Here is a 57,671-nt window from a genome sequence, read left to right as displayed (position 1 = left end):
GAGTAGCCGTAGCCGTCCATGACGGCGTGGTGGACGCGCTGGTACCACAGCCAGCGCCGGTCGCCGACGTGGAAGAGGGCGTGGGCGAACAGCGGGCCGGTGGCCAGGTCGAAGGGCACGGCGAGGTCGGCGCGCATCCAGGCCCGGGCGGTGGCGTCGGGGGCGCGCTCGCCGCGCAGGTCGGCGGTGTGCAGCGGGAAGCCGTGGCCGGGCGGCTCGATGGCGATGGGCAGTTGGCGGGGGCCGCTCTCGCCTTCGGCGGGGGCCACCAGCCGGACCCGCAGGGCGTCCGCCTCGCCGACGGTGCGGTGCAGGGCCTCGGCGAAGCGGACGGGGTCCACCTCGCCGTGGATCTCGATGCACTCGGCGGTGTTGAGCGCCGGGCTGCCGGGGTCGAGGGCCTGGGCGAACCACATGCCCGACTGGGCGGCGGTCAGGGGCAGCCCCTCCGGCGCCGCCGGGCGCGGTGCGCCGGTGGCGGGCCGGTCGAGGGTGCGCGTGGCTCTCACGCCCGGACCCCCAGCAGCGGTGCCCACTGCTCGATGGCCGGCTGCTCGGCGAGGTCCACGAAGGTGACCTCGGTGCCGTGGTCGCGGCGCCAGCGCTCGACGAGCGTCATGATGCGCACGGAGTCGAGGCCGTAGTCGACGAGGTTCTCGTCGTCGGGTATGTCGGCGGGGTCCTCGCCGAGCACATCGGCGACGTCGGCGCGGATCTGGTCCAGGGTGAGTGCCATGGGAGGTTCAGACCTTTTCGAAGAGGCGGTCGGTGGTCGTCACGACGGCGCACTTGGCGGCGGCGTAGCGCAGGGCCATCTCATGGTCGTCGGCGGAGAAGTCCGCGACGGCGTCGGCGACGAGGAAAGGCTGGATATCGCGCATCCAGGCGTCGCAGGCGCTCATCAGGACGCCGATGTGGGCGTAGACGCCGACGATGATCAGCTGGTCGCGGCCCTGGGCCGCCATCCGCTCGGCGAGGTCGGTGCGGACGAAGGCGCTGTACTTCCACTTCGTCAGGACCGTGTCGCGCTCGGTGGGGGCCACGGCGTCGGCGATGGCCTTGGCCCGCTCGTCGTCCGGCAGGCCGGGGCCCCAGAAGTCCTGCTGGAGGCCGCGCTCATCGGCGCTCTGGCCCCCGGGCTGGGCGGAGTAGACGACGGGCACGCCGAGGCGCTCGCACGCGCTCTTGACCCGGGCGGTGTTGGCGAGGAGCTCGGTGAGCGGGGAGGCGTCCGGGGTGAAGGCGCCGAGGAAGTAGTTCTGCAGGTCGTGCACGAGCAGCACGGCGCGGTCCGGGTCGACGGTCCAGTCGACCTTGTTCGCCGGGAGGGCGTCCGCGGTGGGCATGGCGTAGGGGGTGATGGCAGGGAGCGCCATGGTGGTGGGGGGCCTTTCGGAAAGCGTGGAGCCGTGGCCGCGATGGCGGGCTGCGGGGAGGGAAGGGGTCAGGAGGTGGCGAGGCGGGCGGCGATGGCCGCGCGGAGGTCCTTCTTGGAGACCTTGCCGATGCCGGTCTGCGGGAACTCCTCGACGAACTCCACCCGGTCGGGGACCTTGTAGGCGGCGAGGCCGCGTTCGCGGACGAACTTCTTGACCGCGATCGACTTGACCGACTCGGCACCCTCGCGCAGCACGATGTAGGCGCAGGTGCGCTCGCCCAGGTAGTCGTCGGGCATGGAGACGACGGCGACGTCGTGCACGGCGGGGTGGGCGAGGATGTGGTTCTCGATCTCCTCGGCGGCGACCTTCTCACCGCCCCGGTTGATCTGGTCCTTCGCCCGGCCCTCGACGACGATGTGGCCGGTTTCGGTCAGCCGGACGATGTCGCCGGTGCGGTAGAAGCCGTCGGCGGTGAAGGACGAGGCGTTGTGCTCGGGGGCCCGCCAGTAGCCGCGGATGGTGTAGGGGCCGCGGGTGAGCAGGTGGCCGGTGGCGCCGACGGGCAGGTCGTTGTCCTCGTCGTCCACGACGCGGATCTCGTCGTCCGGGGAGATCGGGCGGCCCTGTGTGGTGACGATGGTCTCCTCGGGGTCGTCGAGCCGCGTGTAGTTCACGAGGCCCTCCGCCATGCCGAAGACCTGCTGGAGGGTGCAGCCGAGCGCGGGCCTGACGCGTCGGGCGGCCTCCTCGCTGAACTTCGCGCCGCCGACCAACAGCACCTCCAGGGTGCCGAGGTCGTGCGGGCTGCTCGGCGCGGCCTCGGTCCACACCAGGGCGAGCGGCGGTACGAGGCCGGTGATGGTCACGCCCTCACGCTCGATGAGCGGGAAGGCGACGTCCGGGCTGGGCTGCGGGGCGAGGACCACGCGGGCGCCGGCGTAGAGCGCGCCGAGGGTGCCGGGCGAGCTGAGGGGGAAGTTGTGGGCGGCGGGCAGCGCGCAGAGGTAGACGCTGTCCTCGTCGACCCCGCAGTGCTCGTTGGAGCCCCACAGCGAGTAGATGTAGTCGTCGTGGGTGCGCGGGATGAGCTTGGGCACACCGGTGGAACCGCCGGAGAGCTGGAGGAAGGCCAGATCGCCGGGGGCCGGGCCGTCGGCGATGGCGACGGGCTCGCGGGCCACGTCCGTCAGCGCGGTGTGCTCACCGGGCTCCCCCACCACGAACACATGGCGCAGGGTGGGCACCTCGGCCCGCACCTTCGTCGCCAGGTCGCGGTAGTCGAAGCCGCCGCTGGTGTCGGCGATGACGTAGGCGGCCGCCTCGGTGAACTCGCAGAAGTAGCGGATCTCGGTCTCGCGGTGCGCGGGCAGCGCGAAGACGGGAAGGGCGCCGATACGGAAGAGGCCGAAGATCACCTCGAAGAACTCGGCGACATTGGGCAGCTGGACGACGACGCGGTCGCCCTTCGCGATGCCCCGGGCGAGGAAACCGGCGGCGAGGCGGTCGGCGCGGTCGTCCAGCTCGCCGTACGTCCAGCGCCGCCCCGCGCCCGCGGGGTCGACGATCGCGACGCGGTCGGGGTGGTTCAGTGCCCGCTCGCGCAGCATCTGCCCGAACGTCTCGCCGCGCCACCAGCCGGCGGCGCGGTAGCGCTCGGCGAACTCGGCGGGGTACCCCGGGGCGTCGGGGGCATGGGTGGGCTGAGTGCTCATCGGCCGCTCTCCTGGTGGCTCGCGCCGACGGCGTCGAGGAACGTGCGGAACTTCGCGCCGGTCTCGGCGGTCTCGGCCTCCGGCGTGGAACGGTCGACGACGCCCGCGCCCGCGTAGAGCCGCAGGGTGCGCTCCTCGGCATCGGCCTCGGCGCAGCGGATGGTGACGACCCATTCGCCGTCGCCGCTCGCGTCGCCCCAGCCGACCATGCCGGTGAAGTTGCCCCGGTCGAAGGGCTCCAGCTCCTTGATGACGTCGCGCGCGGTGGTGGTGGGAGTGCCGCAGACGGCCGGGGTGGGGTGCAGCGCGCAGGCCAGCTCGAGAGCGGAGACGGCTGTGTCGGCCAGCTCGCCGGTGACGGTCGTGGACAGGTGCCACATGGCGGCGGTCCGCACGAGCGTGGGGCGCGCGGGGACGTCGAGGGTGCGGCAGAACGGGGCGAGCGCCGCACGGACCGCGTCGACGACGACGGCGTGCTCGTGCAGGTCCTTCTCGGATTCCAGGAGCGCCGCGGCCCGGCGGACGTCCTCGGCGAGATCGGCGCTGCGCGGGGTGGATCCGGCGAGGGGGTTGGCGATCAGGGCGCCGCCGCGCCGGGCGACGAGCAGCTCGGGGCTGGCGCCGAGGAGGGTGCGGCCGGGGCCGGTCGGCAGGGCGAAGGTGTATCCGGCCGGGTCGCGGCGGGCGAGCCGCTGGAGCAGGGCCGGGAGGTCGAGCTCGCGGGAGGAGCGCAGCTCCAGGGTGCGGGCGAGGACGACCTTGCTGAAGTCGCCGCGTCTCATACGGCGGACGGCCTCGGCGACCGCGGCGCCGTAGACGCCCGGCTCGGGGATCGGCCGGATGTCCCAGCCGGCGGCGGCGGGGGCGGCGGCGGGCAGGGCGATCAGCGGGTCCTCGGACAGCGGCGGCGCCCAGCGGACGGCCTGCGGCACGGCGAGGGAGGCGGGGGCGCTCTGGTCGAAGGGCACGGCGCCGACGACGATGGGCGCCGGGTTGCCCGCGAGCAGCTCGGCGTCGAGGGTCTCGGTGACGCGCTGGGCCAAGGGGGTCCGGCCGTGCGGTACTTCGGCCCGCGTCCCGTGGGCGAGGAGCGTGCGGGTCGGCGAGGCGAAGAAGCGGGCCCGGGCGGGCTCGTAGGCGTCGAGCAGCGAGGTCGCGGCGCCGACGGTGTCCTCGGGCCGTTCGATCCGCTGACCGACGCCTCCCGGCACTGCGGTGAGGCGGCCGTCCGCGCGAGCCTCGGGCTCGCTCGGACGGTCGGCGACGTGGTGAACCGTGGTCACCTGCTGCTCCGTTCCTCCGGTGGGTCGCACCGGTGTGGCGTGAAGTGGTTCGGGCGGGCCGGGCCGGCCGGGTCCCGGCAGGGCGGGCCTCGCCCGGCGCTGGTGTGGTGCTGCGGGGGCCGCCCCGGGTCGGGCGGGCGTCCCTGGGTCGTTCGGACCGACCGGTGGTGGTCGGTCGTGGGTGGCGGCGCGGGCCGACGGCGGGGCGCGGGACGGCAGGGCCGCCGTCGAAGGCGGATCCGTGGCGGGCCCGGCGGCCCCGGCGGTGGCGGCCCGTCAGGCGCGCAGGGTGGCGCCGCCGTCGACGTACAGGTCGTGCATGGTGATGTGCCGGGCCCGGTCCGAGACGAGGAAGGTGACGGCATCGGCGATGTCGGCCGGTTCGGCGATGCGGCCGAGGGGGATCCCGACGCGGTAGGAGGCGGGGTCGCCGTCGATGACGCGCTGGGGGGCCTGCTCGTCGGCCCACAGGCCGCGCTGCATGGCGGTGTCCGTGGAGCCGGGCGAGACCACGTTGCAGCGGACCCCGCTGCGGGCGAGCTCCAGGCCGAGGCACTTGGTGAACATGGTGGCGGCGGCCTTGGAGGCGGCGTACGCGGCCATGCTGGTGCGGGGCACGCCCGCGGCGTTGGAACCGACGGTGACGATGCATCCGTCGCGGCGCTCGCTCATCCTGCGGGCCACGGCACGGGAGGCGTTGAAGACGCCGGTGGAGTTGACGGCGAAGGTGCGGTCCCACACCTCGTCGGTGATGTCCACCACGGGGGAGGTGCGCAGCACGCCGGCGACGTTGACGAGGATCGCGATCGGTCCGAGGGTGCGCTCCACCTCGTCGACGACGGCGTCGACGGCGAGGCTGTCGGAGACGTCGGCGCTGTGGGCGACGACGCGGTCCGCGCCGAATTCCGCTTCGAGTTCCTTGACGCCCTCCGATGCCCAGTCGAGGGCCGCGACGCGCGCTCCACGTGCGACGAGGGCGCGGGTCACGGCCTCGCCTATGCCTTGTCCGGCACCGGTGACCAGCGCGACACGGCCGGCGAGTTCTGACTGCTGCACGACGGTTCCCCCCATTCCATTTGAATTAGGTAAGGCTTACCTTACAGGATGGACATGCCCGAAGGGAATTGACCGGCCGGAATGCCGCACACCCCGTCGCACGATGCTCGAAGCCGCCCGCACGGAACACCGGGTACACATGCAGAACCCCAGGTTTCGGTAAACGACGGGAAATGCGGAAACGTCAAGAAAGGTGCCGGGAGGTCGCACCATCGAACCCACGGCGGCTTAGGCCAGCCTAACCTCACCCCCGCTGAGTGTCACAAGGCGCCCCCTCCCCGCGCAGGTCCCCACGTCGCTCCCCCGGGCCGAACCCCTGCCCCGGCCCCGCCCCGCGCCCGACGTGTCGTCATGTGGCGAGCGGCAGAACGGGTATGCCGGGCGCGTCGATACCGAAGGTCTGTGAGTAAAGGGAGAGTTCCGCGTGCAACGCGCGGATCATCGTGTCGGCCCGGCGGAATCCGTGCCCCTCCCCCTCGAAGGTCAGATACGCGTGCGGCACTCCCCGCCCGGCCATCGCCTCGACGAACCGCGCGCTCTGCGCGGCCGGGCAGATGGCATCGTCCAGGCCCTGGAGAAGAACGAAGGCTTTGGACACCCGGTCCGCGCGGTGCAGCGGCGAGCGGTCCCGGTACCGGTCGGGCACCTCGGCCAACGGCCCGATCAGGCTCTCCAGATAGTGCGATTCGAAGTCGTGGGTGCCTCCCGACGCCCACGTCAGCAGATCCAGCACCGGATAGCTGATGGTGCCGCAGGCGTACAGGCCGGTGGAGACGAGCGAGGCGGCGGCCGTCCAGCCGCCCGCGCTGCCGCCCCGGATGGCCAGCCGGGCGCGGTCGGCGCTGCCCTCGTCGGCGAGCGCCTCGGCCACGGCCGCGCAGTCCTCCACGTCGACGACGCCCCAGCGCTCCCGCAGCCGGTCGCGGTACTCACGCCCGTAGCCCGTCGAACCGCCGTAGTTGACCTCGGCGACCCCGATGCCGCGTGAGGTGAAGTAGGCGATCTCCAGGTCCAGCACGAGCGGTGCCCGGCTGGTGGGGCCGCCGTGCGCCCACACCACGAACGGGGGGAGTTCATCGGCGGGCGCGGTGTGGTCGGGGCTGTGCGGCGGATAGATGTGGGCGTGGATGTTCCGGCCGTCCGGCCCGACGAAGGTGCGGATCAGCGGCTCCGGGTAGTACGCGGGGTCCACGGGGTCGGCGTGTCTGGCGCCTATCGCCCGGGCCCGGCCGGTGCACGTGTCGAGCTCGACCACCTCGTAGGCCGTGCGGGGGCTCGCGGCGACGCCGACGACGCGGGTGTCGGCGACCGCCAGCGTCGGGCCCCACTCCGTCCACGGCCCGGCCGCGTCGACCAGCTCACCGGTCTCGGTGTCGAGTATGCCGAGGGCGGTGGCGCCCCGGCCGTGGATCACGGCGATCAGACCGTGGGCCAGCGGCTGGAACCAACGGTGGCCCACCCGCCACAACGGGCCCGCGAACTCCTCCTCGCGCGAGCAGAGATTGACGCTCTCGCCCGTCTCCGGGTCGAGGCGGTGCAGATTCCACCAGCCGGTGCGGTCGGTCGCGGCGATCAGGGAGCCGTCCGCGTCCCACTCCACCTGCGCGACGGACTCCCGGGGGCCGCCCATGACCGTCCGGGCGCCCGTGAGCCGGCCGTCCGCCGTGACGTCGGCGAGCTTCAGCTCGGTGCCCTCCCAGGGCATCCGGGGGTGGTCCCAGGCGATCCACGCCGCCCGCCGGCCGTCCGGTGAGAGCCGCGGACCGGTGACGAAGCGGTGCCGGTCGTCGGTCAGCTCGCGCACCGCGGTGCGGTCCTCGGCGGCGGAGCCGTCCAGGGGAACGGCGGCGAGCACCCGCCGCACCTCCCCCGCCCCGTCCCCGGTGAACTCCTCCAGGACGCACCACACTTCGCCCAGCTCGGGCCGGAGCACCGGGTCGGCCCAGCGCAGCCCGCCGCCGACCGGCGAGAGCGGCGTCAGCGGCCTCGGCTCGCCGCCCGCCGGGTCGTCGGGCTCGTAGACGTGCAACCGCTGGTCGGCGAAGTCGACGAAGACCAGCAGCGGCCCGCCGGTCTCCCGGGGTACCGCGGCCCAGGGCTGTCCCCCGTACTCCAGGAACCGGCTGCGCACGTTCCAGGGGGCGGCCAGCGGGCTGACCTCACTGCCGTCGGGGAGGCGGCGCACGAGCGTCTGCCGGCCCTTCTCCGCCGGACGCGGCTCGACCCACCACACCTCGTCGCCGACCGTGCCCGCGTACTCGGGTCTGCCGTCGTGCGACGCGGCGAGCGCGGCGTCGATCGGGGACGGCCAGGCTCCGTAGGGCGCCGTGGACACCATGATTTACCGCGCCTCCTTGCGGCTGCGATCAGCCGTCAGATCCTTTTCGCCCATCGGGATTTCGCTCGGGGAAACGTCATGTGGGGGTACTGCGTACGGGTTTACGTCATGTGTCGCTACTTCATGTCCGCGCACTTCGTATGGCGGAGTTCCACGCCCCGGCGTTTCCCGCCCGGTGGCCTCATTCGTCGGAAACCCGGTGTTGTCTTCCCTCAGGAAGTGGTCGAGTACGCGCACCCCGAAGTGCAGCGACTCGACGGGAACCCGCTCGTCGACGCCGTGGAAGAGCGCCTGATAGTCGAATCCCGGGGGCAACCGGAGCGGTGCGAAGCCGTAGCCGACGATGCCGAGCCGGGCGAACTGCTTGGCGTCCGTACCGCCGGACATGCAGAACGGCACCACATGGCCGCTCGGATCGAAGTGCTCGAGGGCCGCCCGCATCCGTGCGAACGCCGAGGAGTCGACGGGCGCCTGGAGCCCGCTCTCCCCGTGGTAGTACTCCCAGGACACCTGGGGCCCGGTGAGCCGGTCCATGGTGGCTCGGAACTCCTCCTCGCCACCCGGCACCGTCCGCCCGTCGACGAAGCCGACGGCGGTGCCCGGGATGACATTGACCTTGTACCCGGCGTCGAGCATCGTCGGGTTGGCGCTGTTGCGGATCGTCGGGGCGATCAGCGCGGCGGCGGCTCCGAGCTTGCCGAGCAGCCCGTCGACGTCGAAGTCCGGGGCGTCCGGATCGGCTTCGATGCCGTACAGCGCGGCGATCTCGCGCAGCGCGGCCCGCACGGTCGGGGTGAGCCGGACCGGCCACCGGTGGTCGCCGATCCGGGTGACGGCGGCGGCGAGCGCGCTGACCGCGTTGTCCGTATTGACCTTGGAGCCGTGCCCGGCGGTGCCCCGTGCGGTGAGCTTGAGCCAGGCCGTGCCGCGCTCCCCCGCCCCCACGGGGTAGAGCCGCAGCCCGCCGTCGGCGTGGAAGGTGTACGCGCCGGACTCGCTGATGCCCTCCGTGCAGCCCTCGAAGAGCTCCGGGTGCTCGTCGGCGAGGAACCCGGAGCCGACGACGGCGCTGTCCTCCTCGTCGGCCGTGAAGGCCAGCACGATGTCCCGCCGCGGCCGGACCCCGGCCCGGGCCCAGGCCCGGACCACGGACAGCACCATCGCGTCCATGTCCTTCATGTCGACCGCGCCCCGGCCCCACACCACCCCGTCGCGGACCTCTCCCGAGAACGGGTGGACGCTCCAGTCGGCGGGCTCGGCGGGGACGACGTCGAGATGGCCGTGGACCAGCAGCGCGTCCGCGCCCGGATCGCTGCCGGGAATCCGGGCGACCACGTTCGTCCGGCCCGGCTCCTTCTCCAGCAGGGTCGGCTCGATGCCCACCTCGCTGAGCCGCTCCGCGACGTACTCCGCGGCCGGGCGCTCCCGGCAGTCGCCGCCACCTCGATTGGTGGTGTCGATGCGGATCAGCTCCGAAGTGAAGCGCACGGCCTCCTCCAGCGCCCGCCCGTCGACCCGCTCCGTCGTGACGTCAGCCATATTGCTCCTCCACCGCGGCCGACACGACGGTCGTGACCGCCTTGAAGCAGCGGATGCCCTCGTACATGGTCGGCATGGTGTAGGAGACCCGGCGCTCGCCCGAGTGCTCGACGCCCGGCACGGCCGTCGCGGCACCGGCCAGGTGGGTGGCGTCGAACTCCAGCTCCATCGTGAACGGCCCGCCCCTGACCGGCTCGTGCCGCACCGCGAGCGCGGCCCCCCGGCTCGCCGCGGCCCGGATGTCCGAGGCCGTACGGGCCGGGGTGCGGCACACCGCCGCGTACCGCGAGACGTAGTCCTTGACCGCCACCGAAGGGGCCAGCGGCGCATATCCCCTGGCGTCCTCGCATGTGCGGTCGTCGCCGGTCACCAACACCACGGGAACACCGTATTCGGCGACGACCAGGGAGTTCAGCAGACCCTCGCTGGCGCGCTCGCCGCTCACCCATACGCCGGTGAGGGAGTTGGCGAGATAGGTGTGCGCGAGGACCCCCTCCGCGCCCGCCGCCGCGTGGTACCCGACGAAGGCGATGCCGTCCACGTCACCGTGCTGGACGCCCTCGACCATGCTCAGGGTCTTGTGCTTGCCCGTGAGCATCTCGGCCCGCTCGTCCAGCTTCTCCAGCAGCAGATTGCGCATGCTCCAGTGCGCCTCATTGACGAGGACCTCATCGGCACCGCCGTCGAAGAACCCGGCGATCGCCGCGTTCACATCCGACGTGAACATATGGCGGCAACGCTCCCACTGCGGCGTGCCGGGCAGCACATCGGCGGGCCAGGTGACGCCGGTGGCGCCTTCCATGTCCGCGGAGATCAGGATCTTCATGCCCCGTCACGTTACGCGTCGGCGAACACCCGGACCAGGCCTGTGGATAACTCCGGAGGTCCAGACCACCGAAGGTCGACCCGGGTGGCTCAACGACCCGCCGACAGGCCGGTGGTCCCGCTGCCCGTCAGCCGCCGGCCGACGCCTCCCGCAGGCTGCGGGGGCGCATGTCCGTCCAGTGCTCTTCGACGAAGGCGACGGCCGACGGCCGGTCCGCGTCGCTCAGCACCGGCGTCCAGCCCGCGGGGACCGGGCTGAAGGAGGGCCACAGGGAGTGCTGGCCCTCGGCGTTGACCAGGACGTGAAAGGTGCCGTCGGCGTCGTCGAAGGGGTTGTCACTCATGGGAGTTCCTTCCTTGGTCATCGGATATCAGAAGCGTGCTCGAGCAGTTCGGCGACCGGGCGTCCCGGGGCGGACGCGAAGGCCGCCAGCAGCCGCTCCAGCTCCGCGGCGATCCGCTCGGCCCGCGTCCGGTCCACCGCGTCCGGGCGGTAGCCGAGCCGCAGGGTCAGCCGGGTGTCGTCGACGAAGGCCGCCAGGGTCAAGGGGTAGTGCGTGGCGTCGCGTCCCTCGCTGTGCTCCAGCCGCAGGCCCGGAGCGGCCCGTTCCAGGGTCGTCCGGTCCATGGGGTAGTTCTCGAAGACCAGATGGGTGTCGAAGAGCTCGCGCCGTCCCGCCAGTCGCTGGATCTCCCCCAGGCCCAGGTGGTGGTGCGGCAGCAGCCCCGCCTGTTCGTCCTGGAAGCGCAGCAGGAGGTCCCGGACCGGCTCCGCCGGGTCGATCGTCAGGCGGACCGGGACGGTGTTGATGAACAGGCCGATCATCGACTCCATGCCCGGGAGGTCGGGCTGGCGGCCGGAGACGGTCGTGCCGAACACGACGTCCCGTGTGCCGCCGAACCGGGCCAGCAGCAGCGCCCAGGCGCCCTGCACCAGGGTGTTGAGCGTGAGCCCGTCGGCGCCGACCTCGCGCAGGGACCGGGTCAGTCCGGGGGTGAGCACGGTCTCCAGGTGCCGTGTGGGCCGCGCGCCGCCGCTGGTGACCGCGGCGGTGAGCCGGGGCGGGGCGTCGGTTCCGGCGAGTGCGTCCCGCCAGGCCGCGCGCGCCGCGTCGTGGTCCCGGGCCGCCAGGACTCTCAGATGCTCCCGGTACGGGGTCACCGGGGGCAGTGCGGCCGGATCGCCGCCGTGCGCGTACAGCGTGAACAGCTCGCGCACCAGCAAGGGCATCGACCAGCCGTCCAGCACCAGGTGATGGTGGGTGAGCACCAGCCGGTACGCGCCGGCCCCCAGGGTGTACAGGGTGAACCGCAGCAGCGGCGGGCGGTCCAGGTCGAAGCGGCGGTGCAGATCGGCGTGGGCGAGCCGCTCGAAGACCCGGTCCCGGCGGGCGGCGGCCACCGGGGTGAGGTCGACGTTCCGCCACCCCGGTCTCCGTGCCGCGGTCGTGCCCGGCACCACCTGGACCGGATGGGGCAGGTCCTGGTGGACGAAGGCTGCCCGGAGGTTGGGGTGGCGCTCCAGCAGCGCCGCGCCCGCGGCGCGCAGCGCGCCCGCGTCCACCTCGCCCCGCAGGTGCAGGACGAGCTGGGCCTGGTACACGTCCGGGCTGTCCGGGGCGTACAGGGAGTGGAAGAGCAGCCCCTGTTGCAGAGCGGTCAGGGGAAGGACCTCGGCCAGGCCCGGGTAGGCCGCTTCCAGCTGGTCGATCTCCGGCTGGGCGAGCGGGACCAGGGGCAGGTCGGAGGGGCTGTGTCCGCCGGCGCCGGGGGTGCGGGCGTGCACCACCAGGGCGTCCAGGACGGTGAACCAGAGTTCCGCGAGTTCCTGGATCTCCTCCTCGGTGAACGCCCGGTCCGCCCAGGACCAGGTGGCGTGCAGCCGGGGCCCGGCCGGGCCGTCGATCGTCAGGGCATCGAGGCCCAGGAGGCGCGTCCCACCGGGCGTACCGCCCGCCCCGGACGGGTCCGGGCCCGACAGGCCGGCGAATTCCGTGGTGATGCCCCAGTCGGTCTGTGTCTCCGCCGTGATCCGGCCCAGGTAGTTGAAGCCCACCCGGGGTGCGGGGCAGGCGTGCAGCTCCGGTGCCATCCGCGGGTCGAGGTGGCGCAGTACGCCGTAGCCGATGCCCCGGTCGGGGACGGCCCGCAGTTGCTCCTTGATCCGCTTCAGTGCCCGGCCGAGCGCCGGTCCCGCGGTCCACACGTCCGTCCACGTGCACCCGGTGTTCTCCAGCCGGACCGGGAACATGCTGGTGAACCACCCCACGGTGCGGGAGACGTCCGTCTCCGGCGTGTCGGGTCGGCCGTGGGACTCCAGCTCGACGACCTGACCGCCGGGGCCCGGGGTTCGTCCCCGGCGGCGCCGCCACTCCTCCAGCGCGAGTGCCAGCCCGGTCAGCAGCACGGGTTCCGCGCCGCACCGGAAGGCCGCCGCGACCTCCGTCAGGAGGGGGCGGACGCGTTCCGGCGGCATCGACAGCGACAGCCGCCCGGTGGCGCCGCCCGCGACGGCGTCCGCGTCGTCGGCGTCGTCGACCAGCAGCTCGCCGGCGGACAGCACTTCCCTCCAGTACGGCGCCTCCACCTGTCGGGCGCCGCTGCGGCCCTGTTCGGCCAGCGACCGGGCCCATCCTCGGTAGGACGTGCCCGCACCGGGCAGGGCGGGCGTCCGGCCGGCGGCGACGGCCCGGTGGGCGGCGGCCAGGTCGGGCAGCAGGACACGCCAGGACACCCCGTCGACGGCCAGGTGGTGGATGACCAGCACCAGCCGTCCCGGCCGGGTCGGGCCGGCGTCGAGGAACACCGCCTCCAGCATCACGCCCCTGGCGGGATCCAGCCTGCCGCGCGCGGCGGCGACGGCGTCGGAGAGCAGCCCGGGCCACCGCCCGGGGCCGCCGACGGCGTCGACGCGACGGACGTGGTCCTCCGCACGGCACGCCTCGGCCGGCAGGGTCTCCGGCGTCCAGTCCGGCGACGGCCCGTCGCAGCGCAGCCGCAGGCGCAGTGCCGCATGGTGGTCGAGCAGTGCCTGGACCGAGGCGACCAGGTGTTCCGGGGTCAGCCCGGGCGGCGTGCGGATGGTGACGCACTGGCTGAACGCAGCGCGGTCGGCGCCGGGTTGTTCGCGCCACCAGTGCATGATCGGCGTCAGGGGCAGTGGCCCGACGGCCTCGCCGTCCATGGTGGGGGCCGCTCCGGTGTCCCTCCCGGCCACCTCGGCCAGTCGTGCCACGGTGGGGTGGCGGAACACGTCGCGCACGCTGATCCGCAGCCCGGCGTCATGGGCCCGGCTGACCAGTTGGATGGCCGTGATGCTGTCGCCCCCGAGAGCGAAGAAGCCGTCGTCGACGCCGACCGACCGCTCGCCGAGCAGCTCGGCGACGATGCCGCACAGCAGGCGTTCGCGGGCGGTCCGCGGCGCCCCCGGGCGCGGTACGGCCCGGGGCGGGGCGGGCAGGGCCGCGCGGTCGATCTTGTGGTTGCCGGTCAGCGGCAACCGTTCGAGGACGACGTACGCGCCGGGCACCATGTAGTCGGGCAGTACGGCGGTGGCGTGCTCCCGTACCTCCGGCTCGCTCACCGTCGCGCCGGTTTCCGGCACCAGGTAGGCGACGAGCCTCCGTTCGCCGGGCCGGTCCTCCCGGACGACCACCGCGGCCTGGCCCACTCCGCCGTGCCCGGTCAGTGCGGAGGCGACCTCGTCGGTCTCGACGCGGAAGCCCCGCAGCTTGACCTGGCCGTCGGCGCGGCCGACGAACGTCAGCACACCGTCCGGCAGCCACCGGGCCAGGTCGCCGGTGCGGTACATGCGCGCCCCCGGCGGGCCGAACGGGTCGGCCGTGAACCGCTCGGCGGTCGGCCCCGGCCGGTGGAGATAGCCCCGGGCGATGCCCGTGCCCGCGAGATACAGCTCCCCGGTCACCCCCGGCGGTACCGGTTGCAGGTGGGCGTCGAGCACATAGGCGCGACGGCCGTCGAGCGGCCGCCCGATGGGCACCGCGGCCGGGCCGCCCGGGGCCACCGGGTCGCGTGCGTCCGCCGTGTCGGCATCCGTGACGGGGTGACAGGTGGCGAACGTCGTCGCCTCGGACGGCCCGTAGCCGTTGACGACGCGTGTGGCCGTGCAGTGCCGCCGCACCGCGCGCACGGCACGTGGCGATACGACGTCTCCCCCGGTCCATACGGTGTCCACATCGCGCAGGGCGCCGGGCTTCTCCTCGGCGACCAGTTGGAAGAGACCGGCGGTGAGCCACAGGGTGGTGACGCCCGTGCCGGTGACGATCGCCTCCAGGGTCGCGAGGTCGATGTCGCCCGGCGGTGCCACCACGATCTCCCCGCCGGTCAGCAGCGGAACCCACAGCTCCATGGTCGAGGCGTCGAAGGAGTACGGGGAGTGCATCAGGACGCGCTGCGGCCCCTCCCTGCGCCAGCAGCCGTCGAGGGCGAGGGCGAGGATGTCGCCGTGGGTGACTGCCACGCCCTTGGGGACGCCGGTCGAGCCGGAGGTGTAGGTGACATAGGCGAGGTGAGCCGGGTCGGCCAGGGGCAACGGCCGGACGGGTGCGGCGGGGGCGGTGTCGCGCACGTCGACGCCCCGGGGGCCGGTGGGGGACGACCAGGCGTCGGGGGACGCGCCCGCGCCGATGACCAGCACCGGGGCCGCCGCCTCGGCCACCACGGTGGCCTGCCGGGCCTGTGGGGCCCGGGCGTCCAGGGGGACGTACACTCCGCCGCACTTGAGGATCGCCAGCACGGTCACGACGAAGTCCGCGCCCCGGTCCATGAGGACCGCGACCGGCGTCTCGGTGGTGACGCCGTACCCGGCCAGCCGTGCGGCCAGCCGGTCCGAGCGGGCATCCAGCTCCGCGTAGGTCAGCGCGTGACCGGCGGTGCGGACCGCCGGGGCGTCGGGGGTGCGGCGCACCTGCTCGGCGAACCGGCCCGGCAGGGTGCCGTGGGCGCCCGGCGGAGGGACCGCGGGAGAGGAGGTGGTGAGCAGGCGTCGGCGTTCCTCGTTCGTCAGGATGTCCACGCGGTGGACGGGGACGTCGGGATCGGCGGTCACCTGCTCCAGCAGCCGCGCGAAGCGGGCCCCGATCGCCTCGGCCGTGGCCCGGCCGAACAGCCCGGTCCGGTATTCGAGTACGCCGTCCAGGCCGAGACACGTACCGTCCGGCCCGCGGTGCTCATGGAGGCTGAAGGTCAGGTCGAACTTGGCGGCGCCGGTGGCGACGGTTCCGGTGGTGGCCGACAGCCCGGCGAGGTCGATGCGGTGCGGGGGTGCCGGGGTGACGGCGAGCATCACCTGGAACAGCGCCTGGCCGCTCGCCGCACGCTGGGGCCCGAGCGCCTCCACCACCAGGTCGAACGGCAGGTCCTGATGGGCGAAGGCCGCGAGGTCGGCCTCGCGGACCCGGGCGAGCAGCTCCCGGAACGTCAGCTCGCCGGAGGTGTCGGTGCGCAGCACCAGCGTGTTCACGAAGAACCCGACGATGTCGTCCAGACGCGCGTCGGGGCGGTCCGAGACCGCCGTGCCCACCGGGATGTCGGTGCCCGCGCCCAGACGGGTGAGCAGTGCCGCCAGCCCCGCGTGCACCACCATGAACAGGCTCGCCCGCTCGGTCGCGGCCAGTTCCGCGAGCCGGCCGTGGGTTGTGGCGGGGATGCGGAAGGTCGCGGTGGCGCCGCCGTCCTCCGTCGGCGCCGTCCGGTCGGTGGGCAGCTGGATGCGTTCCGGAAGTCCGTCGAGCGCGGCGGTCCAGTGGGTGAGCAGGCGTTCCGCGAGATCGGTGGGCCGGTCGTCGGTGCCGAGCGTCTCGCGTTGCCACAGCGTGAAGTCGGCGTACTGCGCCGGCAGCGGTGACCAGTCGGGCGGCGTGCCCCGCAGCCGGGCCGCGTAGGCCGTGCCGAGATCGGCCGCCAGCGGGTCGAGGGAGGCGTGGTCGCAGGCGATGTGGTGCAGGAGCAGCAGCAGTACCTGCTCGTCGGGTCCGACGGTGAACAGCTCTGCCCTCAGGGGCGGTTCGTCGTCCAGGCGGAAGCTGTAGCGGGCGCTCGCGGCGAGCGCGTCCGCCAGCTTCGCGGGGGCGACCGGCGTCACGGTGAGCCGGGGTCGGGCGTCGGCGGGCGGCAGGATCCGTTGGAACGCCCGGCCGGCCGTCTCCCGGACGACGGTGCGCAGGGTTTCGTGGCGTTCCGTCAGATCGGCGAGCGCCGCCCGCAGCGCCTCCTGGTCGGCTTGCCCGTCCAGGCGCAGTACCAGGGGCACGTTGTACGCGCTGTCCGGCCCGGTGAGCGAGTGGAGGAACCACAGCCGTCGTTGGGCGAAGGAGAGCGGGAGGTGCTCGGGGCGGGCGCCCGTCGGCGCCGGGCGCCCGGCGGGCCGGTCCGGCGCCCGGCCGATCCGTTCGGCGAGGGCGGCCACGGTGGGGTGCTCGAAGACGTCCCGTACGTCCAGCTCGGTGTGGAAGGCGGCGCGCACCATGCCGACCAGCCGTGTCGCGCGGAGGCTGTCGCCGCCGAGGTCGAAGAAGCCGTCGTGCGCCCCGACCGCGGTGTGGCCGAGGAGTTCGGCGTACAGGGCGGCGAGCCGCCGCTCCTGTGGCGTGCGCGGGGGGCGGGAGCGGGTGGGGGTCCGTGGGGTGGGGGCGGGCAGCGCCCGCCGGTCGAGCTTGCCGTTGGGGGTGAGCGGCAGCGTCTCCAGGAGCACGAACAGGGCGGGGACCAGGTGCTCGGGCAGGCGGGCCCGCAGATGGTCCCGCAGGCGCGCGACGTAGCGGTCGTCGTCCGCTTCCGGTCCGGTTCCGCGTGCGGGGACCACATGGGCCACCAGCCGCGGTTCCCCGGCGTCACCGGCAGGGTCCTCGGCCGCCGTGGCGGTCACGGCGGCCTGAGCCACGCCGGGGGCGGTCAGCAGCGCGGCCTCGATCTCGGCGGGCTCGATGCGGAAGCCGCGGACCTTGATCTGGTCGTCGGCCCGGCCGAGGTAGTCCAGACCGCCGTCGTTCCGCCACCGGGCGAGGTCGCCCGAGCGGTACAGCCGCGAGCCCGGCGGGCCGAACGGGTCGGCCACGAACCGCTGCGCGGTCAGGCCCGGCCGGCCCAGGTACTCCCGCGCGACGCCGGGGCCGCCGACGTACACCTCGCCCGCGACCCCGGGCGGCACCGGGCGCAGCAGGTGGTCGAGGACGTAGAGGCGGGTCGCGGGGAGGGGCGTTCCGACCGGGCTGCCGGGGCCCTCGCAGTGGCCGGCGCCGAGGTCGAGCCTGGTCGCGTGGATGGTCGTCTCGGTGATGCCGTACATGTTGACGAGGGCGGGTGAGGTGACGCCGTGCCGCTGGAACCAGGAGCGCAGCCGGGCGGGCCGCAGCGCCTCCCCACCGAAGATCACCCAGCGCAGGGCGAGGCCGCGGCCCCGCTCCGGCTCCTCCGCGTCGGCGCGGTCCAGCGCGTGGAAGGCGGACGGCGTCTGGTTCAGGACCGTCACCCGCTCCCGGACGAGCAGGTCGAGGAACTCCCGGGGCGAGCGGGTCACGTCCTGGGGGACGACGACCAGCCGCCCGCCGTGCGCGAGTGCTCCCCACATCTCCCAGACGGAGAAGTCGAAGGCGCAGGAGTGGAACATCGACCACACGTCACCGCTGTGGAAGCCGAACCCGGCCGCCGCGCCGTCCAGCAGCGCCACCGGATTGCGGTGCGGGACCACCACTCCCTTGGGTCGGCCGGTGGAGCCCGAGGTGTAGATGACGTAGGCCGGGTGGGCGGGGGTCAGGGGCTCGGTGCGGTCGGTGTCCGTCAGGTCGGCGGAGGACGACTCCTTGGGGAGCCCGGCCAGGGTGTCCGGGGTGAGGACGTGCACGGGCGCCGCGTCCGCGAGGATCATGTCGACACGCTCGGCGGGCCACTGCGGGTCGACGGGCAGACAGGCCGCGCCCGTCTTGGTGACGGCGAGGATCGCGGTGACCAGGTCGAGGGAGCGGGGCAGCACGACGGCGACGGTGCGCCCGGGGCCGGCGCCGCGCCGGACGAGCGCCCTGGCGACACGGTTGGCGCGGGCGTTGAGTTCCCCGTAGCGCACGGTGTCCTCGCCGCAGGTGACCGCCGGGGCGTGGGGGGTGCGCGCAGCCCAGCGTTCGACCAGGGCGGGCAGGGTGGTGGCCGGCTCGGGCAGGGGGCTCGTCACCCGGGGGACCGTCCGCCGCCGTTCCGCGGCCGAGAGCAGGTCGAAGTGCCCGACGGGCCGGTCGGGTTCGGTGATCAGCCGACCGAGGAGACGGACGTACCGACGGGCCTCGGCGGCGGCTTCGCGGGTGCCGTGGCGGGCGGGGTCCGCGTAGAGGTCGACGCGCAGGCCGGACCTCTGTGCCTCCGGGTGGACGGTGACGGACAGCTCCTCCACCGGGCCGACGGCGATGTGGTGCATCGCCATCGGCCGCCCGGCGAACCGCCGGCCGAAGCTGAACGGCATGACGTTCGCGGCCAGCCGGTAGAGTCCCTGCCCGGTGCCCGCCAGTTTCAGGTCGCGGTACAGGTCCTCCTGCCGGTAGTGCTGGTGGGCGAGGGCGGCGGTCACCTCGGCGCCGACGGCCCGCACCAGTTCGGCGGCTGTCCGGTCCGCGCGGACCGGCACCCGCAGGGGCACCACGTTCGACATCATGCCGGCGACGGCACGGGACGCGGCGCCGGTGCGCCCGGCGACCGGCAGCCCCAGCACCACTTCGTCGCCGCCCGTGTCCGAGCGGGCGTGGGCCAGCAGGGCCGCCGCGGCCGTCGCCACCACCGGCCACCGCACCCCCAGTTGCCGTGCCAGGGGGCGCAGGGCGGCGAAACCGGCGGCGGGCAGCCGGGCCGCGCCGCGGGCCGCGACTCCGTTCGTGGGGTCGGGGGCCGGGGCGGCCGCCCCGCGCCCGGTGGGCGTGGGGCGGCCGGCCATGCGGTCCAGCCAGAAGTCGCGGTCGGCGGCGAAGGCCGGGGAGGACCGGTAGGCGGTGTCCTCGGCCAGCAGCGCGCCCGCCGAGACCCGCGGGCCGGGCTCGGGGACCTCGCCGTTCTCCAGGGCCGCGTAGATCTCACCGAGGCGCCGGGCGAACAGGGCGCCGCCGAGGCCGTCCATGACCAGGTGGTGGCAGACCAGGTACCAGCAGACCCGGACCGGTGACAGCCGGATGAAGGCGGTCCGGAACAGCGGGCCGGTGGCGAGGTCGAAGGGGCGCGCCACATCGGCCCGCATCCACTCCACCGCGGCGGCCAGGGGTACCGGTTCGTGGCGCAGGTCCACGAACGGCACGCCCCAGCCGGGGAGCGGCCCGAGGCGCTGGTACGGCTGCTCCCCGTCCGGTTCGGCGAACCGGGCCCGGAGCGGTTCCGCCTCGTCCACGACGAGCCGGAAGGCCGTCTCGAACAGCCCCTCGTCCAGGTCGCCGGAGACCTCGAAGCCCGCGGCCACGTGATAGCGGGCCGAGCCCGGGGTGAGCTTCTGCCCCAGCCACACCCCGTGTTGCGCGGTGGAGAGGGGAAGCCCGGCGGGAGTGCCGTGGACCGGCTCGGGGTCCGTTCTCATTCGACGCCCTCCGGCAGCGTGGGAGCTCCGGCGCCCTCCGGCACCGTGGGGGTCGTTCCCAGCCGCCGGACGAGTTCCCGGCCGACCTCGCCGAGCGGGCCGGGGCGGCCCAGTTCGCCGTGCGTGCAGTCGACGGGCACCACGTCCGCGCGGCCGTCGACCATCAACGGCCGCCACAACTCGCGTGCGACGTCCGGGGAGGTCTCCCGTGCGGCGAAGACCAGCAGGTCCCCGGTGAACGGGCGCGGCTCGTGCGCGTGGGAGAGGGTGGCGTTGTTGGCGAAGATCCGGGCGACCGCCGCGACCCGCTGCTCGTCGAACGAGGCCAGCAGCCCGCTCTGCTCACGGGCGATCCGGACGAACCGCGGATAGGTCAGCGACTCGCCCTCCCAGGCGGACCGGTCGTACCCGAAGAACTCCAGCACCATCGCCAGCACGTCCCGGCCGGCGACCGATGACTCCGCCGGCGCCTCCGTGGTGGTCTCGCCGGCGGGATAGGCGTCGAGGACGGCCAGCAGGCCGACCTTCTCCCCGCTCCGCTGGAGCTGCACCGCCATCTCCTGGGCGACCATGCCGCCGAACGACCAGCCCAGCAGGTGGTAGGGACCGGTGGGCTGGACGGAGCGGATGTGGTCCAGATAGTCCGCCGCCATGTCCCGGACGGACGCGGGCAGCACCTCCTCGCCGTCGAGGCCCCTGGCCTGGAGTCCGTAGACGGGGTGGCCGGTGCCCAGCGGGCCGGTGAGCCCGGCGTATGACCAGGCGATCCCCGCCGCCGGGTGCACGCAGAACAGCGGTGGCTCTACGCCCGTCTCGCGCAGGGGCAGTAGGACCCCGATCCCGCTCTCCTGCGGCTTGCGGGTGGCGGGCAGCATGTCCGCCGGGCGCTCGGCGGTGCCGGCCACGGTGTCTTCCGTCGCGTCGCCGCCGGCCGCCAGGGCGCCGACGGCCCGGGTGGGCTCGTGGGCCGCCGTCGTCAGCAGGTCGACGAACCGGTCGGCGAGCGACTCGACCCGCTCCCGCTCCATCAGGTGCGGGCGGTAGTCGAACCGCAGCAGGAGCCGCTCGCCGCGGGCGGACACCACCAGGTTCAGCGGGAAGTGCGGGGCGTCGTCGCCGTAGGCGCGGGCCAGCTTCAGACCGGTCGCGGGCTCGGCGAGTTCGTCCGAGTCGAGGGGGTAGTTCTCGAACGCCATCACGGTGTCGAACGGGTTACCGATGTCGGTGATCCGGCGGATCTCGCCGAGGCTGATGTGGTGGTAGGGCATCAGTGCGGCCTGCTCGCGCTGGAGCCGGACGAGCAGTGAGCCCAGCCGCTCGCCCGGGTCCAGCCGGACCCGGGTCGGCACGGTGTTGATGAAGAGCCCCACCATGGTCTCCACCCCGGCGAGTTCGGCGGGCCGCCCGGAGACCACCGAACCGAACACCACATCGGTGTTGCCCGTCTCCTGGCCGAGCAGGATGCCCCAGCCCGCCTGGAGCACGGTGTTGGCCGTGACGCCATGGCGGCGGGCCATGTCCATGAGGGCCACCGTCGTGTCCGCGCTGAGTTCCACGGTCACGAACCGCGGTGTCAGGGGCTCCCCGTCGCCCTCGCCCCGTGCGATCAGGGTGGAGGCGGTCAGCCCGGACAGCGCGTCACGCCACGCCGCTTCCGCCTTCGTTCCGTCGGTCCTCTCCAGCCAGGACAGGTACTCGCGGAAGGGGGTGATGGCCGGCAGGGCCGCCGTGGCACTGCCGTCCGCGGTGGGCGCGGTGTCCTCGTAGAGCGCGAACAGCTCCCGCAGCACGACGGGCAGCGACCAGCCGTCCAGAATGATGTGATGCGTCGTCAGGACGAAGCGGCGCCGGTTGTCGCCCATGTCCACGAGCATCATGCGCAGCATCGGCGGCTTGGTGGGTTCGAAGCGGCGACCGCGCTCGTGCGACAGCAGCCGGTCGATCTCCTCCTCCTGCCGGTCCCCCGTCAGCCCGCTCACGTCCTCCTCGCGCCAGGGCAGTTCGGCCCGGGAGCCGAAGACCTGCACCGGCTCGACGAGTCCTTCGTGGACGAAGGCGGCGCTCAGGTTGGTGTGCCGTTCCAGGAGCTTCTGACCGGCGGCACGCAGTCGCGCGGGATCCAGATCACCGACGAGCTCCAGCCACACCTGCACGGTGTAGACGCTGTGTTCGCCCTCCAGCGCCGCCTGCTCGGCGCTCAGCCCGCTGACCAGGACGTGGTACAGCAGGCCCTGTTGCAGCGGCGACAGCGGAAGGATCTCCTCCAGGCCGGGGTAGTCGCCCTCCAGCCGCTCGACGTCCTCCTGGCCGAGCTCGGCCAGCGGGAAGTCGGACGGTGTGCGGCCGCCCGCGCCGGGCTCCGCGGCGTGTGCCGCGAGCTCGTCGAGGATCTCGAACCAGGTCGTGCCCAGTTCGTCGACGAGCCGCTCGTCGAGGATCCCGTCGGCCCAGGTGAGGCTGACGCCCAGCTCGGGCCCCCGCTCGGTGTCCTGGGTCAGTGCGGTGATCTCCAGCGGGTGGGCCAGCGGCATGTCGGCGTCGGCCCCGGCGCTCATGCCCGTCTCGGGCGCGGGACCCCAGTCCCGCTCCCCCGACGCGGCGGGCAGGAGGAACCGCCCGAAGTAGTTGAACCCGATGTGCCGCGGCGGGGCGGCGGCCAGCGTGGCCGAGGTCTCCGGGTTCAGATGGCGCAACAGACCGAAGCCGATGCCCTTGTCGGGGATCGCCCGCAGCTGTTCCTTCACCCGCCGCAGCGCCCGCCCCAGCTCGCGGCGGGAGCCGTGCCCGGTCGCCGCTGCGTCGGCCCCGGGGACCCCGGGCGCGAGACGTACCGGGTACATGCTGGTGAACCATCCGGCGGTGCGGGAGAGGTCCGCGCCGGGGACGACGGGCTCACGTCCGTGTCCCTCCACGTCGATCACCACGTCCCGCTCGCTGCCCAGGGTGCGCTGCACGGCCAGTGCCAGCGCGGTGAGCAGCACGTCGTTGATCTCGCAGTGGAAGGCCGCGGGGATGGTGCTGAACAGGTGCCGGGCCCGGTCGGACCGGTAGGTCATCGCGCGGGAGCGCGCGTGGGCCGTGGTGTCCCGGGCGGGGTCCATGGGCCGGTTCGCCAACTGCGGTCCTGGAGTGCGGAGGATGTCGGTCCACAGCGGCAGTTCGGACGTCCGCCGCTCCTCGCGCGCCTGCTCGGACAGCGCACGGCTCCAGTGCCGCAGCGGGGTCTCCACCGGGCGCAGCCGCGGAGCGCGGCCCGCCTCCAGGTCCTGGTACGCCCCGACCAGGTCGGGTACGAGGATGCGCCACGACACCCCGTCGCAGGCGAGGTGGTGGGCCATGAACATCAGCCGGCCCGGCGCGTCGGGGCCCGCGTCCAGCAAGACGACGCGCACCATCGTCCCGGCCTGGACGTCCAGTTGCCCCTTGGCCCGCTGCGCCTCGTCCGCGAGGGTCTCCCCCAGGTCGTCGAGACCTCGGACGTCGACCCGCCGAACGCAGGAGGAGGCGTCCACGGAGCCGGCCGGCCGTACCTCGAGCCGCCAGTCGGCCGACGACCGGTCGAGCCGCAGCCGCAGGGCGTCGTGGTGGTCCACGAGCTGCCGCACGGCCTTGACCAGCAGGTCCTCCCGCAGCCCACCGGGGACCTGGAGGAGTACGGCCTGGTGGAAGCCGTCGATGGGGCCGTCGAGTTCGCGGAGCCAGTGCATGATCGGGGTGAGGGGCACCTCGCCGACACCGGAGACGGTGTGCTCGCTCTCCGCACGCGTCGTCTCGCGCGCGGCGGCGGCCAGCGCCCTGACGGTCTTGTACTCGAAGATGTCCTGCGGGGTGAGGACCAGTCCCGCCTGGCGCAGCCTGCTGACCAGTTGGATCGACATGATGCTGTCGCCGCCGAGGTCGAAGAAGCTGGCGTCCACGGGGACCTCGGGGCGGCGCAGCACCTCCGAGAAGACCCGCGCGACCTGCTGCTCGCGCGACGCGTCCGGGGCCGGGGCCGTGTGGGACACGCCGGGCCCGTGGGTCGGCTCGGGCGCCTCGGCCGCGACGGCGGAGACCGGCCGGGGGTCCTCAACGGCGGGCTCGGTGGCGGTCGTGGGTACCGGCACCGCCTCGCGGTCGAGCTTGCCGCTGGGGGTGCGCGGCAGTGACCGCGCCCAGCTCAGCTCGCCCGGGACGAGGTGGGCCGGCAGCCGCTCGGCCGTCCACTCCCGCAGCCGCTCGACGGCGAGGGGAGCGGCTCCGGCGGCGGGCACCGCGTAGGCGACGAGCCGGGCGTCACCGGCCGCGTCCTTGACCACCGAGGCCATGGCCTCGGCCACCCCCGGGTGAGCGGCGAGCACCGTCTCCAGCTCGCCCAGCTCGATACGGAAACCGTTGATCTTGACCTGCCCGTCCACTCGGCCGAGGAAGTCGAGGTGTCCGTCCTCGCGCCAGCGGGCGAGATCGCCGGTCCGGTACATCCGGCTGCCGGGCGGGCCGAACGGGTCGGCCACGAAGCGTTCGGCGCTGAGACCCGGTCTGCGCAGATAGCCCCGCGCCAGTCCGTCGCCCGCCAGGTACAGCTCGCCGCGCCGCCCGGGTGCGACCGGCTGGAGCGATCCGTCGAGCACATAGGCGCGTACGTGCCGCAGCGGGCGGCCGATGGGCGGCGTGTGCCCGGCCGGGGCGGCGTCGGAGGACCAGGCGGTGGCGTACACCGTGGCCTCGGTCGGGCCGTACACGTTGAGGAGCCGGGTGCCGGGCATGGTCTCCCCGACCCGGTCGGCGATCGCCGCGGGAAGTGCCTCGCCGGCCATCGACAGGGTCCTGGCGGACAGCCGGAGGCCGCCGAAGTCCATGAGCTTCGCGAAGACCGAGGGGATCGCGCACAGCAGACCGCCCGACCAGCGCGGCGGGTCGCCGTCCAGCAGCGACAGCAGATTGCCGACCACCTCGACGCTGCCGCCGGTCGCGAGCGCGGGGAAGATCTCGGCCACCGATACGTCAAAGCTGAACGACGTGGCGGCCAGGGTGTGTGCCAGCGCCTCGGCGCCGAACTCGGCGCTCGCCCAGGCGATCAGCGGGACCACGTTGCGGTGGGGGACGACGACGCCCTTGGGGGTTCCGCTGGAGCCGGAGGTGTAGATGACGTAGGCGGGGTGCGCGGGCAGCAGGGCCGCGGTGCGGTCCGCGTCGGTGGGGGCCTGCGGGGAGCAGCGGCCGAGCTCGCGGACGGTGTCCGGGGTGTCCAGCGCGAGCAGCGGCGCCGACAGGACGCCGAGGTCCCGGCCGGTGTCGGCGGCGCTTGCCAGCACGCAGTCGGGCCGCGCGTCGTCGATCATGTAGCGGAGGCGTTCGGCCGGGTAGGCCGGGTCGAGCGGCAGGTACGCGGCACCGGTCTTGAGGACCGCGAGCATCGCGACGATCGTGTCGGCCGAGCGGGGCAGCAGCAGACCGACGATCCGCTCCGGGCCGGCACCCCGGCCGATCAGCAGATGGGCGAGCCGGTTGGCCCGCTCGTGGAGTTCGCCGTAGGTGAGGCTGCTCGTACCGTCCTTGACCGCGACCGCCTCGGGGTGCCGGGCCGCGGCATTCTCGAGCAGTGCCGTGAGGGTTCCCGCCGGGGGCCGCTCGTCGGCCGATGCCCAGGACCGCACGGCGGCCAGCTCCTCGGGATCGAGGAGTCCGAAGGCGCTCACCGGCCGGCCGGGGGCGGCCGCCGCGGCGGACAGCAGGCGCGCGAACCGCCGCCCGTGAGCCGCGAGTTCAGCGGAATCGTAGCGGCCCGGGGCGCCGAGGAAGACGACCCGCAGGCGACGGTCCGCGGGGTCCTCGTCGATCACGATGCGCAGGTCCGGCGCCGCTTCGGCGCCGAGCCGGCGGACGACGGCCGCGAGGGCGCCGAAGCGGATACGCGGCCCGGGGGTCCGGACGTCGACGATCGGCCCGTACAGGCGCGGTTCGGTGCCCGGCAGCCCGAGTTCCCGGCACAGCTCGCTGTGCCGCAGCCTCTGGTGGGTCCGGACGCGGCGGCTCTCCTCGGTCACCTGTCCCACGAGGCCGGCGAAGCCGGTGCCGGGCCGTACGGTCAGCCGCAGGGCCGCGATGTCCTCGGCGGCGCCGGGGGCGCGCTGGGCGGCGCTGCTCGGCCGTCCGTCCACGGGCACGCCCAGCACCACGTCGGTGGCACCGGTCATCCGGTGCGTGTACGCGGCCACGGCGGCCAGCAGGACGGCTCCCGGCCGGGTACCGCTGTAGCGGGCGGCCGCGTGCACCCGGTCGGTGTCGGCGGCGGTGAGGACGACCGGGTGGACGGGACCGTCGACGGCGTCGGTGGCGTCCTGGGCGAGTGTCACCGGCTCGGGCCGGTCGGCGAAGCGCTCCCGCCAGAACGCGAGGTCCCGGCCGTGGGCGTCGGACTCCCGGTACGCGGCCTCCTCGGCCGCCGGCCGGGCGAGCGGCACCAGGGCGCCGTCCTGGGGCGGGTGTCCCTCGACGCGCGCGGTGTACACCTCCGCGACACGGCGGGTGACGAGCGAGCAGCTGTGGCCGTCGACGACCGCCCGGTGGTGCCGGTGGAACCAGTGGAAGCGGTCCGGGGCGAGGCGGAGCAGGGCCTGGGCGGACGCGGCACTGCCGGGCAGGGGTGCCCGGGCGAGCTCGGCCCGTACCCACTCCTCGGCCGCCGCCACGGGGTCGGGCTCGGCACCGAGGTCCACGACGGTCAGCGGGAGACCGTCGGTGGTCTCCAGGGCCGGGGGCTCGTCCGCGCCCGGGGTGCTCGCGGCGAACCGCAGCCGCAGCGCGTCGGCCTCCGAGACGACCTGGGCCGCCGCGTCCTCGAACACCGCGGTGTCCAGGGGCCCGTGGATCTCCACGACGTCGGCGACACAGGGGCCGGGGCCGCCCGGGGTGTCCCGCGACGCGTGCCACGCCTCCTGGCCCGCGGCGGACATCGTGACGTGTCTGCTCCGGTGGTCAGCCATGGCGGATCTCTCCTCGCTCGACGCGCTGGTGCTGTGCATAGGGGTGGAAGCCGCCACCGGCCTTGCGGCCGGTCCTGCCTTCCGCGACGAGGCGGGCGAGCAGGTCGCACGGCCGGAAGCGCTCGTCGCCGGTGTGCTCGCGCAGCACCTCCAGCGAGTCGAGGACCGTGTCGAGACCGATGAGGTCGGCGGTGCGCAACGGACCCATGGGGTGGCCGAAGCAGTCCTGGAAGACGCGGTCCACGGTGTCGGCGTCGGCCGTGCCCTCGCCCAGCACCGTTGCCGCCTCGTTGAGCGTCAGCATCAGCACGCGGTTGGTCACGAAGCCGGGTGCGTCCCCGACGACGAGGGGCCGCTTGCCGATCCCCGCCAGGAAGGCCGTCGTCAGCTCCAGGGTGTGGTCACTGGTCCTCGGCGCCCGGATGACCTCCACGGCGTCCTTGAGGGGCGCCGGGTTCATGAAGTGGGTGCCGATCACCCGGTCGGGGCGGCCGGTGAAGGACCCGAGCCGGGTGATGGGGATGCACGAGGTGCAGGACGCGAAGACCGTGTCCGGTCCGCACACCTCGTCCAGGCGCCGCAGGATCTCCTCCTTGAGCGACTCCTTCTCCCGCGCGCACTCGACCACGAAGACGGCGGGGGCCAGGTCGGCGAGGTCGGCGGACCACGTCACGCGTTCCTCGGGACGCGCCGCCCCGGCCGGGACCCGCAGTCCGTCCCGCCGTCGCAGCATGTGAGCCATCCGCATCCCGGCGCGCAGACGGGCGGGCCCGGCGTCCAGCGCCTCGGGGACGGGGTCGACGAGCACCACCGGGTGCCCGGCCTCCGCGAAGCACTGCGCGACACCGATGCCCATGGTTCCGGCGCCGACGACGCCGACGGTCGCGCCGGCCGCCACGGCCGAAGCGGTGTTCTGGTGTTCACCCACGGTGGGGGATCTCCTTCGGTTCGGTCCGTGCCGTCAGTCGGCGTGCGAGGCGGTGGCGAACGGCGGCCCGGCGAGCGGTGCCCCGGGGTCGTGGGCGGCGGCACGTACCACCGCGACCAGGTCGTCGGCGAGCGCGGTGACCGTCGCGGCGTCGAACAAGTCCGTGCGGTACGCGACCGATACGTGCAGTCCGGCCGGTTCGGGCCCCTCGACCACGGACCAGGCGAGGTCGTGAACGGCCCTGACGGTGGGCGGGGTGATGCCTCCGTGGGTGTAGGTGACGTCGAACAGCGGGGGCCGACCGGGCTCCCGGCTCAGGGCGAGGGCCTGCTCGATGTCGGCGAGACGCACGTCGCGGTGGTGCTCCCCGGCGGCGATGCCCGCCCGCACCCGCTCGGTGAGGGCGTCGTGGGCGGGGTCGTCGGCCAGGGATATCCGCAGGGGCAGCAGGCTTCCCCGCACGTCGACGCCGATGACCACCTCGTCGGTCTCGGCGCGTCGGCCGAGCAGTGCGGCGATGCCCGCGAGCAGCCCGTCCCGGGCACCGGAACGGATCAGCGAGGCCGCGAGGTCGTCGGGGATCGTGAACGTGTGGCAGGCGCCGGGCCCGTCCGGGCCGCTGCCGACCGGGCGCGACCGGTCGGCGGGCAGCTCGAAGGCCGCCATCCCGGTCAGGGTCTTCTTCCAGTAGTCGAGATGGTCGTCCTCGGTGGGCCGGGCGTGCTCCTCGGAGGCGGGCGGCGCGGGACGGTGCGGGGGCCGGGCGGGCAGGTCCCCGTACCGGGTGTCCGCGTCGGCCGCGGCGGCGCGCAGCAGCTCCAGCAGGGAGTCGGTCAGGGCCGCGATCGTGGCGGCGTCGAAGAGCTGCGTGGCGTACTCCACGACGACGTCGAGGGAGTCCTCGCCCGACCGCTCGGCGACCACCATGGTGATGTCGAACTTGGCCGTGCCCGGGGGCAGTCCGGGGAAGTACGGGCCGGTGTCCTCGTCGCTGCCCGCCCCGAAGAGGTTCTCGCCGAAGTTGACGTTCGGCGGCAGCGTCTGATGGACGTACATCACGTCGAAGACCGGGTTCCGGCCCGGGTCACGCCGGTTCGCGACCTCGCGGACGATCTTGTCGAACGGGATCTCCTGGTGGTCCAGCGCGCCGAGCACGACTGTGCGGACCTGATGCAGCAGCTCCCGGAAGGTCGGATCACCGGAGAGGTCGCTGCGCAGCGCGACGGTGTTGTTGAAGAAGCCGAGCAGGTTCCACAGTTCGGGGCGGCTGCGGCCGATGGTCGGGGTGCCGATCACGATGTCCCGCTGGCCGGACCAGCGGGAGAGCAGCACCTTGAGCCCGGTGAGCAGCACCATGAACAGCGTGGCCGTCTCCCGACCGCCCACCGCCCTGAGATCACGGACGAGTTCGGCGGGGATGGTGAAGCCGTGCGACGCCCCGGTGAAGTCCATGCGGGTGGGGCGCGGCCGGTCGGTGGGGAGTGCGAGGGCGGGGGGATCGGTCAGCCGGTCGCGCCAGTAGTCCAGTTCGCCGTCGAGCCGGGAGCCGTGCATCAGCTCCCGCTGCCAGCGGGCGTAGTCGCGGTACTGCACGGGCAGCGGCGCGGGCCGGTGCACCCGGCCCTCGGTGCGGGCGGTGTAGAACTCCATGAGCTCCGTCCGCTGGATCTGGGGTGCCCAGCCGTCGTTCACGGCGTGGTGCATCACCCAGCACATGAGGTAGTCGTCGGGGGCGCAGCGCACGACGGTGACGTTGACCAGCGGGTCACGGGCCAGGTCGAGGACCCGGTCGGTGGCGGCCTCGGCGGCCGCCCGGGCGGCGGTCACCGGGTCGGGTTCGGCGCATACGTCCACGTAGTGGAAGAAGTCGCCCAGTTCGGGCCGGATGACCAGGTGGGGCCGCCCGTCCTCCTCGACGAAGTTGGAGCGCAGGACCTCGTGCCGCCGGGCCAGGTCCTCCCAGGCGAGCCGTACGGCCTCGACGTCCAGCGGGCCGAGGTGCCGGGAGACGCCGGGCAGGTTGTAGAGCGTGGTGGTCGGGTCGAGCTGGTGGTGGAACCACATGCGTTCCTGCCCGTAGGACAGCACGAGTTCCGGGCCGGGGTGGATCGGGGGCAGGTGGTGTCCGTCGTCGTCCGACGGGGCTACGGGGGCCGCCACGGTCGGCGCGGCGGGCTCGGTCGTCACCTCGCGCACAGCCGGCCGCGCTTCGGTTCCGGCCAGGCGGGCGGAGAGGGCGCCTGCGAGATCACCGACGACGGGGTGATCGTAAATGTCCACCAGCTTTAGGTGGACGTCGTAACGCTGTCGTGCGCGTTCGACGAATTGCAATCCGATGATGGAGTTTCCGCCGATGGCGAAGTAGTCGTCGTCGGCCGCGACCTCATCGGCGTGAAGCAGTTCGGTCAGGGACTCCTGGAGCCAGCTCAGCACCGACTGCGGTTCGGGCGCTGTACCGGGCACGGCTGCCGGCACCGGCAGGGGCGCGTGCTCGGGCTCCGGCGGCGGGGTGGTCCGGGTGGGCGGGGGCGCCACCGCGCTCGCCACCGTCTGCCGGGCGCCCTCGACACCGTCGAAGGAGATGACCTCGCCCAGGGGCAGGGCCCAGCAGCGGACGCCGTGGAGCCGGGGGCCGGGCAGCGCCGCCCGGCGGCCCGCTCCCCGGCCGGGACCCGCGTCGGCCGCCGCCGCGGACCAGTCGGGGTCCCATCCCCGCTCATACAGCCGGGCGAGCACGTCGAGCACGCCGTCCGTGCCGGACCCCAGGGTGAGCACGGTGGCGTCGGGCCGGTCGGCGAGGTGCTCCGTCAGCAGTGCGCCGAGCTCTCCCCGGGCCGCGAGTTCGACGAAGACCACGGGTCCGGCGGCGAGTTGTTCGTCCGCCGCGGCGCGCAGTCGTTCCGGCCGGACGGGCGTTCCGGCCACGGCCGGGTCCGCACCGCTGGTCGCCTGTTCCAGCGCGGCCGTGTCGGCGGGGGTCAGGGCGTCCCTCACGTGACGGACGGCGTACCGGGAGATCCCGGAACTGATCAGGCCGTCCGGCACCACTCCGGCGCGGGTGAGCCGGGCGTGGGCCGCGAGCTGGCCCTGGACCATCGCGGCGCGGTCGGCCGGCACGGGCAGGTGGTCCGGCAGCGGGTCGGAGCCCGGCAGCGGCACCGGTTCGGCGTCGCCGGACAGCAGGAACACCACGCGGGGAGCCGCCCCTGCCGTCGGCTCCCGGTGGGTGTCGAGCCGCTGCCAGGTGGCCTCGGCGGCCAGCGCGACCGCCAGCTCGGAAGTCCGGCGTGCCACCACGCCGACGCGGTACGGGTGGTGGTCCCGGCCCTCGTTCAGCGTCCGGGCGATGTCGGCCGGCGGCCGGTCGCTGTACCGCAGTTCGAGCGAGAGCCGCTCGCAGAGGGTGACGAGGTCCGCCCGGGTGCGGGCGGACACGCCGACCAGCCGGGCCGCGTCGGCCCCGGGTCCGCCGTGGCCGCCGGGCGGCACGGTGGTCGGGGGCGCCTGCTCCACCACGCAGTGCGCGTTGATGCCACCGAGGCTGAACGAGCTGATCCCCGCCCGGCGGACATCGTCGTCCCGCCACGGCCGGAGCGCGGTCACGACCTCCAGTCGGGCACCGTCGAGATCGACCTCGTCCGCCGCGCGTTCGAAGTGCAGGGAGGGGTACAGCTCGCCGTCGCGCACACTGAGGATGGTCTTGACCAGACCGGTGATCCCCGCGGCGTGGTCCAGGTGCCCGACGTTGGTCTTCACCGAACCGACCGCGAGGCGCCGGCCGTTCCCGGGGCGGGCGAGGGCCAGCCCCTCCGCCTCGACGGCGTCGCCGAGCCGGGTGCCGGAGCCGTGCGCCTCGATGTAACCGGCTGATCCGATGTCCAGGCCGGCGCGGTGCCACGCCTTGCGGATCACCTCGGCCTGGGACCGGGCGCTGGGGGTGGCGATGGTCGCGGAGTGCGCGCCGTTGTGCAGCACGGCGCTGCCGCGGATGACCGCGTGGACGAACGCCCCGTCGGCCAGGGCCCGGTCGAGGGTGGTGAGCAGCAGGACGGCGCCTCCCTCGCCAGCGCCGGCGCCGTCCGCCCGGTGGTCGAACGCCCGGGATCTGGCCGTCGGCGAGCTGATGCCGGGGAAGGCCGCCACGCCGGCCGCCGGGGCCACGATCGGGCGGAGGCTGACGCCGCCGACCACCGCGTAGTCCGCGTCGCCGTCGCGGAGTTCGCGACAGGCCTGGTGCACGGCCACGAGCGAGCCGTTGCAGCCGGTGTCCACGCCGTAACAGGGGCCCGTGAACCCGAAGAGGTGGGAGATCCGGGCGGGCAGTCCGAAGGGGATGTTCCCCATCAGGCTGAGGGTGCCCTGCTCGCGGACCAGCGGCGCGTAGCCGGTGCCGGGCGAGCTGAAGATGACGGCGGTGCGGCTGTCCCGCAGACCGGCGGCGGCGTATCCGGCGCTCTGCAGGACGTCGTGGGTGAGGTGGAGGGCGAGCCGGTGCTGGGGGTCGGTCACCTCGGCCTCGCGCCGCGACAGACCGAAGTACTCGTGGTCGAACAGGTCGATCCGGTCCAGGTAGCCCAGCTCCGGGTAGTCCACGGACGGGTCGAGGCAGGTGGACTCGACCCGCTCGCGGGGGATCGGCCGTACCGAGTCGACGCCCTTGCGCAGATTCTCGCGGAACTCCTCGAGGGTGTCGGCCTGGGGAAGCCGGGTGGCGATGCCGATCACCGCGACGGCCGGTCCGCCCTGCGTCGTAGCGGTCTCGCTCATGTCACCGTTCCGTTCATGCTTCCTGCCTTCACAGCTCGTACGCGGTCGGGTGGGCGGGGGTTTCGCCCCCGGTGCCCGTACCCAGGCGGCCGTGGATCGCGGCGGCCTGGGCGGAGATCGTGATCAGGTCGAACAGCTCCCCCATGCGCAGCACTCCGGGCCACTCGTGGTCCAGCCGGGCGTGCAGGTCGATGACCTTCAGCGAACTCCCCCCGACGGCGAAGAAGTTGTCGTCGAGTCCGATGTCGGAGTGCCGCAGGACGGCCGCCCAGATCCTGCCGAGGGTGCGCTGGTCACCGGTCCAGTCCCGCCGCGCCGGGTCCTCGCCTGCCGGATCGCCCGCGGGGACGAGGTCCCGCAGCGCGGCCCGGTCGGCCTTGCCGCTGGTGCTCCGCGGCATGCGGGCCACGGGGACGAACCGTTCGGGGACCGCCTGTTCCACGAGGGAGGCGAGGCAGTGCCGGCGCAGGTCCGCTCCGGCGGGCGCCGGGGCCCCTGGCGCCTTGGGGGTGACGAAGGCGATCAGTCGCGGTTCGTCGCCGTCGGTCCTCTCGCAGTTCACCACGGCCTGCCCGACGGCCGGGTGGTTCTCCAGGACGCTTTCGATCTCGCCGAGTTCGACGCGGGCGCCCCGGATCTTCACCTGGAGATCGGTCCTGCCGCGGTAGTGCAGCGCGCCCCGCTCGTCGGTGACGGCGAGATCGCCGGTGCGGTAGAGGCGCGCCCCGGGCGGCCCGAACGGGTCCGCGACGAAGCGCTCGGCGGTCCTGCCGGGCGCTCCCGCGTATCCGAGGGCCACGAACGCGCCCCCGATGTACAGCTCGCCCAGCTCCCCGGCGGGCACCTCGCGCAGCCGCCCGTCCAGCACCCTCGCCCGGGCGCCCGGCCAGGGCCGGCCGATGGGGATCCGGTCCCAGGAGGCGTCCAGGCCGGGCTGGACCACGCAGGAGATGGTGGTCTCGGTGGGGCCGTACTCGTTGACCAGCAGCGTGCCGGGCAACCGTGCGTGGTGGGTGCGCACCAGTTCCGGTGTGCACTCCTCGCCGGCGACCACGACCAGCCGCAGGGTGTCCGGCAGCAGCCGGCTCTCCGCCAGCAGCGCCCGGTAGTAGGAGGGGACGACGACGAGGTGGGTCGCGTGGTGCTCGCCCGCGAGCCGGGCCAGTTCCCCCACCTGTCGCAGCTGCCGCAGGTCGGGCAGCAGCAGCGTGTGGCCGTTGCAGAACGACCAGAACATGCCGCCGAGCATGCCGTCGAAGGACAGCCGCATGGCCATGAGGAAGGTCGACGGTTCGGTGCCGTAGACCTCGGCCCGGCAGCCGATGGACGCCGCGAGCTGGGCGCGGCTGACCATGACCCCCTTCGGGGGACCGGTCGATCCGGAGGTGTGGACGAGGTAGGCGGGGGTGCCTTCGGGGACGGGTGGGAACCAGTCGTCCGGAGTGCGGACGCCCGCCTCGACGAGGCCCGCGACCGTGAGTCCGGTGGCGTCGAGCACGGTCGGCGGGTCGGCGTCGTCGCCCGGGTCCGGCTCGGGCGCGTCCCCGAGGATCACCGCGCAGTCGGTGTCCCGCAGCAACTGCCGCACTCGCGAGGGCGGCAGGTCCGGTTCGATGGCCGACCACGCCGCACCGGTCCGTAAGGAGGCCAGAACCGCGATGACGGCGAGGGCGCTCGGCTCGACGCGGACGCACACGACCCGGCCCGGCCGGGCGCCGCGCTGCCACAGCAGCCGGGCGAGCCCGGCCGAGGCCCGGTCGAGTTCGCGGTAGGTGAGAGTCTCTCCCCCGATGACCAGGGCGGTCGCCTCCGGTCCTCGGGCGGCCTGCCGCCGGAAGGCGGACAGGACCGACCACGGCTCCTGGTCCGTTCCGTCGTGGTGTCGGGCACCGGTGCGCACCGCCATGGTCTCCCCTTTCACTCTGGGCTCACTCCGCTCTCACTCCGCACCGCTGATCACGCGGGTGTGACCGCGGCTCTCCGGCAGCGGACGGTCCGGGTTCACCCTGAGCACCATGCGGTCGCCCTCGGTGGTGACCGGCTCGTAGCCGGCGAACCGGAGTGTGACCAGCATGTTCCGGTTGACGTCGGTGGGGACGAAGTGCGCGACGGGGCGGAGGCCGTCCGCCAGCGCCTCCCGGATCAGATGGCCGAGCAGCACACTGCCCACGCCCCGGGAGGCAACCCGGCAGGACATGAGCATCAGGCGCAGCACCGAGTCCGTGCCGTCGAGTTCGGTGACGGCCAGGCCGATGATCCCGTAGTCGCCGAACCGGTCGCGCAGCCGCGCCACCCGCACCCGGTGGGCCGGTGAGGTGCTCAGCCGCCGCAGCTCGTCCGCGTCGTAGAACAGCCCGGTGCTGTTGAGCTGGTGCGTCCGCATCGTCAGCTCGCTGGCCCGGGCCAGATCGTCCTCGGTCGCCGGGCGCAGCTCCATGACGAGGTCGAGGGAGGCGAGGAAGGCCTGCCGGTCGGCTCCGAACTGCTCCTCGGCCTCGCGTCGTTGCCCTTCGGTGCGGTACAGCTCGCGGCGCCGGGAGGCCACCTCGGTGATGTGCTCCGGCTGGAACTCGGGGCGGTCCGGGAGCCGGTCGACCTCGTCGGCCGGGTAGCAGCGGACCATGGGCAGCGCGGCCTCGACCTCCGCCCGTTCCGCCGGGTCGTTGTCGATGAACGCGACGGTGTCCAGGCCGATGTCGAGCGTCTCGGCGATCCGGCGCACCGCGGCGGACTTGTCGCCCCAGCCCACCTGAACCGCGCAGAACCAGTCGTCGAGGCCGCGCCCGGTCAGGTGGCGGTGGATGACGGAGGGCTCGCTGCGGCTGGCGGCGGCGTGCAGGATGCCCCGCTTGTCCAGCGCGTTCAGCGTCTCCAGCGCCGCCGGGAAGGGGTCCGGGTCGTCGTTCTCCAGGACGACCCCGTCCCACAGCGTGTCGTCCAGGTCCCACACCAGGCACTTGACGACCGGGGTGCTCGCCGCGGCCGTCATGCGGGCTCCCCGGGCCGCCGCGCGGCGGGTGGCGGGCCGTACCGACGTAAGAGGCGGTCGGCTATGTGGAGTTCGGCCACCTGCGCTGCTCCTTCGATGATCTCCATGACCTTGGCGTCCCGGAAGTGCCGTCCCGCCCTGCTGTCGGGCTCACAGCCGGCCGAGCCGAGGATCTGCACGGCGTCGCGGCTCGCCGAGGCGGCCGCGGCGGCGGCCGCGTACTTGGCGACGATGGTCTCGCTCACTCCGCGCCCGGGGCCCTTCGCCCGGCATCCCGCCGCCCGTCCGGCCAGTTCACGGGCGCCGGCGCCGCGCACGGCGGAGCGGGCCAGCAGGGACCGGACCAGTTGGTGGTCGGCGAGCAGCACCCCGGCCTGGGCGCGGGTGGCGGCGTGCGCGGCGGCGTCCGCCACGCATGCCTCAGCCATGCCGACGCACCCCCAGGCGACGGTGAAGCGCCCGTGGTCGATCGCGGTGGCGGCGACATGGGAGAGCCCCAGCCCCGGCGGGGCGACGAGCCGGCTCCGGGGCACCCGTACTCCGTCGAAGGTGATGTGGGCGATCTGTGCCGCGCGCATGCCGAGTTGACCGCTCACCGGCTCGCGGACCACTCCCGCGCGGTCCGCCTCCACCAGCACGGTGGTCGGCTTGCCCCCGCACTCCCCCAGGACCAGGAACACATCGGCGACCGCGCCGAAGGTGACCCATTTCTTGCGGCCGCTCACGAGGACGTCCGTGCCGGTGTCCTCGACGCGGGTTCGTACGGCCGCGAGGGCGCTGCCCGCGGCCTCCTCGGTGGCCGCGAAGCCCGCGGTGAGCTCACCGCTCGCCAGCCGTGGCAGCCAGTCGGCGCGCTGTTCCCGGGTGCCCCAGCGGGCGAGTGCCGCCGCGACCATGCCCTGGACGGTCAGCAGACCGCGCAGGGCGCTGCACACCCCGCCCAGGTGCGCGGCCGCCTCCCCGAGCGCGGCCGGGCCGAGGTCCGCTCCCCCGTACCGGCGGGGCAGGTCCGGGGCGAGGAGGCCGGCCGCGGCCATGTCCTTACGGGCGGACGCGGGCAGGGCGCCGTCCCGGTCCCAGCCCGCCGCGTCGCCGCGCACCTCGGCCGCCAGCTCCGCCGCGGCCCGCACCACGGCCGATCCGCCCGGCCCGTTCGGGTCATCCGGCCCGTCCGGCCTCTGCCGCCCTTCGTCAGGCGCTCTGGTCATGGCTCTCCGCCAACCCGGCCGACGCGGTCTTGCGGCTGACGAAGCGCGTGATGCGCTCGGCCGTGCGGAAGCTGTCCAGATCGAGGTCCTCCACCTCCACCGCGATGGAGAAACGTTCCTCCACGAAGGTCACCAGCTCCAGCGCGAAGAGCGAGTCGGCAAGCCCCAGTTCGAAGTAGTCGTCGTCCGGAGCGACCGGCCGCCGGAGCGCCGCCGTCAGATACTCCGTGATCTCCTCGGTGATGCTGTTCACGCCACACCCTCCTGTGGTCCTATCTCGACGAGCAGCAGGCTCCAGGCAGCCACCGGGCTCACACTGATCAGCACGACGCGGTCCCCCGTGGCGAGTTCCTTGCGCTCCAGGGCTGTGTAGAGGTTCAGGAAGACGTCGTTGGGGCCGAGGTGGCCGTAGGCCCGGAGGTTCTCCCGGCACACGGGCAGGACGGCGATGCCCAGGGCGTCCTCGGTGAAGGCCAGGCTGCCCGCCGACAGGTTGTGGCTGACGTAGCCGCGCACGTCCTCCCGGCGCAGTCCGTTGCGCCACAGCAACCCGTCCAACAGCGCCGACGTCCTGTTGCGCGTCTCCACCGCGAGCCGGAAGGAGTAGGCGGTGGCATCCGCGCACTCCTCGCGCCACTGCGCGGTGGGCCGGTCCCGGTACTTCACATGGAAGAGGTCCCAGTACCGGCCGTTGGTCTGCTGCGCGATGTCGAGGATCCGGACCGGGCCGCGACGGGAGAGCAGCAGGGCCTGTCCGCTGTCGCCGTTCACCGTCACCGGGTGCCGGTACCGCGTGGCGGCGGCCGGTTTGCTGCCGTGCACGACCAGGATGTTGTCCATGTCCGGATCCGCCGCCAGCAGGCCCCGGGCCGTCAGCAGCGCGGGGGTGAGGGACACACAGCCCAGGCCGCCCACCGTGAAGGTCGTCGCCGCCTCGGCCCCCAGCAGATGCTGCAAACGCGTCGACTCGGAGCTGAGAAAGGTCTCCGGCGCCCGCGACTCCACCATGATCAGGGCGCCCAGGTCCCGGGCGTCCACCCCGGACCGGTCGAGCGCCTGCCGGGCGGCCCGCTCACAGAGCTCCACCGCGCCGATCCGGTCATCGGCCCGCACGGTGTCGATGCCCAGACCGGCGCGGGTGCGCCGCTCGTGCTCGTCCAGTGCCGCCAGGGCGGCGACCGGCACCACCCGCTCCGGCAGATACGACGCCGCGCCGCGCACGGCGATGGAGACGCGAGCGCTCCGCGTGACGTGATCGGTCACGAACCCTCCCTCGGGCTTCGTCGAATTGCGTTCGCGGCGGACGGGGTTGCCGGTCCTTTCGCCCTGCCGAGGGCCCGGGTCGAAAGGCGCCCGCGGGCGCGGAGTCATCGCGTCCGGCTGCTCCCGGAACGAAGCCGGTCACCCGAGACGCGGGAGTGTCGATAAACCCGGTAAAAGAATCCGCCACACAGGAATGCCCCCTCCGGCCACGTGGCACGGGCATTCGCATTCACCCAGCCGCCGGTCGCCCGATCGACCGGCTTCCCCGTTGCGCGGATCACTATAGGAACAGCCCGCTGTCGAAGATCAAGCAGTCGCAACGTGATCCACATCACCGCCGATTCGGGAGTTATGGAATCGGATACTCCCCGTGGAGGAGGGCGCGGGCGGTCAACCGGAACCCAACACCACCTCTTTGGCCCGCACTTTACGTTCATCAGCGGAAACGCGGATTCGGAAGAACGAAATCCGGGTGAGGGACGGCCGGAATGACGGCCCGCCGTCAGACGGCACGGTTACCGTGGGTCAGCCCTCGCCCCGGGAGCCCCGGCACCGCCACGGTCGTCTCCGCCTGTGTGGGGACGAGCAGTTGAACAAGCGGCACCCATCCGTCCGTGAGACGGTGGCGGTGCCGTGACCCATGCCCCGGTACTTCACGGCGGGCCCACCGAGAACTTCGGTGGGCCCGCCGTGAAGTGCCATGTCTTTACGAGCCCTTGGCTCCGCGCACAGCGTTTTGGTTGCCCGGTTCCATTCCGGTGCGGCCGAAGTCCGCCGCGCCGGCGAAAGTGACGGCGGCCGTCATTTCCGGCCGGTCACGAACCAGCGAGCGGGCAATTCGAGACGCCTGCCGTCCGCATGGAAGTCCTCCATCGCCAGATCGATGTCGCCCTCGGCCAACACCTCCAGGCCGGCCGCCCGCAGCAGCTCCCGCACCTCGTCGTCGGCGGCCTCCGCGGGCCGCAGCCCGTGGGCGAACACCCGCTGGAGTTTGCGCGACGGCCCGCCCGGCCGGCCCGCCGCCTCCTGGAGCACCTCCTTGGCACTCCGCCGCAGTTCGGCCACGAAGCCCCGCCCCCTGGCGCCGACCAGCTCGGCCACCGCCTCCGCGACGGCCATCCGGTCCTGCGGGTCACTCTGGTGGATCACGGCGCGCATATAGACGTTGCAGTCCCCGAGCCGCCCGTGGAGGGCGCGGACGGCCTCGGTGTCCACCAGGTCGAGCCGCTCGAACTCGGCGCTCCCGGCCCCGTTCGCGCGCCGCGCGTGCTCCACCGCGGCCCACGAGAGGTCCACGCCGAGCACGCGGGGGAAGCGGGTGGCCAGGAAACGGGTCTGGGTGCCGTTGCCGCAGCCGAGGTCGACGATCGGCAGCTCGGGGTCCAGGTGCGGCTCGAGCAGCGCCAGATGGGGCACCGCCGTCAGGGCCGGATCCGAGTCCCAGATCGCCTCGCCCGGGACGTCGGAGGTCTCCTCCCAGAAACCTTCCCAAGCCTTGTTGTACTGGTCCGACACGCTCATGGATGCTCCCGATGCCGAGGGCGACGACTCGTCACGATCTTGACTACCGCCGTCGCCGGGTCCGGGCAAGACCGCCCGGCCCGCTTTCACCCGGCCGGGGCCCACCGTGGCGGGAGCGGCAGCGCCTGCTCGCACCAGACCGTCTTGCCCCGCCCCGAGTGGCTCGCACCCCACGCCCGCGCGAGGGCATCCACCACCCGCAGGCCCCGGCCGAACTCGTCGCCGACGTCCGCGCTCAGCAGCGAGGGCAGCGCGTGATCGTCGTCGGTGACCTCGCAGAGCAGCACATCGGTCCGCACCAGCCGGAGTCCGATCCGGTCCGTGCGGGCGTGCCGTACGGCGTTGCCGACGATCTCGCCGACGAGGATCTCGGCGGTGTCCACGGCCTCCCGCAGGCCCCACTCGGTCAGCCGGTCGCGGACGAGCCGCCGGGCCCGGGACGCCTCGCGCGGGTCCGCCTCCAGCTCCCACTCGGCGACGTGCTCGGGCGGGATGCCGTTGAGCCGGGCCATCAGCAGGGCCACGTCGTCCTTGCGCCCGTCGCCCCTGCTGAGGGCGCGGATGATGGTGTCGCAGGCGTCGTCCATGGAGGCCGCCGGATGGGCGGCGGACTCGCACAGGGCCGCGAGGCCGGTGCCGATGTCCTGGCCGCGCACCTCCACCAGGCCGTCGGTGCACAGCACGAGCCGGTCACCGGGCGCCACCCGTACCGTCGCCGCCTCGAACGGCACTCCGCCCACTCCTATGGGCGCGCCCGTGGGCAGGTCCAGCAGCACGCTGCGGCCGTCCTCGGCCCGCACCAGGACGGGCGGGATGTGGCCGGCGTTGGCGAGGGTCAGCTCCGAGCGGATGGGGTCGTAGACGGCGTAGAGGCAGGTGGCGAGATAGTGCTCGCCGAGGCGTTGCGCGATGCCGTCCAGGTTGCGCAGGAGCTGCTCGGGCGGCAGGTCGAGGGCGGCCATGGTCTGCACGGCGGTGCGTAACTGGCCCATCATGGCAGCCGCGTTGAGGCCGTGGCCCATGACGTCGCCGACGACGAGCGCCGTGCGGGAGCCGGGCAGTTTGACGGCGTCGAACCAGTCGCCGCCGACCCGGCCGAGGCGGGTGCCCGGCAGATAGCGGGTGGCGGTGTCACAGCCGGCCATGCGCGGGTCGAGCCGCGGCAGCATGCTGTCCTGGAGGGTGTCGGCGACGTTCTCCTGGTAGGTGTACATGCGGGCGTTGTCGAGGACGAGCCCGGCGCGGGCGGCGAGTTCGGCGCCGGTCGCGCGGTCCATGTCGTCGAACGGCTCGCGCCCGCCGCGGCGCATCAGGACCATGAAGCCGAGCACCACGTCGCGGGCCTTGAGGGGCACGATGAGCATGGACCGGCCGTTGATCAGCGGACGCAGGTCGCGCTTCTCGAACTGGCCGGAGATGCGGTTGCCCATCTCCTCGCTGACGTGGGGGATCAGCACGGGCTCGCCACTGACCATGCACCGGAAGAACGGGGTGTGCTCGGGGAAGGCGATGGCCTCGCCGACCGGCACCGTGTCGTCCCAGCGGCCGGGCTCGTCGTTGTGCTCGACCCAGACCCGGTGCCAGATGGTGGTGACGTCGGGCGGGCCGTCGGGAAAGCCCTCCCCCGCCAGGACGGCGGCCCGCAGGTGGGTCCCGGCGAAGTCGGTGAAGCGCGGCACGGCGGCGCTGGTGACCTCGCGAATGGTGCGTTCGAGGTCGAGGGAGGTGCCGATGCGGCCACTGACCTCGTTGAGAAACTCCAACCGCTCGCGGACGGCCGCGTATTCGAGGTCCTCGGACGCGTCCTCGCAGAGGTCATCGGGCTCCTCGGCCGGGCCCGGCCGCGGGTCCGGGATCCGTCCGTTCGTCGCCGGTGCCGCGCGGCGGCGCCGGGCGCGCCGTTCCAGGTATTTGGGCGTGCCCCAGTCGGGTGTCACGGGGACCCGCTCGGGCCGGATCGTCTCCAGGGCGGGGTAGCCCAGTTCCAGCACTTGCTCGACGATGCGGCCGCTCGTCGCGGGGCCCATGCTGGGCAGGATGTCCGGCAGCCGGTCGACGAGGCCGCCCGCGCCGGGGAAGTCGGTGTGCGGGGCGAAGCAGGGGGCCACCCGCTCCTCCTCGTCGCCGGGCAGCCCCGCGGCGTCCGCGGCGAGCACCAGCAGCCGCTCCGGCCCGGGTCCGGCGAGGGGGTACGCCCACCACAGCACGTCGAGCGGGCCGCGCTCGGGGTCGGCCAGACGGGCCCGCCCGCTCCTCGGGTAGCCGGGAGCCGCGTCGGTGCCGGTCGGCGGGGCCTCGTCCCAGTCGAGGGAGTCGTAGGCGGCGTAGCCCTGGAAGCCGTCGGCGCCGGGCAGGGCGCCGTGCACGGGCAGCAGGTCGGTGGCGGCGCTGCCGACGGCCTCCTCCCTGGTGTGCCCGAACAGCCTGCGGGCGCCGGCGCTCCAGTGGGTCACGGACCCCGCGGAGTCCACGACGACGACCGCGAGCGGAAGCCGCCCGAGGGAGGCTTCCCGCTGCGCGAAGGCGGGCTCTGACGTGCCACGGTCCATGAGCGGTTGCTCCTTCGTACGCGTACGCAAGATCTGCGCCACCACTACCACGGTAGGCCCCGGGCGGGGCCGGGCGTGGTCCAATGGCGGAATCCGTCGTGCGCCGGTGCGCGTGCGCGCCCCGGCGCGCGCGACCACCGCCCCGGCCGGGGCCCGGCCGGGGCGGCAACGGGCTAGTCCGCGTAGCCGAGTTGCAGGTCACGCTCGGTCCGGCCGCCGCCGGCGATCTGGAGGACCGTGGCGACGGGCGGGTAGCCGGTGGCGACGACCGTGTACTCGCCCGCCGAGAGGTCGACGAAGCGGAACGCCCCGTCCGCGCCGGTCGTGGCGGTGTCCACCACATTGCCCCCGGCGTCGAGGAGGGTCACCCGGGCGTCCTCGACGGGCCGCCCGGCCCCGGCCCGTACGGTTCCGCGCAGCACGGCGCCGCCCGCGAGTTCGATGTCCTGCCGGGTCTCGCGGGCGGACTGGACGGTGACCGGCAGCGCGGCGGGGCGGAAGGCGGGGGCGCTGGCGGCGAGGGTGTACTCGCCCGAGACCAACTCGCTGATGAGGTAGTCGCCTTCGCGCCCGGTGCGGGTGGAGGCGACGACCTCGCCGTGCACATTGGTCAGGGTGACCATGGCCTCGCGGACGGGAATGCCGTCGCCGGTTCGCACGATGCCGGCCAGCCGCCCGGCGCCGCCGAGGACGACGTCGAGCTCGACCGGCCGTTCGCCGACGGTGACCGTGACGGCCTGCGGCTGGTGGCCGCCGGCGGCGGCGATGAGGACGTAGGCGCCGGTGCCGGGTGTGCTGAGCGCGTACCGCCCGTCCTCGCCCGTCGCGCCGCGGCCGATCTGGCGGCCCTGGACGTCGATGAGGGTGAGGGCTGCGCGGGGCACCGTGGTGCCGTCGGGGTGCTGGACGGTTCCGGTGACGGGGATGCCCGCGGTCAGCGGTACCCCTTCGCCCGCCGGGGGCAGGGCTGCGGCTCGGGGGGACGGGACGACGGGAGCCTCGGGGGCGTTGTGGGACACCAGTGGTTTCTCTTTCAGCAGGAAGGCGAGCAGGAAGCCCACGATGAGGACCGGCACGAGGTAGAGGAAGACCCGCGGCATGGCCTCGGCGTAGGCCCGGACGTAGCCGTCGCGCAGGGCGGCGGGCAGGGCGTGCACCAGCTGCGGGGTGAGGGAGTCGGACGGCGGCAGGGCGGCGTCGCGGGGCAGTTCGTCCGCGAGCCGGTCGGCGAGCCGGCGGGCGAAGAGGGTGCCGAAGACGGCGGCGCCGACACAGCCGCCGATCTGCAGGAAGTAGTTGTTGGCGCTGGTGGCCGCGCCCAGGTCGGCCGGGTGCGCGGCGTTCTGCACGGCGAGGACGAGGACCGGCAGGACGAGGCCGATACCGAGGCCGAGGACGGCCGTCCAGAGGCTGTAGGTCTCTCGGCCGGTGCCGGCGTCGAGGTGGGAGAGCAGATACGTGCCCACGGCGGCGAGGGCGCAACCGAGGACGGGGAAGGCTGTGTAGCGTCCCGTGCGGCCGGCGAGGTGACTCCCCACCAGGGAGGCGAGGACGATGCCGCCCATCAGCGGCAGCATCAGCAGTCCGGACGCGGTGGCGTCGACGCCGTCGGCCATCTGCAGAAACGTCGGCAGGTAGCCGGCAACACCCATGAGGGCGGCGCCGACGACCGCGCCGAGGAGCGCGCTGACGGTGAAGACCCGGTCCCGGAAGAGATGCAATGGGATAATCGGTTCTGCTACGTAGGACTCGACCACGACGAAGAGCAGCGCGGTGCCCAGCGCACCCGCCCCGAGGCCGAGGACGACGTGGGATCTCCACGCGTACGCGGTGCCGCCCCAGGTGGTCAGCAGCACCAGACAGGTCGAGGCCGCGAGGAGCAGCAGGGCCCCGAGGACGTCGAACCGCGCCCGGCGCGGCGGCCGGGGCAGCTTGAGGGCGACCGCGACGATCGCGAGCGTGAGCAGGCCGACGGGGACGTTGCCGTAGAAGCACCAGCGCCAGGAGGCGTGGTCGGTGAGGTAGCCGCCGAGCAGCGGTCCGGCGACGGCGGCGATTCCGTAGGCGGCGCTGATGACGCCCAGGAAGCGGCCGCGCTCACGGGGCGGGACGAGGTCGGCGATGATCGCCTGGGCCCCGATCATCAGCCCGCCGCCGCCGAGACCCTGGAGCGCGCGGAAGGAGATGAGCTGTTCCATCGTGCGGGAGGCGCCGGCCAGCGCGGAGCCGATGACGAAGACGACGATCGCGAAGAGGAAGACGCTCTTGCGTCCGAGGAGATCGCCGAGCTTGCCGTAGAGGGGCAGGACGACCGTGAAGGCCAGCAGATAGGACGTCACGGCCCAGGACATGCTGCCGAGGCCGTGCAGTTCGCCGACGATCTTCGGCAGGGCGGTGGCCACGATGGTCTGGTCGAGCGCCGCGAGGAGCAGCGTGAGCAGCAGACCGGTGAAGACGAGACGGACCCGGACCGGGCCGGGGCGCGGTGCGGGGGCGGCCGGCGCGGGTTCGGGAGCGGGGAGGGCGAGCGGTTCCTCGCTCTTCACCACGATGGTCTCGAAGGTGGTCACGCCCACGTACTTCTCCCCTCGTCGCGCCTGCGTCGCCGCCCATTTCTCGCATTACGCGACAACGGCGAGCAAGCGCGACGATTGACCGGAGAGGGCCCGAGAGGGGTGCCTGTGCGGCTTTCGTGCCGGTCGGAGGCGTACAGCACGTTGAGGTGCTGCTATGAAAACCACTCGAATCGGTGAGCGCGAACCGGGCGGGGTCCGGTCGTTTCCGCAGACCGCCCGCCTCCGGGCACCCCCTGGGGGCTACTTCTTGACCTCGGCCTCGAGCTTGTCGAGGACGGCGTCGTAGATGCGGCCGAGCCCCTTGGGCGCGAAGGCCCGCTCGAAGAAGCCGCCGATGCCGCCCGCGCCCTGCCAGACCGTGCTGACCACGACGTTGGCCTTGCCCTCGCCGGCCGGGGTGACGGTCCAGGTGGTGACCATGGAGGAGTTGAGGTCCTTCTCGACCAGCTGTCCGGTGGTCGGCTCGGTGACCTCCAGCAGGCAGTCGCGGACGCGCTTGCTGGTGGCCTGGAGCTTCCAGTGCACCTGCGTGCCCTCGCCGTCGCCGCCCTTGCGCACCTCGTACTCGCTGAAGTGCTCGGGCAGCAGCTTGGCGCGGGTGCCGGTGTAGTCCGCCAGCGCGTCGAACACCTCCTCCGGGTCCGCCGCGATGATCCGCTCCGTGGTGGCCTCGACCTGGCCCATGGCTTGTCCTCCCGGACGTCGTGCATACCTGCCTGTGCGGCAAGCCAACCATCATCGCCACACCCGCCCCAAATCCGGGGCCGGTCGCCGGTGGCGAACGTATGTGCCGCTCTCGTACAGGCTCGTCGCGTCGCCTGCGCGGCGGGCCGTCTGTGCCGCCTGCGGCGGCGGGCGCCCTGCGGGCGCGTCCTCAATCGCCGGACGGGCTTGACTCGGCCGAGCTCAGCCATAACCAGCCCGTCCGGCGATTGAGGACACCGCCGCGCAGCGGAGGTGCACCGGCCACGGCCCGCAGCCGAACAACCGCCAGGCTCAGACCCCGCGGACGCGCGCCAGCGCTTCGTCGGCCACCGCCCGCAACCGTTCATGGGCCCGCGCGGCGAGGAGCACACGCGTGGCGCGGTCGTCGCCGAGGACGCCCAGCCCTTCGACGCAGGCCCGGGCCACCGGCCAGCAGTGGTCCGGGGCGGCCAGCAACCGCTCCAGGGTGGACAGCAGGGCGGGCACGGACTCGGGGGCGCGCAGCTCGGTGAGCAGCCGGACGGGGTGCAGGGCGTAGGCGGTGCGCAGCGGGTTGGTGGCGAGGGCGGCGGCGGCGCGGGCGGTACGGGGGTCGCGGAGCCGGCCGAGGGCGTGGGCGGCGGTCGCGCAGCGCACGGGTTCGCGGTAGTTGAGGAGAAGGACGAGGGTCTCGAAGGCGCGGCGGTCGCCCTGGACGCCGAGGGTGAAGGCGGCGATCTCGCGGGCCCACAGCGGCTGTTCGCCGGCCACCAGGATGTCGGCGAGCCGGTCGGCGCGCTCGGCGGGGCCCGGGGGCCCGGGGGCCCGGGCACCGTCGACGGCGAGTTCGAGCAGCCGCTCGTAGGCCGAGAATTCGGCCGGGGAGACCAGCTCGGCCCGTACCCGCCTCAGCAGTGCGCGGAATTCCTCTTCCATGTACCGCTCTCCTCCCCGAGTGGCCCAGACCACATGGTAAGTGGCGCGCACGCCCTCTGGCGCTCATGGTTACCGGTGAGTTAATCTCCCGGACAAGAGCAGCGGACCTGCTCGGCGGCCTGGTGACGCAGCCGCCGCAGCGGCATCAGCACTCTCGATGGCGGTTCGGCGCTTCGAGTACGGCACGGCCCCGGGACAGGGCCCGCCGGTCGCACAACTCCCTTTCCGTTGGCGTTCCTTACCCGTGCCCGGAAAATCCTCAGTCGCCGCAGCCCGGCCAGGGGCCCCTCCTTCGACATTTCCCCTGCGCACGGGAACACATCCTGGAGTCTCGCGATGGACCGTACGTCCAGCCCTGAGCCGTCCCCTCTGTCCCCCTCCCCCCTGCCCGCGCCCCGGCTGGGGACCGTCGCCGTGATCGGCCTCGGCACCATGGGCACCGGCATCGCCGAGGTGCTGGTGCTGGCCGGCCGCGAGGTCGTCGGCATCGACATCCGCGAAGCCGCCGCCGCGCAGGCCTCGGCCGCCCTCGACGCCGCCACCGCCCGCGCGGTGCGGCGCGAGCGGATCACCGAGGCCGAGCGGCGGGCCGCGCTGGCCCGCTTCCGCACCTCCCGCGAGCTGGGCGCCGCCGCCGACGCCGATCTGGTGATCGAGGTCGTGCCGGAGGACTACGCCCTCAAGCACGACGTCTTCACCGCACTCGACGCGATCGTGCGGCCCGACACCATCCTGGCGACCGGCACCAACGCCCTGTCGGTCACCCGCCTCGCCGCCGACTCCGCCCGCCCGGAGCGCGTGCTCGGGCTGCACTTCTTCAACCCGGCGCCGGCGATGAAGCTGGTCGAGATCGTCTCCTCGGTGCTCACCGCGCCGGCCGCCGTCACCGCCGTCACCGATCTCGCCCGTGAGCTGGGCAAGGAACCGGTCGCGGTCGGCGACCGGCCCGGCTTCGTGGCCGACGGGCTGCTGTTCGGCTATCTCAACCAGGCGGCCGCGATGTACGAGGCGCGGTACGCCACCCGCGAGGACATCGACGCGGCGATGAAGCTGGGCTGCGGCCTGCCGATGGGCCCGCTCGCGCTGCTGGACCTGATCGGCATCGACACCGCCCGTACCGTCCTGGAGGCGATGTACGCCGCCTCCCACGACCGGCTGCACGCTCCCGCGCCGATCCTCGGCCAGCTCGCCGAGGCCGGGCTGACCGGCCGCAAGTCGGGCCGCGGCTTCTATACGTACGAGACGCCCGGCTCGGCCACCGTCGTCGCGGACGCGCAGACCCCCGGCACCCGCCACGAGACGGCGGGCGCGCAGGTGGTCTCCTCGGTCGGCGTCGCCGGTTCGGGGACGATGGCCAGTGGCATCGCCGAGGTGTTCGCCAAGGCCGGCTTCAAGGTGGTGCTCGCGGCGCGCTCGCCGGAGAAGGCCGAGGCGGCGAAGGCCCGGGTCGCGAAGTCGCTCGCCCGCTCGGTGGACAAGGGCCGGCTGACGGCCGAGGCGCGGGAGGCGGCACTCGCGGCGATCACCCCGGCGGGCTCGCTCGACGCGTTCGCGGAGGTCGATCTGGCGGTCGAGGCGGTCGCCGAGGACCTGGCGGTCAAGCAGCAGCTCTTCTCGACGCTCGACAAGATCTGCAAGCCGGGCGCGGTGCTGGCCACGACCACCTCCTCGCTGCCCGTCATCGCCTGCGCCCGGGCCACCTCGCGCCCGCAGGACGTCGTCGGCATGCACTTCTTCAACCCGGCGCCGGCGATGAAGCTGGTCGAGGTGGTCCGTACGGTGCTGACCTCCGACACGGCGCACGCCACCGTCCGCGCGGTGTGCGCCGCGGTCCGCAAGCACCCGGTGGACTGCGGCGACCGGGCCGGTTTCATCGTCAACGCGCTGTTGTTCCCCTACCTCAACAACGCGATCAAGATGGTGCAGGAGCACTACGCGACGCTGGACGACATCGACGCGGCGATGAAGCTCGGCGGCGGCTATCCGATGGGGCCCTTCGAACTGCTCGACGTCGTGGGCCTCGATGTCTCGCTGGCCATCGAGAAGGTGCTGCACCGCGAGTTCCGCGACCCGGGGCTGGCGCCCGCGCCGCTGTTGGAGCACCTGGTGGCGGCGGGCTGCCTGGGACGCAAGACGGGCCGCGGCTTCCGTGAGTACGCCCGGCGCTGATCCGGCCGTGCCCGATCAGGGGGTGGGGTGGGGTGGACTGCTCGAACCGGCCGGCAGTCCGCCCCGGCACAGCCATACGGACGCGTGTTACGTTCCCCACATGTCCCAGCCCGTAAAGCCCGCTCGACCGTCGCGCCCGGCCAAGAAGGAGTCGCCGGAAGGCTCCGAGAGCACCGGCACCCGCCGTGCCGCCGCCCAGCGACTCACCATGCGCCGCAAACTCGCGGCGGCCGCCATGGAGTTGTTCGCGACGAAGGGCTACGAGGCGACGACCGTAGACGAGATCGCGGCGGCGGCCGGTGTCGCCCGCCGCACCTTCTTCCGCCACTTCCGCTCCAAGGAAGAGGCCATCTTCCCCGACCACGACGACACGCTCGTGCGGGCCGCGGGGGTCCTGGACGCCGCACCGCCGCAGGAGAACCCGCTGGACACGGTCTGCCGGGGCATCAAGGAGGTCATGCGGATGTACGCGGCCTCCCCCGCCGTGTCCGTCGAGCGCTACCGCCTCACGCGCGAGGTGCCCGCCCTGCGGGAGCGCGAGATCGCCTCGGTGGCCCGCTACGAGCGGCTGTTCACCAGGTACCTTCTCGGCCATTTCGACGAAAGCGCCCACCACGTGGGCGACGACGACCCGCTGCTGGCCGAGGTCGCCGCCTCGGCCGTCGTCACCGCGCACAACCATGTGCTGCGGCGCTGGCTGCGCGGCGGCGGCGAGGGCGATGTGGAGGCCCAGCTCGACCACGCCTTCGCCATCGTGCGGGACACCTTCGGCTCGGGCATCGGCGCCGGGCGCACCACCTCGGCCGGCACCCCGGCGAGCGGGCCGGCCGCCACGGCGCGGACCGCGGGCGCCGAGGGCGAGGTGCTGGTCGCGGTGGCCCGTACGGACGCCCCGCTCGACGAGGTGATGCGCGCGATCGAGAAGGCGCTCAAGAAGAAGAGCTGACGCGCTGTCCCGCACACCCGTGCCGTACCCGGTTCCCGCACTTCCGCCCGGATAGCCACAGCGGGCATTCCCTGCACAATCACCACAAAGGCCGCCCTTAGGGGCGGCCTTTGTCGGTCGTCACGTTGCTCATACGTGCCATGCGGATGACATCTGAGGGAAATTGTTGGCACCCAGTGTCTTGTCCAGTGGCACGCGGTGCCATACCTTGTGGGTGTCCGGGCGGCCGGCGCGTCAGACTCACTCGTCGCGCGTCGGCTGTCCCCACAAGCACCTTGTGCGCCCGGACGCCTGCGTCACAGGCTCCCCAGTCACCGCTGGGCGATACCGCAAGCGCTCACCCGCGCAGCCGAGCACCACCCGCCGAACCGACGGCACCGCCTCTGCACCACCCCCGACGTTCCCTCAAGCCGTTCCCACGACGCGCTTCGCCGGAGGCCACACCGTGAACCACATACTGGACGCGATTCTCGCGTCGACAGCGTCCGACAGCGGCTCCGCCGCGGTCACAGCCGAAGACTTCGCCGCCCTGCCCCTCCCCGAGTCCTATCGCGCGGTGACCGTGCACAAGGACGAGGCCGAGATGTTCGCGGGCCTCTCCACCCGGGAGAAGGACCCGCGCAAGTCCCTCCACGTCGAGGAGGTGCCGGTGCCCGAACTGGGCCCCGGCGAGGCCCTGGTGGCCGTCATGGCCAGCTCGGTGAACTACAACTCCGTCTGGACCTCGATCTTCGAGCCCGTCTCCACCTTCTCCTTCCTGGAGCGCTACGGGAAGCTGTCCCCGCTCGCCAAGCGGCATGACCTCCCGTACCACGTCATCGGCTCCGACCTGGCGGGCGTGGTGCTGCGCACCGGCCCCGGCGTCAACGCCTGGAAGCCCGGGGACGAGGTCGTCGCGCACTGTCTGTCCGTCGAGCTGGAGTCCGCCGACGGGCACAACGACACGATGCTCGACCCCGAGCAGCGCATCTGGGGCTTCGAGACCAACTTCGGCGGTCTGGCCGAGATCGCGCTCGTGAAGTCCAACCAGCTGATGCCCAAGCCCCGCCACCTCAGCTGGGAGGAGGCCGCGGCCCCCGGGCTGGTCAACTCGACCGCTTACCGGCAGCTCGTCTCCCGCAACGGCGCCGGGATGAAGCAGGGCGACAACGTCCTGATCTGGGGCGCGAGCGGTGGACTCGGCAGCTACGCCACGCAGTTCGCGCTGGCCGGCGGGGCCAATCCGATCTGTGTGGTCTCCAGCCCGGAGAAGGCCGAGATCTGCCGGCGGATGGGCGCCGAGGCGGTCATCGACCGCAATGCCGAGGGCTACCGGTTCTGGAAGGACGAGCACCACCAGGACCAGCGCGAATGGAAGCGCTTCGGCAAGCGCATCCGCGAACTGACCGGCGGCGAGGACGTCGACATCGTCTTCGAGCACCCGGGCCGCGAGACCTTCGGCGCATCGGTGTACGTCACCCGCAAGGGCGGCACGATCGTCACCTGCGCCTCGACGTCGGGCTACAACCACGAGTACGACAACCGCTACTTGTGGATGTCGCTGAAGAAGATCGTGGGCTCGCACTTCGCCAACTACCGCGAGGCGTGGGAGGCCAACCGCCTGATCGCCAAGGGGAAGATCCACCCCACCCTCTCCAGGACCTACACCCTGGCGGAGACCGGGCAGGCCGCCTACGACGTCCACCGCAACCTCCACCAGGGCAAGGTCGGCGTGCTCGCGCTGGCCCCCGAGGAGGGGATGGGCGTGCGCGACCCGGAGATGCGTGAGCAGCACATCGAAGCCATCAACCGCTTCCGGAACGTCTGAACCCCGCACAGCCGAATCCGCGCCGTCCGATCATCGAAAGCCGAACACCACATGACTGAGCGTCAGAAGGATCGTCCGTGGCTGATGCGGACCTACGCCGGGCACTCCACGGCCGAGGCGTCCAATCAGCTCTATCGACGCAACCTCGCCAAGGGCCAGACCGGTCTGTCGGTCGCGTTCGACCTCCCGACGCAGACCGGTTATGACCCCGACCACATCCTCGCCCGCGGCGAGGTCGGGCGGGTCGGGGTGCCGGTCTCCCATCTCGGGGACATGCGGCGGCTGTTCCAGGACATCCCGCTGGAGCAGATGAACACCTCCATGACCATCAACGCCACGGCCATGTGGCTGCTGGCGATGTACCAGGTGGTCGCGGAGGAGCAGGGCGCCGACATCACCGAGCTCTCCGGGACGACCCAGAACGACATCGTCAAGGAGTACCTCTCGCGCGGGACGCACGTCTTCCCGCCGGGTCCGAGCCTCCGGCTGACCACGGACATGATCACCTACACGGTGAACCACATCCCCAAGTGGAACCCGATCAACATCTGCAGCTATCACCTGCAGGAGGCCGGGGCCACGCCGGTCCAGGAGATCTCGTACGCGATGTCCACGGCGATCGCCGTGCTCGACGCGGTCTTCGCCTCCGGCCAGGTCCCCGAGGAGCGCAAGGGCGACGTCGTCGCCCGGATCTCGTTCTTCGTCAACGCCGGGGTCCGGTTCGTCGAGGAGATGTGCAAGATGCGCGCCTTCGGCCGCATCTGGGACCAGGTCACCCGGGAGCGGTACGGCATCGAGAACCCCAAGCAGCGCCGCTTCCGCTACGGCGTCCAGGTCAACTCCCTGGGGCTGACCGAGGCGCAGCCGGAGAACAACGTCCAGCGCATCGTCCTGGAGATGCTGGCCGTCACCCTCTCCAAGGACGCCCGCGCCCGGGCCGTGCAGCTGCCCGCCTGGAACGAGGCGCTGGGCCTGCCGCGCCCCTGGGACCAGCAGTGGTCCCTGCGCATCCAGCAGGTCCTCGCGCACGAGAGCGATCTGCTGGAGTACGAGGACATCTTCGCCGGGTCGCACGTCGTCGAGGCCAAGGTCGCGGCGCTGGTCACCGAGTGCCTGGCGGAGATGGCGCGGATCGAGGAGATGGGCGGCGCGATGGCGGCCGTCGAGTCCGGCTATCTGAAGTCCCGGCTGGTCTCCTCGCACGCCGAGCGGCGGGCCCGGATCGAGGCCGGCGAGGAGAAGATCGTCGGCGTCAACTGCTACGAGTCCACCGAGCCCAACCCGCTCACCGCCGACCTCGACGCCGCGATCATGACGGTCGACCCGGCGAACGAGGCGCGCGTGGTGGCGGGCCTGCACTCGTGGCGCGACAACCGCGACGAGGGCCGGGCCCAGGAGTCGCTGTCGGCGCTGAAGAAGGCGGCGGCGGGTTCGGAGAACCTGATGGCGGCCACGCTGGAGTGCGTACGCGCCGGTGTGACGACCGGCGAGTGGTCCTGGGCCCTGCGGGACGTCTTCGGCGAGTTCCGGGCTCCCACGGGCGTCAGCAGCGCCCCGGTGGCGGTCACCGCCGAGGCGGGCACCCCGCTCGCCGCGGTCCGCGAGAAGGTCGCCCGGACCGCCGACGAGCTGGGCAGCGGCAAGCTGCGCCTGCTGGTGGGCAAGCCGGGCCTGGACGGGCACTCCAACGGCGCCGAGCAGATCGCCGTACGGGCCCGTGACGCCGGCTTCGAGGTCGTCTACCAGGGCATCCGGCTCACTCCGGAGCAGATCGTCTCGGCGGCCGTCGCCGAGGACGTGCACTGCGTGGGCCTGTCGATCCTCTCCGGCTCGCACGCGGAGCTGGTGCCGGACGTCCTGACCCGGCTGCGGGCCACCGGTGCCGACGACATGCCCGTGATCGTCGGTGGCATCATCCCCTCGGCCGATGCCACCGCCCTGCGGGCGGCCGGTGTCGCGGCCGTTTTCACACCCAAGGACTTCGGAATCACGGAGATCATCGGCCGTATCGTCGACGAGATCCGGAAAGCGAACAAGCTCGACCCTCTGGAGGTCTCCGCATGACTGGTATTGCCGCCGGCCCCGTCAACCGCCTGCGTCCGCGCCGCTCCTGCCTCGCCGTCCCCGGCAGCAACCCGCGCTTCCTGGAGAAGGCCCAGGGCCTGCCCGCCGACCAGGTCTTCCTGGACCTGGAGGACGCCTGCGCCCCGCTGGCCAAGGAGGGCGCCCGGCACACCATCGTCGACGCGCTCAACAACGGCGACTGGACGGGCAAGACCAGGGTCGTCCGGGTCAACGACTGGACCACGCACTGGACGTACCGGGACGTCATCACCGTCGTCGAGGGGGCCGGGCCGAACCTCGACTGCATCATGCTGCCGAAGGTGCAGGACGCCCAGCAGATCGTCTCCCTCGACCTGCTGCTGACGCAGATCGAGAAGACCATGGGCTTCGAGGTCGGCCGCATCGGCATCGAGGCGCAGATCGAGAACGCCAAGGGCCTGGTGAACGTCGACGACATCGCCGCCGCCTCGCCGCGCCTGGAGACCATCGTCTTCGGCCCGGCCGACTTCATGGCCTCCATCAACATGAAGTCCCTGGTCGTCGGCGAGCAGCCGCCCGGCTACTCGGCGGACGCCTACCACTACATCCTCATGCGGATCCTGATGGCGGCCCGCGCCAACGACCTCCAGGCCATCGACGGCCCGTACCTGCAGATCCGCAACGAGGACGGCTACCGCGAGGTCGCCGGGCGCGCGGCGGCGCTGGGCTTCGACGGCAAGTGGGTGCTCCACCCGGGCCAGGTCGAGCTGGCCAACGAGGTCTTCTCCCCCTCGCAGGAGGACTACGACCACGCCGAGCTGATCCTCGACGCGTACGACTACTGCACGTCCGAGGCCGGCGGCAAGAAGGGCTCGGCGATGCTGGGTGACGAGATGATCGACGAGGCCAGCCGGAAGATGGCGCTCGTCGTCGCGGGCAAGGGCCGCGCGGCCGGCATGACCCGTCACTCCAAGTTCGAGATCCCGGAGGCGTGAGCACCATGCAGTTCGGCCGCACCTTCGAGGAGTTCATCGTCGGCGATGTGTACAAGCACTGGCCCGGCAAGACGGTCACCGAATACGACGACCACCTTTTCTGTCTGCTCACGATGAATCACCACCCGCTGCACATGGATGCCAACTACGCGGAGAAGACGACCGATTTCGGCCGGAACGTCGTGGTGGGCAATTACATCTACTCGCTGCTGCTGGGCATGTCCGTCCCCGATGTCTCGGGCAAGGCCATCGCCAATCTGGAGGTCGAGTCGCTGAAGCACATCGCGCCGACCTTCCACGGCGACACGATCTACGGCGAGACGACGGTGCTGGACAAGACGCCGTCGAAGTCCAAGAGCGACCGCGGGATCGTCTACGTCGAGACCAGGGGCTACAAGCAGGACGGCACCGTCGTCTGCGTCTTCCGGCGCAAGGTGATGGTCCCCACCGCCACGTACATCAAGGAGCGCGGCGGGGAACAGCCCGGCCGCCCCGAGCCGATCGTCCGGGAGAAGTGAGATGGGCCGCCTCGCGCAGACCGACGGGCTGACGGACATCCAGCGGGAAATCCTCGCCACTGTCCGTGAATTCGTCGACAAAGAGATCATCCCGGTCGCGACCGAGCTGGAGCACCGGGACGAATACCCGACCCGCATAGTCGAGGGCCTCAAGGAGCTCGGGCTGTTCGGCCTGATGATCCCGGAGGAATACGGCGGCCTCGGTGAGTCCCTTCTCACATACGCGCTGTGCGTCGAGGAGATCGCCCGCGGCTGGATGAGCGTGTCCGGGATCATCAATACGCACTTCATCGTCGCGTACATGCTCAAGCAGCACGGCACCCAGGAGCAGCGGGAGTACTTCCTGCCGCGGATGGCCACGGGCGATGTCCGGGGCGCCTTCTCGATGTCGGAGCCGGGCCTGGGCTCGGATGTGTCCGCTATCACATCCAAGGGCGTGCGCGACGGGGACGAGTACGTCCTGAACGGCCAGAAGATGTGGCTCACCAACGGTGGCTCCTCGACCCTGGTCGCGGTCCTGTGCCGGACGGACGAGGGGCACCCCGAGGGAACCGCCCCGCACAAGTCGATGACCACCTTCCTGATCGAGAAGGAGCCGGGATTCGGCCAGGTCAAGCCGGGGCTGACCATTCCCGGCAAGATCGACAAGATGGGCTACAAGGGCGTCGACACCACCGAGCTGATCATGGACGGGCTGCGCATTCCGGCCGATCGGGTGCTCGGCGGGGCCACCGGCCGGGGCTTCTACCAGATGATGGACGGCGTCGAGGTGGGCCGGGTGAATGTCGCGGCGCGTGGTTGCGGCGTCGCTCAGCGCGCTTTCGAGCTGGGCGTCTCGTACGCGCAGCAACGTCACACTTTCGGAAAACCGATCGCCCAACATCAGGCCATTCAATTCAAACTGGCCGAAATGGGGACAAAGGTCGAAGCGGCGCATGCGATGATGGTGAACGCGGCCCGGAAGAAGGACTCGGGCCAGCGGAACGACCTCGAAGCAGGAATGGCCAAGTACCTGGCCTCCGAGTACTGCAAGGAGGTAGTCGAGGACGCCTTCCGTATCCACGGCGGCTACGGCTTCTCCAAGGAGTACGAGATCGAGCGCCTCTACCGTGAGGCTCCGATGCTGCTGATCGGTGAAGGTACCGCCGAGATCCAGAAAATGATCATCGGCCGCCGGCTACTCGAGGAGTACCGAATCCAGGGATAAATGTCCGGTTAGGGGTGTTTTGTTAGAGAAGAAGATCACACCCTGTCATCGGCGTTCGGCCACGGACTGGCCCTGGCGCTTGCCCAGTTGCCGCCCGCAACCGATACCATCCCCGGAAAGCCGCCGTCCCCCAATCGTTACGCGGCACCCTCCGCCACGAAGGTCATCCATGCCCCACAGCTCTTCCTCTGCACCACGCGGCCGCGTCCGCCTTGCGCGCGGAGCATCGCCGTGGCTCCTCCCGACCGTCGCCACCGCGGCGGTCAGCCTCACCCGCGCCCGGCGCTCCGGTCGCTGGGCGGCGCTGGCCGTGCCCACCACCGCGCTCGCGGCGGGCATGCTGTGGTTCTTCCGCGACCCCGAGCGCGAGATCACGCGCGGGCGAGTCATCTCCCCTGCCGACGGCGTGGTGCAGAGCATCATGCCGTGGAAGGACGGGCGCACCCGCGTCGCGATCTTCATGAGCCCGCTGAACGTCCACGTCAACCGCGCGCCGCTGGCCGGCACGGTGACGTCCGTGGAGCACATCCCCGGCGGGTTCATCCCGGCGTTCAACAAGGAGAGCGAGAACAACGAGCGCGTCGTCTGGCACTTCGACACCGAGCTCGGTGACATCGAGATGGTGCAGATCGCCGGCGCCGTCGCCCGTCGCATCGTTCCCTACGTGCCCCAGGGCACGAAGGTGGAGCAGGGCGAACGGATCGGCCTGATCCGGTTCGGCTCGCGCGTCGACATCTACCTCCCGGAGGGTGTCGAGGTCGCGGTCGAGGTCGGCCAGGCCACCACGGCAGGGGTGACACGCCTTGACCGTGATTGATCCGGAGACACAGACCTCCTGGGTGCCCGAGGTGGAGGCCGACGACACGGACGACATGCCGCTGTCGACCCGGCTGTCAATAGCGGACACCCTCACGCTGGGTAACGCGATCTGTGGCTTCATGGCGGTGTACTTCACCACCACCGGTGTCCTCATCCCGCATCTGACGGGCAACGAGGACGGCGGCATGGCCCGCCACAGCGCGGCCACCGCGGTGATACTGATGCTCCTCGCATCGGTCTTCGACCTGTTCGACGGGCTCGTGGCGCGCAAGCTCCGCAGCTCGGCGATGGGCGCGGAGCTGGACAACCTCTCCGACCTGATCAGCTTCGGGCTGGCGCCCGCGTACTTCGTGGTCGTGTGGGGCATGGTCGCCGACGACGCGCACCAGCGGGTCTCGGCGGTGGCGGCGATCGTGGTGCTGCTCGCGGTCGTCCTGCGACTGGCGCGCTTCTCGTGCGTCCAGCTGCGGGACGGGATCTTCCAGGGGATGCCGAGTCCCTTCGGGGCGCTGACGGTGGTCTCGATCGTGCTCCTGGAGCTGCCCTTCATCCCGACGCTCCTCGCGATCGTGGGTGTGGCGTGGCTGATGGTGAGCCGGGTCGAGTACCCCAAGCCGCGGGGCCGCCTGGCGGTGGCGATGCTCAGCTGGATCATGCTCAGCATGGGCCTGCTGGCCGCGTGGGCCTTCGACGCCCCCGGCGGCGAGCTGCTCCTGCAGACCGGCTGCGCCCTCCAGGTCGTCCTCGGCGCGGTCATCCCGCTCTTCGCGACGGCCCGCCGGGTGAACACCTTCCGCGACAACCGCCGCGAGGCGCGAGCGGCTGCGCGGTAGGCGCGGTAGGCGCGGTAGCGCCTGTAGTAACGGGACAACGACGTGGGGCCCGGGCGATGTGATCGCCCGGGCCCCACGTCGTTTGTCGTTGGCTGTAGGGGTTCCCTCGGCTACCGGCCCGTCTTGCCGTATTTTCCGCTGCGGCCTGTCTTGCCGCCTGCGGCGGCGGGCGCCCTGCGGGCGCGTCCTCAATCGCCGGACGGGCTTGTTGTGGCTGGGCTCAGCCACATCGAGCCCGTCCGGCGATTGAGGAC

Annotated in this window: 32 protein-coding genes and 1 pseudogene (1 of these 33 running past the window's edge); 9 read left to right on the top strand and 24 right to left on the bottom strand. The window is 72.8% G+C overall.

The annotated features are described in order from the left end of the window. From ACZ53N_RS26145 to ACZ53N_RS26030, 24 genes and pseudogenes are all read right to left on the bottom strand, one after another. On the bottom strand, window positions 1-416 hold the 5' end (the start) of the coding sequence (locus ACZ53N_RS26145) for an amino acid adenylation domain-containing protein (protein ID WP_469143262.1). Its footprint begins 3,541 nt before the window's first position; the window shows 416 of its 3,957 coding nt (coding positions 1-416); the start codon lies at window positions 414-416; its stop codon lies beyond the left edge, outside the window. A gap of 89 nt (window positions 417-505) precedes the next feature. After that, a complete protein-coding gene (locus ACZ53N_RS26140) occupies window positions 506-736 on the bottom strand; it encodes a phosphopantetheine-binding protein (RefSeq protein ID WP_184735902.1) in 231 nt (76 codons plus the stop codon). 7 nt (window positions 737-743) lie between these two features. Further along, window positions 744-1,376 (bottom strand): isochorismatase family protein, encoded by a 633-nt coding sequence (locus tag ACZ53N_RS26135; RefSeq protein WP_469143234.1) that lies wholly within the window; start codon window positions 1,374-1,376, stop codon window positions 744-746. A gap of 68 nt (window positions 1,377-1,444) precedes the next feature. Beyond that, the gene (locus tag ACZ53N_RS26130; protein ID WP_469143233.1) at window positions 1,445-3,091 is read right to left on the bottom strand and encodes a (2,3-dihydroxybenzoyl)adenylate synthase; all 1,647 of its coding nucleotides are present in this window, start codon (window positions 3,089-3,091) and stop codon (window positions 1,445-1,447) included. After that, window positions 3,088-4,302 (bottom strand): isochorismate synthase DhbC, encoded by a 1,215-nt coding sequence (gene dhbC / locus ACZ53N_RS26125; RefSeq protein ID WP_469143261.1) that lies wholly within the window; start codon window positions 4,300-4,302, stop codon window positions 3,088-3,090. Before dhbC ends, ACZ53N_RS26130 begins: the two co-directional genes overlap by 4 nt. Window positions 4,303-4,650: 348 nt before the next feature. Continuing rightward, a complete protein-coding gene (locus tag ACZ53N_RS26120; protein ID WP_469143232.1) occupies window positions 4,651-5,445 on the bottom strand; it encodes a 2,3-dihydro-2,3-dihydroxybenzoate dehydrogenase in 795 nt (264 codons plus the stop codon). A gap of 334 nt (window positions 5,446-5,779) precedes the next feature. Next, window positions 5,780-7,768 carry a prolyl oligopeptidase family serine peptidase gene (locus ACZ53N_RS26115; protein ID WP_469143231.1) on the bottom strand — a complete coding sequence of 663 codons (1,989 nt, stop codon included), beginning with the start codon at window positions 7,766-7,768 and terminating at the stop codon, window positions 5,780-5,782. 210 nt (window positions 7,769-7,978) lie between these two features. Beyond that, window positions 7,979-9,307 (bottom strand): annotated as a pseudogene (locus ACZ53N_RS26110) (M20/M25/M40 family metallo-hydrolase); the annotation flags it as partial. Next, window positions 9,300-10,133 carry a M55 family metallopeptidase gene (locus ACZ53N_RS26105; protein WP_469143230.1) on the bottom strand — a complete coding sequence of 278 codons (834 nt, stop codon included), beginning with the start codon at window positions 10,131-10,133 and terminating at the stop codon, window positions 9,300-9,302. The gene ACZ53N_RS26105 and the pseudogene ACZ53N_RS26110, both read right to left, overlap by 8 nt. 127 nt (window positions 10,134-10,260) lie before the next feature. After that, window positions 10,261-10,476 (bottom strand): MbtH family protein, encoded by a 216-nt coding sequence (locus tag ACZ53N_RS26100; protein WP_469143229.1) that lies wholly within the window; start codon window positions 10,474-10,476, stop codon window positions 10,261-10,263. Between the two features lie 17 nt (window positions 10,477-10,493). Next, a complete protein-coding gene (locus ACZ53N_RS26095; protein ID WP_469143228.1) occupies window positions 10,494-19,694 on the bottom strand; it encodes an amino acid adenylation domain-containing protein in 9,201 nt (3,066 codons plus the stop codon). Then, complete coding sequence (locus ACZ53N_RS26090; protein WP_469143227.1) at window positions 19,691-26,659, bottom strand: amino acid adenylation domain-containing protein; 6,969 nt, start codon at window positions 26,657-26,659, stop codon at window positions 19,691-19,693. The genes ACZ53N_RS26095 and ACZ53N_RS26090 overlap by 4 nt, the downstream gene beginning before the upstream one ends. Then, the gene (locus ACZ53N_RS26085) at window positions 26,652-27,587 is read right to left on the bottom strand and encodes a 3-hydroxyacyl-CoA dehydrogenase family protein (RefSeq protein ID WP_469143226.1); all 936 of its coding nucleotides are present in this window, start codon (window positions 27,585-27,587) and stop codon (window positions 26,652-26,654) included. The genes ACZ53N_RS26090 and ACZ53N_RS26085 overlap by 8 nt, the downstream gene beginning before the upstream one ends. Before the next feature lie 33 nt (window positions 27,588-27,620). Beyond that, window positions 27,621-32,354, bottom strand: coding sequence for a condensation domain-containing protein (locus ACZ53N_RS26080; protein ID WP_469143225.1), 4,734 nt, complete (start codon window positions 32,352-32,354; stop codon window positions 27,621-27,623). 28 nt (window positions 32,355-32,382) lie between these two features. After that, window positions 32,383-34,260 carry a non-ribosomal peptide synthetase gene (locus tag ACZ53N_RS26075; RefSeq protein ID WP_469143224.1) on the bottom strand — a complete coding sequence of 626 codons (1,878 nt, stop codon included), beginning with the start codon at window positions 34,258-34,260 and terminating at the stop codon, window positions 32,383-32,385. Window positions 34,261-34,293: 33 nt separating this feature from the next. Continuing rightward, window positions 34,294-35,343, bottom strand: coding sequence for an HAD-IIIC family phosphatase (locus ACZ53N_RS26070; protein WP_469143223.1), 1,050 nt, complete (start codon window positions 35,341-35,343; stop codon window positions 34,294-34,296). Next, window positions 35,340-36,551, bottom strand: a complete 1,212-nt coding sequence (locus ACZ53N_RS26065) for an acyl-CoA dehydrogenase family protein (protein WP_469143222.1) — start codon at window positions 36,549-36,551, stop codon at window positions 35,340-35,342. The genes ACZ53N_RS26070 and ACZ53N_RS26065 overlap by 4 nt, the downstream gene beginning before the upstream one ends. After that, on the bottom strand, window positions 36,535-36,804 hold the full coding sequence (locus tag ACZ53N_RS26060; RefSeq protein ID WP_469143221.1) for an acyl carrier protein: 270 nt from the start codon (window positions 36,802-36,804) through the stop codon (window positions 36,535-36,537). Before ACZ53N_RS26060 ends, ACZ53N_RS26065 begins: the two co-directional genes overlap by 17 nt. Next, window positions 36,801-37,814, bottom strand: coding sequence for a 3-oxoacyl-[acyl-carrier-protein] synthase III C-terminal domain-containing protein (locus ACZ53N_RS26055; protein WP_469143220.1), 1,014 nt, complete (start codon window positions 37,812-37,814; stop codon window positions 36,801-36,803). Before ACZ53N_RS26055 ends, ACZ53N_RS26060 begins: the two co-directional genes overlap by 4 nt. Window positions 37,815-38,615: 801 nt before the next feature. After that, window positions 38,616-39,335, bottom strand: a complete 720-nt coding sequence (locus ACZ53N_RS26050; RefSeq protein WP_469143219.1) for a class I SAM-dependent methyltransferase — start codon at window positions 39,333-39,335, stop codon at window positions 38,616-38,618. Window positions 39,336-39,421: 86 nt separating this feature from the next. Continuing rightward, on the bottom strand, window positions 39,422-41,884 hold the full coding sequence (locus ACZ53N_RS26045; protein ID WP_469143218.1) for an ATP-binding SpoIIE family protein phosphatase: 2,463 nt from the start codon (window positions 41,882-41,884) through the stop codon (window positions 39,422-39,424). A gap of 173 nt (window positions 41,885-42,057) precedes the next feature. After that, entirely contained in the window at window positions 42,058-44,460 is a 2,403-nt protein-coding gene (locus ACZ53N_RS26040; protein ID WP_469143217.1) for an MFS transporter, read from the bottom strand. A 240-nt stretch (window positions 44,461-44,700) separates the two neighbouring features. Further along, the gene (locus ACZ53N_RS26035) at window positions 44,701-45,144 is read right to left on the bottom strand and encodes an SRPBCC family protein (protein WP_469143216.1); all 444 of its coding nucleotides are present in this window, start codon (window positions 45,142-45,144) and stop codon (window positions 44,701-44,703) included. 312 nt (window positions 45,145-45,456) lie between these two features. After that, window positions 45,457-46,080 (bottom strand): HEAT repeat domain-containing protein, encoded by a 624-nt coding sequence (locus tag ACZ53N_RS26030; RefSeq protein WP_469143215.1) that lies wholly within the window; start codon window positions 46,078-46,080, stop codon window positions 45,457-45,459. Window positions 46,081-46,416: 336 nt separating this feature from the next. On the opposite strand from ACZ53N_RS26030, the gene ACZ53N_RS26025 reads away from it, so the two are divergent. From ACZ53N_RS26025 to pssA, 9 genes are all read left to right on the top strand, one after another. Continuing rightward, a complete protein-coding gene (locus tag ACZ53N_RS26025) occupies window positions 46,417-48,249 on the top strand; it encodes a 3-hydroxyacyl-CoA dehydrogenase family protein (protein ID WP_469143214.1) in 1,833 nt (610 codons plus the stop codon). 100 nt (window positions 48,250-48,349) lie between these two features. Further along, on the top strand, window positions 48,350-49,195 hold the full coding sequence (locus tag ACZ53N_RS26020; RefSeq protein ID WP_469143213.1) for a TetR family transcriptional regulator: 846 nt from the start codon (window positions 48,350-48,352) through the stop codon (window positions 49,193-49,195). 445 nt (window positions 49,196-49,640) lie between these two features. Continuing rightward, window positions 49,641-51,002 (top strand): crotonyl-CoA carboxylase/reductase, encoded by a 1,362-nt coding sequence (ccrA, locus tag ACZ53N_RS26015; protein ID WP_469143212.1) that lies wholly within the window; start codon window positions 49,641-49,643, stop codon window positions 51,000-51,002. Window positions 51,003-51,053: 51 nt separating this feature from the next. Next, window positions 51,054-53,066, top strand: a complete 2,013-nt coding sequence (locus ACZ53N_RS26010; protein ID WP_469143211.1) for a protein meaA — start codon at window positions 51,054-51,056, stop codon at window positions 53,064-53,066. Then, entirely contained in the window at window positions 53,063-54,040 is a 978-nt protein-coding gene (locus tag ACZ53N_RS26005; protein ID WP_130881504.1) for an HpcH/HpaI aldolase/citrate lyase family protein, read from the top strand. Before ACZ53N_RS26010 ends, ACZ53N_RS26005 begins: the two co-directional genes overlap by 4 nt. Window positions 54,041-54,045: 5 nt before the next feature. Beyond that, a complete protein-coding gene (locus ACZ53N_RS26000; RefSeq protein WP_469143260.1) occupies window positions 54,046-54,558 on the top strand; it encodes a MaoC family dehydratase in 513 nt (170 codons plus the stop codon). A gap of 1 nt (window position 54,559) precedes the next feature. Next, a complete protein-coding gene (locus ACZ53N_RS25995; protein WP_469143210.1) occupies window positions 54,560-55,765 on the top strand; it encodes an acyl-CoA dehydrogenase family protein in 1,206 nt (401 codons plus the stop codon). A gap of 169 nt (window positions 55,766-55,934) precedes the next feature. Further along, window positions 55,935-56,582 (top strand): phosphatidylserine decarboxylase, encoded by a 648-nt coding sequence (locus tag ACZ53N_RS25990; protein ID WP_469143209.1) that lies wholly within the window; start codon window positions 55,935-55,937, stop codon window positions 56,580-56,582. Then, window positions 56,569-57,417 carry a CDP-diacylglycerol--serine O-phosphatidyltransferase gene (gene pssA / locus ACZ53N_RS25985; RefSeq protein ID WP_356453197.1) on the top strand — a complete coding sequence of 283 codons (849 nt, stop codon included), beginning with the start codon at window positions 56,569-56,571 and terminating at the stop codon, window positions 57,415-57,417. The genes ACZ53N_RS25990 and pssA overlap by 14 nt, the downstream gene beginning before the upstream one ends. Window positions 57,418-57,671 lie beyond the last annotated feature (254 nt).

It is taken from the genome of Streptomyces sp. NPDC033229 (genome assembly GCF_055576875.1).
This window is presented reverse-complemented; position numbering and strand designations above follow the sequence as displayed.

What these genes read in the sequence shown, in the direction of transcription:
- ACZ53N_RS26075 (WP_469143224.1), bottom strand. Translation starts at nt 34,260, where the DNA reads ATGGCGGTGCGCACCGGTGCCCGACACCACGACGGAACGGACCAGGAG.
- ACZ53N_RS26030 (WP_469143215.1), bottom strand. Translation starts at nt 46,080, where the DNA reads ATGGAAGAGGAATTCCGCGCACTGCTGAGGCGGGTACGGGCCGAGCTG.
- ACZ53N_RS26070 (WP_469143223.1), bottom strand. Translation starts at nt 35,343, where the DNA reads ATGACGGCCGCGGCGAGCACCCCGGTCGTCAAGTGCCTGGTGTGGGAC.
- ACZ53N_RS26000 (WP_469143260.1), top strand. Translation starts at nt 54,046, where the DNA reads ATGCAGTTCGGCCGCACCTTCGAGGAGTTCATCGTCGGCGATGTGTAC.
- ACZ53N_RS26100 (WP_469143229.1), bottom strand. Translation starts at nt 10,476, where the DNA reads ATGAGTGACAACCCCTTCGACGACGCCGACGGCACCTTTCACGTCCTG.
- ACZ53N_RS26130 (WP_469143233.1), bottom strand. Translation starts at nt 3,091, where the DNA reads ATGAGCACTCAGCCCACCCATGCCCCCGACGCCCCGGGGTACCCCGCC.
- ACZ53N_RS26080 (WP_469143225.1), bottom strand. Translation starts at nt 32,354, where the DNA reads ATGAGCGAGACCGCTACGACGCAGGGCGGACCGGCCGTCGCGGTGATC.
- ACZ53N_RS26020 (WP_469143213.1), top strand. Translation starts at nt 48,350, where the DNA reads ATGTCCCAGCCCGTAAAGCCCGCTCGACCGTCGCGCCCGGCCAAGAAG.
- ACZ53N_RS26120 (WP_469143232.1), bottom strand. Translation starts at nt 5,445, where the DNA reads ATGGGGGGAACCGTCGTGCAGCAGTCAGAACTCGCCGGCCGTGTCGCG.
- ACZ53N_RS26035 (WP_469143216.1), bottom strand. Translation starts at nt 45,144, where the DNA reads ATGGGCCAGGTCGAGGCCACCACGGAGCGGATCATCGCGGCGGACCCG.
- ACZ53N_RS26045 (WP_469143218.1), bottom strand. Translation starts at nt 41,884, where the DNA reads ATGGACCGTGGCACGTCAGAGCCCGCCTTCGCGCAGCGGGAAGCCTCC.
- ACZ53N_RS26010 (WP_469143211.1), top strand. Translation starts at nt 51,054, where the DNA reads ATGACTGAGCGTCAGAAGGATCGTCCGTGGCTGATGCGGACCTACGCC.
- ACZ53N_RS25995 (WP_469143210.1), top strand. Translation starts at nt 54,560, where the DNA reads ATGGGCCGCCTCGCGCAGACCGACGGGCTGACGGACATCCAGCGGGAA.
- ACZ53N_RS26005 (WP_130881504.1), top strand. Translation starts at nt 53,063, where the DNA reads ATGACTGGTATTGCCGCCGGCCCCGTCAACCGCCTGCGTCCGCGCCGC.
- ACZ53N_RS26095 (WP_469143228.1), bottom strand. Translation starts at nt 19,694, where the DNA reads ATGAGAACGGACCCCGAGCCGGTCCACGGCACTCCCGCCGGGCTTCCC.
- ACZ53N_RS26115 (WP_469143231.1), bottom strand. Translation starts at nt 7,768, where the DNA reads ATGGTGTCCACGGCGCCCTACGGAGCCTGGCCGTCCCCGATCGACGCC.
- ACZ53N_RS26105 (WP_469143230.1), bottom strand. Translation starts at nt 10,133, where the DNA reads ATGAAGATCCTGATCTCCGCGGACATGGAAGGCGCCACCGGCGTCACC.
- ACZ53N_RS26050 (WP_469143219.1), bottom strand. Translation starts at nt 39,335, where the DNA reads ATGAGCGTGTCGGACCAGTACAACAAGGCTTGGGAAGGTTTCTGGGAG.
- ACZ53N_RS26065 (WP_469143222.1), bottom strand. Translation starts at nt 36,551, where the DNA reads ATGACCAGAGCGCCTGACGAAGGGCGGCAGAGGCCGGACGGGCCGGAT.
- ACZ53N_RS25990 (WP_469143209.1), top strand. Translation starts at nt 55,935, where the DNA reads ATGCCCCACAGCTCTTCCTCTGCACCACGCGGCCGCGTCCGCCTTGCG.
- ACZ53N_RS26135 (WP_469143234.1), bottom strand. Translation starts at nt 1,376, where the DNA reads ATGGCGCTCCCTGCCATCACCCCCTACGCCATGCCCACCGCGGACGCC.
- ACZ53N_RS26140 (WP_184735902.1), bottom strand. Translation starts at nt 736, where the DNA reads ATGGCACTCACCCTGGACCAGATCCGCGCCGACGTCGCCGATGTGCTC.
- ACZ53N_RS26025 (WP_469143214.1), top strand. Translation starts at nt 46,417, where the DNA reads ATGGACCGTACGTCCAGCCCTGAGCCGTCCCCTCTGTCCCCCTCCCCC.
- ACZ53N_RS26090 (WP_469143227.1), bottom strand. Translation starts at nt 26,659, where the DNA reads ATGGCTGACCACCGGAGCAGACACGTCACGATGTCCGCCGCGGGCCAG.